The sequence below is a fragment of the Pseudorhodoferax sp. Leaf274 genome (assembly GCF_001422445.1).
In the GTDB taxonomy this organism is placed as follows: Bacteria; Pseudomonadota; Gammaproteobacteria; order Burkholderiales; family Burkholderiaceae_C; genus Pseudorhodoferax.
In genome coordinates, this window is the sequence record NZ_LMNA01000029.1 from 1 (window position 1) to 51,289 (window position 51,289).

76 protein-coding genes and 1 tRNA gene (1 of these 77 cut by a window edge) are annotated in these 51,289 nt (G+C 64.7%); 51 read left to right on the forward strand and 26 right to left on the reverse strand.

Features of this window, described 5'->3' with window-relative positions; translation table 11 throughout:
* Window positions 1-196: 196 nt before the first annotated feature.
* Window positions 197-529, reverse strand: coding sequence for a hypothetical protein (locus tag ASF44_RS32130; RefSeq protein WP_156374686.1), 333 nt, complete (start codon window positions 527-529; stop codon window positions 197-199).
* Between the two features lie 90 nt (window positions 530-619).
* On the opposite strand from ASF44_RS32130, the gene ASF44_RS25360 reads away from it, so the two are divergent.
* Window positions 620-1,216 (forward strand): hypothetical protein, encoded by a 597-nt coding sequence (locus tag ASF44_RS25360; protein ID WP_056902057.1) that lies wholly within the window; start codon window positions 620-622, stop codon window positions 1,214-1,216.
* Window positions 1,217-1,223: 7 nt separating this feature from the next.
* Here ASF44_RS25360 and ASF44_RS25365 read toward each other — a convergent pair whose 3' ends face one another.
* The 16 genes from ASF44_RS25365 to ASF44_RS25435 form a co-directional block, all read right to left on the reverse strand.
* The gene (locus tag ASF44_RS25365; protein ID WP_056902058.1) at window positions 1,224-1,508 is read right to left on the reverse strand and encodes a hypothetical protein; all 285 of its coding nucleotides are present in this window, start codon (window positions 1,506-1,508) and stop codon (window positions 1,224-1,226) included.
* A gap of 183 nt (window positions 1,509-1,691) precedes the next feature.
* On the reverse strand, window positions 1,692-1,874 hold the full coding sequence (locus ASF44_RS25370) for a hypothetical protein (RefSeq protein ID WP_056902059.1): 183 nt from the start codon (window positions 1,872-1,874) through the stop codon (window positions 1,692-1,694).
* A complete protein-coding gene (locus tag ASF44_RS25375) occupies window positions 1,874-2,218 on the reverse strand; it encodes a hypothetical protein (RefSeq protein WP_056902060.1) in 345 nt (114 codons plus the stop codon). The genes ASF44_RS25370 and ASF44_RS25375 overlap by 1 nt, the downstream gene beginning before the upstream one ends.
* The gene (locus ASF44_RS25380) at window positions 2,211-2,441 is read right to left on the reverse strand and encodes a hypothetical protein (RefSeq protein WP_056902061.1); all 231 of its coding nucleotides are present in this window, start codon (window positions 2,439-2,441) and stop codon (window positions 2,211-2,213) included. Before ASF44_RS25380 ends, ASF44_RS25375 begins: the two co-directional genes overlap by 8 nt.
* Window positions 2,441-2,854 carry a hypothetical protein gene (locus ASF44_RS25385; protein ID WP_056902062.1) on the reverse strand — a complete coding sequence of 138 codons (414 nt, stop codon included), beginning with the start codon at window positions 2,852-2,854 and terminating at the stop codon, window positions 2,441-2,443. Before ASF44_RS25385 ends, ASF44_RS25380 begins: the two co-directional genes overlap by 1 nt.
* On the reverse strand, window positions 2,851-3,135 hold the full coding sequence (locus ASF44_RS25390) for a hypothetical protein (protein WP_056902063.1): 285 nt from the start codon (window positions 3,133-3,135) through the stop codon (window positions 2,851-2,853). The genes ASF44_RS25385 and ASF44_RS25390 overlap by 4 nt, the downstream gene beginning before the upstream one ends.
* A gap of 55 nt (window positions 3,136-3,190) precedes the next feature.
* Window positions 3,191-3,511 carry a hypothetical protein gene (locus tag ASF44_RS25395; protein ID WP_156374687.1) on the reverse strand — a complete coding sequence of 107 codons (321 nt, stop codon included), beginning with the start codon at window positions 3,509-3,511 and terminating at the stop codon, window positions 3,191-3,193.
* 56 nt (window positions 3,512-3,567) lie between these two features.
* Complete coding sequence (locus ASF44_RS25400; protein WP_056902065.1) at window positions 3,568-4,065, reverse strand: siphovirus Gp157 family protein; 498 nt, start codon at window positions 4,063-4,065, stop codon at window positions 3,568-3,570.
* Entirely contained in the window at window positions 4,062-4,649 is a 588-nt protein-coding gene (locus ASF44_RS25405; protein WP_056902066.1) for an ERF family protein, read from the reverse strand. The genes ASF44_RS25400 and ASF44_RS25405 overlap by 4 nt, the downstream gene beginning before the upstream one ends.
* 190 nt (window positions 4,650-4,839) lie before the next feature.
* The gene (locus ASF44_RS32135; protein ID WP_156374688.1) at window positions 4,840-5,001 is read right to left on the reverse strand and encodes a hypothetical protein; all 162 of its coding nucleotides are present in this window, start codon (window positions 4,999-5,001) and stop codon (window positions 4,840-4,842) included.
* Window positions 4,998-5,264, reverse strand: a complete 267-nt coding sequence (locus tag ASF44_RS25410) for a hypothetical protein (RefSeq protein ID WP_056902067.1) — start codon at window positions 5,262-5,264, stop codon at window positions 4,998-5,000. Before ASF44_RS25410 ends, ASF44_RS32135 begins: the two co-directional genes overlap by 4 nt.
* Window positions 5,264-5,506: a hypothetical protein gene (locus ASF44_RS25415; protein WP_156374689.1), complete on the reverse strand. Its 243-nt coding sequence runs from the start codon at window positions 5,504-5,506 to the stop codon at window positions 5,264-5,266. Before ASF44_RS25415 ends, ASF44_RS25410 begins: the two co-directional genes overlap by 1 nt.
* Window positions 5,503-5,760: a hypothetical protein gene (locus ASF44_RS25420; RefSeq protein WP_056902069.1), complete on the reverse strand. Its 258-nt coding sequence runs from the start codon at window positions 5,758-5,760 to the stop codon at window positions 5,503-5,505. Before ASF44_RS25420 ends, ASF44_RS25415 begins: the two co-directional genes overlap by 4 nt.
* Before the next feature lie 62 nt (window positions 5,761-5,822).
* Window positions 5,823-6,074, reverse strand: a complete 252-nt coding sequence (locus tag ASF44_RS25425; protein ID WP_056902070.1) for a hypothetical protein — start codon at window positions 6,072-6,074, stop codon at window positions 5,823-5,825.
* Between the two features lie 281 nt (window positions 6,075-6,355).
* Entirely contained in the window at window positions 6,356-6,838 is a 483-nt protein-coding gene (locus tag ASF44_RS25430; protein WP_056902071.1) for a hypothetical protein, read from the reverse strand.
* A 304-nt stretch (window positions 6,839-7,142) separates the two neighbouring features.
* The gene (locus ASF44_RS25435) at window positions 7,143-7,763 is read right to left on the reverse strand and encodes a hypothetical protein (protein ID WP_156374690.1); all 621 of its coding nucleotides are present in this window, start codon (window positions 7,761-7,763) and stop codon (window positions 7,143-7,145) included.
* Between the two features lie 646 nt (window positions 7,764-8,409).
* Between ASF44_RS25435 and ASF44_RS32140 the strand changes: the two genes are divergently transcribed.
* Window positions 8,410-8,811, forward strand: coding sequence for a hypothetical protein (locus tag ASF44_RS32140; protein ID WP_156374691.1), 402 nt, complete (start codon window positions 8,410-8,412; stop codon window positions 8,809-8,811).
* A 256-nt stretch (window positions 8,812-9,067) separates the two neighbouring features.
* Here ASF44_RS32140 and ASF44_RS32145 read toward each other — a convergent pair whose 3' ends face one another.
* Together ASF44_RS32145 and ASF44_RS25450 are read right to left on the reverse strand one after the other, a co-directional pair.
* Entirely contained in the window at window positions 9,068-9,727 is a 660-nt protein-coding gene (locus tag ASF44_RS32145; protein ID WP_156374692.1) for a hypothetical protein, read from the reverse strand.
* Window positions 9,728-9,856: 129 nt separating this feature from the next.
* Window positions 9,857-10,375, reverse strand: coding sequence for a helix-turn-helix domain-containing protein (locus ASF44_RS25450; protein ID WP_156374693.1), 519 nt, complete (start codon window positions 10,373-10,375; stop codon window positions 9,857-9,859).
* On the opposite strand from ASF44_RS25450, the gene ASF44_RS32150 reads away from it, so the two are divergent.
* The 45 genes from ASF44_RS32150 (at window position 10,374) to ASF44_RS25640 (ending at window position 40,428) form a co-directional block, all read left to right on the forward strand.
* Window positions 10,374-10,580, forward strand: coding sequence for a helix-turn-helix transcriptional regulator (locus ASF44_RS32150; RefSeq protein WP_156374694.1), 207 nt, complete (start codon window positions 10,374-10,376; stop codon window positions 10,578-10,580). The genes ASF44_RS25450 and ASF44_RS32150 overlap by 2 nt on opposite strands.
* Before the next feature lie 15 nt (window positions 10,581-10,595).
* Complete coding sequence (locus tag ASF44_RS32155) at window positions 10,596-10,751, forward strand: hypothetical protein (protein ID WP_156374695.1); 156 nt, start codon at window positions 10,596-10,598, stop codon at window positions 10,749-10,751.
* Between the two features lie 72 nt (window positions 10,752-10,823).
* Window positions 10,824-11,075, forward strand: coding sequence for a hypothetical protein (locus ASF44_RS25455; RefSeq protein WP_056902076.1), 252 nt, complete (start codon window positions 10,824-10,826; stop codon window positions 11,073-11,075).
* 19 nt (window positions 11,076-11,094) lie between these two features.
* Window positions 11,095-11,310, forward strand: a complete 216-nt coding sequence (locus tag ASF44_RS25460) for a hypothetical protein (protein ID WP_156374696.1) — start codon at window positions 11,095-11,097, stop codon at window positions 11,308-11,310.
* A 46-nt stretch (window positions 11,311-11,356) separates the two neighbouring features.
* Complete coding sequence (locus ASF44_RS25465) at window positions 11,357-11,545, forward strand: hypothetical protein (protein ID WP_056902078.1); 189 nt, start codon at window positions 11,357-11,359, stop codon at window positions 11,543-11,545.
* Window positions 11,545-11,760, forward strand: a complete 216-nt coding sequence (locus tag ASF44_RS25470) for a helix-turn-helix domain-containing protein (protein WP_056902079.1) — start codon at window positions 11,545-11,547, stop codon at window positions 11,758-11,760. The genes ASF44_RS25465 and ASF44_RS25470 overlap by 1 nt, the downstream gene beginning before the upstream one ends.
* Window positions 11,757-12,659 (forward strand): hypothetical protein, encoded by a 903-nt coding sequence (locus tag ASF44_RS32160; RefSeq protein ID WP_156374697.1) that lies wholly within the window; start codon window positions 11,757-11,759, stop codon window positions 12,657-12,659. The genes ASF44_RS25470 and ASF44_RS32160 overlap by 4 nt, the downstream gene beginning before the upstream one ends.
* Window positions 12,643-13,119: a hypothetical protein gene (locus tag ASF44_RS25475; RefSeq protein WP_056902080.1), complete on the forward strand. Its 477-nt coding sequence runs from the start codon at window positions 12,643-12,645 to the stop codon at window positions 13,117-13,119. Before ASF44_RS32160 ends, ASF44_RS25475 begins: the two co-directional genes overlap by 17 nt.
* Window positions 13,116-13,259 (forward strand): hypothetical protein, encoded by a 144-nt coding sequence (locus tag ASF44_RS32165; protein WP_156374698.1) that lies wholly within the window; start codon window positions 13,116-13,118, stop codon window positions 13,257-13,259. The genes ASF44_RS25475 and ASF44_RS32165 overlap by 4 nt, the downstream gene beginning before the upstream one ends.
* Complete coding sequence (locus ASF44_RS32170; protein WP_156374699.1) at window positions 13,256-13,447, forward strand: hypothetical protein; 192 nt, start codon at window positions 13,256-13,258, stop codon at window positions 13,445-13,447. Before ASF44_RS32165 ends, ASF44_RS32170 begins: the two co-directional genes overlap by 4 nt.
* Complete coding sequence (locus ASF44_RS25480) at window positions 13,444-13,698, forward strand: hypothetical protein (RefSeq protein ID WP_056902081.1); 255 nt, start codon at window positions 13,444-13,446, stop codon at window positions 13,696-13,698. Before ASF44_RS32170 ends, ASF44_RS25480 begins: the two co-directional genes overlap by 4 nt.
* A 26-nt stretch (window positions 13,699-13,724) precedes the next feature.
* Window positions 13,725-13,901 (forward strand): hypothetical protein, encoded by a 177-nt coding sequence (locus ASF44_RS32175; RefSeq protein ID WP_156374700.1) that lies wholly within the window; start codon window positions 13,725-13,727, stop codon window positions 13,899-13,901.
* A 119-nt stretch (window positions 13,902-14,020) separates the two neighbouring features.
* Window positions 14,021-14,212 carry a hypothetical protein gene (locus tag ASF44_RS33000; RefSeq protein ID WP_156374701.1) on the forward strand — a complete coding sequence of 64 codons (192 nt, stop codon included), beginning with the start codon at window positions 14,021-14,023 and terminating at the stop codon, window positions 14,210-14,212.
* Entirely contained in the window at window positions 14,205-14,423 is a 219-nt protein-coding gene (locus ASF44_RS25490) for a hypothetical protein (protein ID WP_056902083.1), read from the forward strand. The genes ASF44_RS33000 and ASF44_RS25490 overlap by 8 nt, the downstream gene beginning before the upstream one ends.
* The gene (locus ASF44_RS32185) at window positions 14,416-14,715 is read left to right on the forward strand and encodes a hypothetical protein (protein WP_056902084.1); all 300 of its coding nucleotides are present in this window, start codon (window positions 14,416-14,418) and stop codon (window positions 14,713-14,715) included. Before ASF44_RS25490 ends, ASF44_RS32185 begins: the two co-directional genes overlap by 8 nt.
* Window positions 14,708-15,115, forward strand: coding sequence for a recombination protein NinB (locus ASF44_RS25500; protein WP_056902085.1), 408 nt, complete (start codon window positions 14,708-14,710; stop codon window positions 15,113-15,115). The genes ASF44_RS32185 and ASF44_RS25500 overlap by 8 nt, the downstream gene beginning before the upstream one ends.
* Window positions 15,112-15,672, forward strand: coding sequence for a recombination protein NinG (locus ASF44_RS25505; protein ID WP_156374702.1), 561 nt, complete (start codon window positions 15,112-15,114; stop codon window positions 15,670-15,672). Before ASF44_RS25500 ends, ASF44_RS25505 begins: the two co-directional genes overlap by 4 nt.
* Window positions 15,673-16,198: 526 nt before the next feature.
* The gene (locus ASF44_RS31320; RefSeq protein ID WP_082525042.1) at window positions 16,199-16,438 is read left to right on the forward strand and encodes an HNH endonuclease; all 240 of its coding nucleotides are present in this window, start codon (window positions 16,199-16,201) and stop codon (window positions 16,436-16,438) included.
* Between the two features lie 172 nt (window positions 16,439-16,610).
* Window positions 16,611-16,892 (forward strand): hypothetical protein, encoded by a 282-nt coding sequence (locus tag ASF44_RS25510; RefSeq protein ID WP_056902086.1) that lies wholly within the window; start codon window positions 16,611-16,613, stop codon window positions 16,890-16,892.
* Window positions 16,893-16,942: 50 nt separating this feature from the next.
* The gene (locus ASF44_RS25515) at window positions 16,943-17,404 is read left to right on the forward strand and encodes a terminase (protein WP_369820963.1); all 462 of its coding nucleotides are present in this window, start codon (window positions 16,943-16,945) and stop codon (window positions 17,402-17,404) included.
* Window positions 17,385-18,857, forward strand: coding sequence for a phage terminase large subunit (terL, locus tag ASF44_RS25520; RefSeq protein WP_082525043.1), 1,473 nt, complete (start codon window positions 17,385-17,387; stop codon window positions 18,855-18,857). Before ASF44_RS25515 ends, terL begins: the two co-directional genes overlap by 20 nt.
* 66 nt (window positions 18,858-18,923) lie before the next feature.
* Window positions 18,924-20,987 (forward strand): portal protein, encoded by a 2,064-nt coding sequence (locus tag ASF44_RS25525; RefSeq protein WP_056902088.1) that lies wholly within the window; start codon window positions 18,924-18,926, stop codon window positions 20,985-20,987.
* Window positions 20,988-21,083: 96 nt separating this feature from the next.
* A complete protein-coding gene (locus ASF44_RS25530) occupies window positions 21,084-21,968 on the forward strand; it encodes a hypothetical protein (protein ID WP_056902089.1) in 885 nt (294 codons plus the stop codon).
* 18 nt (window positions 21,969-21,986) lie between these two features.
* Window positions 21,987-23,255: a P22 phage major capsid protein family protein gene (locus tag ASF44_RS25535; protein ID WP_056902090.1), complete on the forward strand. Its 1,269-nt coding sequence runs from the start codon at window positions 21,987-21,989 to the stop codon at window positions 23,253-23,255.
* A 91-nt stretch (window positions 23,256-23,346) separates the two neighbouring features.
* A complete protein-coding gene (locus ASF44_RS25540; RefSeq protein WP_056902091.1) occupies window positions 23,347-23,772 on the forward strand; it encodes a hypothetical protein in 426 nt (141 codons plus the stop codon).
* A gap of 94 nt (window positions 23,773-23,866) precedes the next feature.
* Window positions 23,867-24,136, forward strand: coding sequence for a hypothetical protein (locus tag ASF44_RS25545; RefSeq protein ID WP_235579355.1), 270 nt, complete (start codon window positions 23,867-23,869; stop codon window positions 24,134-24,136).
* Between the two features lies 1 nt (window position 24,137).
* Entirely contained in the window at window positions 24,138-24,539 is a 402-nt protein-coding gene (locus tag ASF44_RS25550) for a hypothetical protein (RefSeq protein ID WP_056902093.1), read from the forward strand.
* Window positions 24,536-25,018, forward strand: a complete 483-nt coding sequence (locus tag ASF44_RS25555; protein ID WP_056902094.1) for a packaged DNA stabilization gp4 family protein — start codon at window positions 24,536-24,538, stop codon at window positions 25,016-25,018. Before ASF44_RS25550 ends, ASF44_RS25555 begins: the two co-directional genes overlap by 4 nt.
* A gap of 2 nt (window positions 25,019-25,020) precedes the next feature.
* Window positions 25,021-25,926 (forward strand): putative Ig domain-containing protein, encoded by a 906-nt coding sequence (locus ASF44_RS25560; protein ID WP_056902095.1) that lies wholly within the window; start codon window positions 25,021-25,023, stop codon window positions 25,924-25,926.
* Window position 25,927: 1 nt separating this feature from the next.
* Window positions 25,928-27,382, forward strand: coding sequence for a hypothetical protein (locus tag ASF44_RS25565; protein ID WP_056902096.1), 1,455 nt, complete (start codon window positions 25,928-25,930; stop codon window positions 27,380-27,382).
* Window positions 27,379-28,119 carry a hypothetical protein gene (locus tag ASF44_RS25570; RefSeq protein ID WP_056902097.1) on the forward strand — a complete coding sequence of 247 codons (741 nt, stop codon included), beginning with the start codon at window positions 27,379-27,381 and terminating at the stop codon, window positions 28,117-28,119. Before ASF44_RS25565 ends, ASF44_RS25570 begins: the two co-directional genes overlap by 4 nt.
* Window positions 28,120-28,128: 9 nt before the next feature.
* Window positions 28,129-28,434, forward strand: a complete 306-nt coding sequence (locus ASF44_RS25575) for a hypothetical protein (RefSeq protein ID WP_056902098.1) — start codon at window positions 28,129-28,131, stop codon at window positions 28,432-28,434.
* The gene (locus tag ASF44_RS25580) at window positions 28,435-28,911 is read left to right on the forward strand and encodes a hypothetical protein (protein WP_056902099.1); all 477 of its coding nucleotides are present in this window, start codon (window positions 28,435-28,437) and stop codon (window positions 28,909-28,911) included.
* Entirely contained in the window at window positions 28,911-30,308 is a 1,398-nt protein-coding gene (locus tag ASF44_RS25585) for a packaged DNA stabilization protein (RefSeq protein ID WP_056902100.1), read from the forward strand. The genes ASF44_RS25580 and ASF44_RS25585 overlap by 1 nt, the downstream gene beginning before the upstream one ends.
* The gene (locus ASF44_RS25590) at window positions 30,308-31,243 is read left to right on the forward strand and encodes a hypothetical protein (RefSeq protein ID WP_056902101.1); all 936 of its coding nucleotides are present in this window, start codon (window positions 30,308-30,310) and stop codon (window positions 31,241-31,243) included. Before ASF44_RS25585 ends, ASF44_RS25590 begins: the two co-directional genes overlap by 1 nt.
* Window positions 31,244-31,375: 132 nt before the next feature.
* Window positions 31,376-31,975, forward strand: a complete 600-nt coding sequence (locus ASF44_RS25595) for an aspartyl/asparaginyl beta-hydroxylase domain-containing protein (protein ID WP_056902102.1) — start codon at window positions 31,376-31,378, stop codon at window positions 31,973-31,975.
* Complete coding sequence (locus ASF44_RS25600; protein WP_056902103.1) at window positions 31,972-32,448, forward strand: GNAT family N-acetyltransferase; 477 nt, start codon at window positions 31,972-31,974, stop codon at window positions 32,446-32,448. Before ASF44_RS25595 ends, ASF44_RS25600 begins: the two co-directional genes overlap by 4 nt.
* On the forward strand, window positions 32,435-33,364 hold the full coding sequence (locus ASF44_RS25605; RefSeq protein ID WP_156374704.1) for a hypothetical protein: 930 nt from the start codon (window positions 32,435-32,437) through the stop codon (window positions 33,362-33,364). Before ASF44_RS25600 ends, ASF44_RS25605 begins: the two co-directional genes overlap by 14 nt.
* A gap of 1 nt (window position 33,365) precedes the next feature.
* Complete coding sequence (locus ASF44_RS25610) at window positions 33,366-34,646, forward strand: hypothetical protein (protein WP_056902105.1); 1,281 nt, start codon at window positions 33,366-33,368, stop codon at window positions 34,644-34,646.
* A gap of 2 nt (window positions 34,647-34,648) precedes the next feature.
* Entirely contained in the window at window positions 34,649-36,799 is a 2,151-nt protein-coding gene (locus tag ASF44_RS32440) for a hypothetical protein (RefSeq protein ID WP_162243871.1), read from the forward strand.
* 9 nt (window positions 36,800-36,808) lie between these two features.
* Window positions 36,809-38,791 carry a right-handed parallel beta-helix repeat-containing protein gene (locus ASF44_RS25620; protein WP_056902107.1) on the forward strand — a complete coding sequence of 661 codons (1,983 nt, stop codon included), beginning with the start codon at window positions 36,809-36,811 and terminating at the stop codon, window positions 38,789-38,791.
* Window positions 38,788-39,096: a holin gene (locus ASF44_RS25625; protein ID WP_056902108.1), complete on the forward strand. Its 309-nt coding sequence runs from the start codon at window positions 38,788-38,790 to the stop codon at window positions 39,094-39,096. Before ASF44_RS25620 ends, ASF44_RS25625 begins: the two co-directional genes overlap by 4 nt.
* Window positions 39,093-39,572 (forward strand): glycoside hydrolase family protein, encoded by a 480-nt coding sequence (locus ASF44_RS25630; protein ID WP_082525044.1) that lies wholly within the window; start codon window positions 39,093-39,095, stop codon window positions 39,570-39,572. Before ASF44_RS25625 ends, ASF44_RS25630 begins: the two co-directional genes overlap by 4 nt.
* Window positions 39,569-40,084 (forward strand): lysis system i-spanin subunit Rz, encoded by a 516-nt coding sequence (locus ASF44_RS25635; RefSeq protein WP_056902110.1) that lies wholly within the window; start codon window positions 39,569-39,571, stop codon window positions 40,082-40,084. Before ASF44_RS25630 ends, ASF44_RS25635 begins: the two co-directional genes overlap by 4 nt.
* Entirely contained in the window at window positions 40,081-40,428 is a 348-nt protein-coding gene (locus ASF44_RS25640; RefSeq protein ID WP_056902111.1) for a hypothetical protein, read from the forward strand. The genes ASF44_RS25635 and ASF44_RS25640 overlap by 4 nt, the downstream gene beginning before the upstream one ends.
* Before the next feature lie 75 nt (window positions 40,429-40,503).
* Here ASF44_RS25640 and ASF44_RS25645 read toward each other — a convergent pair whose 3' ends face one another.
* Window positions 40,504-41,481 carry a hypothetical protein gene (locus tag ASF44_RS25645; protein ID WP_056902112.1) on the reverse strand — a complete coding sequence of 326 codons (978 nt, stop codon included), beginning with the start codon at window positions 41,479-41,481 and terminating at the stop codon, window positions 40,504-40,506.
* Between the two features lie 124 nt (window positions 41,482-41,605).
* Window positions 41,606-41,690, reverse strand: a tRNA-Leu gene (locus ASF44_RS25650).
* 42 nt (window positions 41,691-41,732) lie between these two features.
* Between ASF44_RS25650 and cysM the strand changes: the two genes are divergently transcribed.
* The 3 genes from cysM (at window position 41,733) to ASF44_RS25665 (ending at window position 43,486) form a co-directional block, all read left to right on the forward strand.
* Window positions 41,733-42,635, forward strand: coding sequence for a cysteine synthase CysM (gene cysM / locus ASF44_RS25655; protein WP_056902113.1), 903 nt, complete (start codon window positions 41,733-41,735; stop codon window positions 42,633-42,635).
* Window positions 42,636-42,704: 69 nt separating this feature from the next.
* A complete protein-coding gene (locus ASF44_RS25660) occupies window positions 42,705-43,217 on the forward strand; it encodes an NUDIX domain-containing protein (protein ID WP_056902114.1) in 513 nt (170 codons plus the stop codon).
* 41 nt (window positions 43,218-43,258) lie between these two features.
* Entirely contained in the window at window positions 43,259-43,486 is a 228-nt protein-coding gene (locus ASF44_RS25665) for a sulfurtransferase TusA family protein (protein WP_056902325.1), read from the forward strand.
* A 36-nt stretch (window positions 43,487-43,522) separates the two neighbouring features.
* Here ASF44_RS25665 and galU read toward each other — a convergent pair whose 3' ends face one another.
* Window positions 43,523-44,425, reverse strand: coding sequence for a UTP--glucose-1-phosphate uridylyltransferase GalU (galU, locus tag ASF44_RS25670; protein ID WP_056902115.1), 903 nt, complete (start codon window positions 44,423-44,425; stop codon window positions 43,523-43,525).
* Between the two features lie 101 nt (window positions 44,426-44,526).
* The gene (locus tag ASF44_RS25675; RefSeq protein WP_056902116.1) at window positions 44,527-47,406 is read right to left on the reverse strand and encodes a valine--tRNA ligase; all 2,880 of its coding nucleotides are present in this window, start codon (window positions 47,404-47,406) and stop codon (window positions 44,527-44,529) included.
* Between the two features lie 237 nt (window positions 47,407-47,643).
* Here ASF44_RS25675 and sodC point away from each other — a divergent pair, with 237 nt between their 5' ends.
* Window positions 47,644-48,165: a superoxide dismutase family protein gene (gene sodC / locus ASF44_RS25680; RefSeq protein ID WP_056902117.1), complete on the forward strand. Its 522-nt coding sequence runs from the start codon at window positions 47,644-47,646 to the stop codon at window positions 48,163-48,165.
* A 25-nt stretch (window positions 48,166-48,190) separates the two neighbouring features.
* Here sodC and ASF44_RS25685 read toward each other — a convergent pair whose 3' ends face one another.
* The 3 genes in view from ASF44_RS25685 to ASF44_RS25695 are tightly spaced (at most 23 nt apart) and all read right to left on the reverse strand, a layout consistent with a single transcriptional unit that may run on beyond the window.
* Window positions 48,191-48,691 (reverse strand): MarR family winged helix-turn-helix transcriptional regulator, encoded by a 501-nt coding sequence (locus ASF44_RS25685; protein ID WP_056902118.1) that lies wholly within the window; start codon window positions 48,689-48,691, stop codon window positions 48,191-48,193.
* 17 nt (window positions 48,692-48,708) lie between these two features.
* Window positions 48,709-50,418, reverse strand: a complete 1,710-nt coding sequence (locus ASF44_RS25690; protein WP_056902119.1) for an acyl-CoA dehydrogenase family protein — start codon at window positions 50,416-50,418, stop codon at window positions 48,709-48,711.
* 23 nt (window positions 50,419-50,441) lie between these two features.
* On the reverse strand, window positions 50,442-51,289 hold the final stretch of the coding sequence (locus ASF44_RS25695; protein WP_056902120.1) for a tannase/feruloyl esterase family alpha/beta hydrolase. 859 nt of this gene lie beyond the right edge of the window; 848 of the gene's 1,707 nt are visible here — the last part of the coding sequence; the start codon falls outside the window, past its right edge; its stop codon occupies window positions 50,442-50,444.

The following is a 51,289-nucleotide window of genomic DNA, read 5'->3' on the forward strand; positions in this document are numbered from 1 at the left end:
CACGGGCCAGTGGCGCTGGCTGCCGATCGGCCTGGCCTGTGGCTATGCCTTCGCCTGGCCACAATCCCGGCCACCAGGTGCACGCCGGATCAGCGTGCAACCTGGGAAGCCCTGGGCGGCGTGGATTGGCTGCGCTCGGTGCTCGACAAGGCGGGCAACAGTAAGTCGTARGGTCATCGTCGGCAGGTGATGGGAATCAGCCGAGCGGCTTGGCCGTGTTGGCCGCTGCGATTCGGACGATGCGCGCGGCGTGCGCTAGGGTGGATCGGTCTCGGATCGACAGCCCATTTGCCTCGCGCGAAATGCGTTCCAGGTCGTCGCACACCTTGGTGCACTCGGCCTGCGMGCGGGCAGATCGAGCGGCCCAGGAGCGCAGCAGCTTGCCGATGGCGGCATTGCAGGTGGCCGCTCTCCGCTCGATGCGTTCCTGGCGAGCCTGGAGSCGGCCGGGCTCGCGCTTCGATGCCAGTCGCTGCCATCGGGCGCGCCACGCATACAGCCTCTCGTATTCAGTTTCAGCGGATTCCATGTGTCAGCGGGGAGGGTGTGGCTTGGAGATGTGAGAGGTCGTGCGCTGCGAGCCGGCGATACTTCCTTGCCGAAACTCAAACTTGCACCGATGGCCTACGAAATCCTGCAAACGTGCTTCCTCGTGCCGAACGTCAGCGTGAGCAACTGCTCTGGCTGGGTGCAGGCGTGGGGCACTCTGGCGGCGCTGATCGCGACCTTTTTTGTGGTCCGGTATCAAGGGCAGCAAGCCCGGATCCAGGCAGACAGTCAGAGGCGCGCGGTCAAGATAGAGAAGTTCATGACAGTCCATGGTGTCCTGATGCACGTTGCTTCTGCGCACACGATCGCTGCAATAACGCTTGCCAGTGCGGATCCGGAGTGGAGCAGTGCTTCCCAAGAGGCTGATGAAGCTCTGTCGGGACTGGCCTCGTTGAGGTCCTCGCCCTTCGAGCTTCCACATTTCGAGCTTGTGTGGAGGCTTGATCTCCTTATCCAAGACATGAGGTCTACGCGTCGGCTGTTGAGCGCCGAGATTGCCGTGGCCAAGGGTGAGGATGACGAGATACTTCCCGAACTGCAGCGCAGGGAAAGCAGGGTTCTGGCCACCGCCGTTTGGTGTACTACGCAGGCTCATGATCTCGCTGATGAGCCGGGCAAAGCGGAGCTCCTCACTGCCATGCGCCGAGCTTCGGAGTCTGCGAGCTGAGAGTTGCTCACGCATTGGGGTGTGCCTCCGCTGGGGGTGTGGCGGATGCTGTGCCTGCGCTGGCCTGGTCGGACTGCGACAGGGCGTGCGCGACGTGACGGGCGTAGGTGGCCACGGCGCGCCAGTAGGCCGCCATCGGGCCCTTGCGCCGGCGCCAGGCCGTCTCGGCCTCGGTGTTCGCCTGGTCACGCAGATCGCGCATCACGGCCTCGATTCGCTCGCGGTCGGGCGCCGGCAGGGCCAGCAGATCGCGGCCCGCGGGCAGGCGCAGCAAAGGGTTGATGTAGCCCATCAGGAGGCCCCTTTCTCTCGTGGCTGGTTCTTGCGGCAACGCCAGCACCTGGCGCAGTAGATAGCGGCGCCGGAGCACCACACCTGGTGGCCGCACTCCAGCTCGACTTTGCGGCGCGCGTAGCCATCGGCAGCCGGGATCACCTCGCCGACGATCTTTCGCAGAGGCGCGGGCGTGCGGTCCTCAGCCATGTGCACCTCCCACACATTGGAAATCTTCGTCGTTCTCGGGCGCGTGGTCCTCAATGTCGAAGACCAGGCCGCAGGCTGCGCAGCGCTCCTCGCTGCTGTCCGGCTTGGTGCAGAAGTCGTCCTCGCCGTCGTCGTACTGGTAGGCCACCTTGCAGCCGCAGGATGGACAGGCCATCAGGCGCCTCCTTGGCTTCTGGCCGCGCGCGCGGCTCGACGCGACTCGGCGACTGCTTCCTGCAGACGCACGCGCTCGGGGTTGTGCGGGTTGCTGCCATGGAGATCCTCGCGCGCGTAGACCTCCACGTAGTGGCCCGTCTCATCGAAGTCCACCGGGACGCCTTGGTCCCAGCGGATTGGGCGCTGGCCAGAGCCGGCAGGCCACATCACTAGGTCGGGGTGATCCCGCTGGAACTTCTCGCAGACCATGTGCAGCAGCCCATCCAGCGCGCGCTCGAAGCCGTCCGGCAGTTCGACGGCGGCGCTGAAATGGATCTCGATGCTTCGCAGCTTGTCAGCCATGTGCACCTCCCGAGGGTGGGACGATCAGGTCCGCATCGATGCGGTTCTGCAGTTCGTTCAGCACGGTCTGGCGCTTCTCGCGCGGCACGAAGAAAAAGGCGTAGCGCATGGCCATCTCGGCGCCGTCTTCTCCGTCCCCGGTCAACTCGATGCTGCCCATCGGCGTGCGCAGCTTGAGCGCCACACGGTGCGCCTTGGCGCGGTGTCCAATCTTTCCGGGCATCACGCACCTCCCTGTGCCTGGGCGGCGCGGGCTGCGTCGATGGCGGCGCGCGGGTCGTGGGAGTACGACCGGCCGATCTCGCGCTCGTGTGGCTTGGCCATGTGGTGCTCGATCACCACCCAGTGCACGTCGCCGTCTCCGGCGCCGGTGGGCACGTCAATGCAGCGCAGATCCAGGCAGTAGTCGCGCAGGCAGTCCAGGCGCTCAGTATCCGGGTGCGCAGCCGCTGCAGCACCAGGGGCGGCGCGCAGCAGTGCCAGGGCCTGGTCGATGGCGTCGCCAATGACCCGCGGGTCCGGCATCTCGTCGCCGGCCAGGTTGCCCCGGCGCCAGGTGTTGTAGCGCTCCAGGGTCGCGATGACAGCCTCGCGGCTCGTCGCGCCCTCTTCCTCAGTACGTAGGGCGCCGCTCATGCTGCCTCCGGGGTCAGCACCCAGCCGCCGTTCGGGTTCGCCTTGGACTGGCGGGTGTAGCTGATGCGGCCGGCCTTGCGCAGATGCTGCAGGCGGCGGTCCACGATGCGCCAGGCTTCGACATGCCGGATCGGAGGCTTGCCGCGGTTTTCTGCCGCCTCGATGGCCTCGGCGTGGCGACGTGCGTAGCGGCTGATGTCCTGAAACTCGCGGTGCCCCGCAACGCAGATCGCGGCGATGATGGCCACGTCGAGCGCGGTGTAGTCGGTCTTCGTCTTCATATTTCGATCCTCAATCGGTGCGGGTGTGCCTTGCTGCGGCAAGGGTGGCGAGGTATCAAGCAGCGCGCTTGAGCTTGGGCGCTGCCTTCGCCAGCAGCCAAACGCGGCCGAAGCCATCGCCGTAGTCGCTCATGGTCTTGATGACGCACTCGATGCCGTTCCTGTCCGCATGGGTGCGCAGGGAGTTCGCCAGCTTTGCCGCCGTGGAGCCAGCCGGGCACTTGATCGCTTGGCCGATCTTCATCTTGGAGAACAGAGGTCCGTACTTGCTGGCGGGCTTGGCGCGCTCTGCAGGCATCTCGTCGTCGCAGATGCTGAGCAGGTTGAGGTCGATGGGCTTGCCGGCCGGGGCCTTGGGCTTGTTGTCTTTCGTCATGGCTTGTCCTGTCCAGGGGTTGCGGTGGTTGGCAAAGGAGGTGTGGGCGGTCTGCATCACCGCACCTCAAGCCGCTTGCCAGCGGTCAGCCGGGCACCAGGCACGTCGTCGCCGGCCTTGAGTGCCGCGCTGATTGCCTTCTTGTCGGGAGCGGGGGGCGGCAACTCCGGCCGCACCATGAACTGCGCGGGCAGCAGTTCCGGCTCGAACACATCAACTGCGCCGGGGTTGTCGCGCACCGAGAGGCGGAAGTGGGGGCATTCGATCTTGGTGACGCCGGCCGCCTGCATCGAATCGAGGACGTAGCGAAGCAGGCCGGCGGATCGGTTCTCCATGGCCTTGCGGCGCTTCGCCATCTCGCCCTCGGCCTTCTTGATGGCCTCGGCCATGGCCTCCAGGTTGCGAGCGAAGAACACCACGTTTTGCGCCTTGACCTGCAGATCGCCGCCCAGGCCCTCCAGCGTGTCGGCGATGGTCTGCTCATCCAAGTCCAGTTCGGCCAGCTTCTCGGCAGCTTCGCGGTACTCGGCGGCGATGTCATACAGGGCGGTCATGCGGGCTCCTTGGGCCATGCGGCCGTCAACTTGTTTTGCGTCTTAGCGTCCAACTGCTGCCAGATCGCATCGCGGTCTGCGTCGTCCAGACTGATGAGGTAGTCGCACACACCAACTGCATCGCCCTTGGCAACGCCGGCCGTCAGGCGCTTGGCAATGGCTGCGGGGCTGCTGTCCTGGGCGGGCGGGGCCGCGTCTTGCTTGCGTTTCGCGGCGGTTGCTTGGTTGCCGTCGTCATCCTCCGGCGCCATGCCGCAGGCCGCCATCAGCGAGTAGCGGCGGGCGTACGTCAACGCCGAGCCGTAGCCTTGCGGGTCTTGCTTGGCAGCAGGGACTGACAGCTTGCCGGCGCTGATCGTCTCGCCGGACTCGTGCACGAAAACCGTCTCGACGGTCACGCCGCGCTCGGACTCGTGGGACGACTGCATCAGGAAGATGCCGTTGGTGTTGAGCGCATCGATCACCGCTTCGATGCAGGCCGACAGATCGGCGTACTTGTTCTTGAAGTGCGGGTTCGTGTGGGTCTTGAGCGCGGGGCCGAACTGCTGCTGGGCCTTGACCATTGCGCTGGCGATGTTCTTCATGGCGTCCTCAGAACGGCAGGCCCTTGAAGGCCATGCCGTAGGCAATGCGCGCGGCGTACCGGCGCGAGTGGTGGGCGGCGTACAGCCGATAGATGGCGATGAAGTGGCGCAGCCTGTTCATGCGAACACCTTCAAAGCAAAGCCGGTCAGGCCGGCCAGATAGGTAAGCCAGAAGAGGGCGGGGGACATGTCAGGGCTCCTTGGCGGCCAGGATTGCTGCCTGCTGTGCGTCGTTGAGAGAGTCGGCAGTTGCCTGGGCGGCGTCCACCTCGTCAAACTCGGGGTCAACTGCTGCAGCACCGATGACGACGCAGACAGCAGCGGCGATGAGCCAGATGCGGATGGTGGTCATGCCGCCTCCTTGATCTGCTCCAGCAGCAGCGCACGGGCCTCGGGCTTCATGCACTGCAGAAGAGTCGCCGCTGCGTCGCGGATTTGCTTCTGGCTCATGTGCAGCTGGATCTGTTGGGCGCCGCTGGAGAAGTCGATCTCCCCGACTCGGCGTGCGACCAGGGGGACAGGCTCTGTTAGGTCGTACATCTCGTGCTCCTTCAATTTGCGCGCCCAGAACCGGTCGCGCTCTTCCTCTTGGAAATTTCGGGGTAAGGGCTGCATCAGTCCATCGCCTGAATGCGGGCCAGCTCTGCGCCTTCGGCTGCATGGGCTTGGATGTCCAGCCAGAAGGCGCGAAGGTCACAGGCGTCGGGGTTGGCCTGGGCCAGCTCCTTACAGAGCCTGTCCAGCTCATCACGGACAGCCTGGGCGAGGCCGTTCTGCGTGGTGGGCTCGTCGTCTGGCTCGCTGGCGAGGTCGTAGAACACCTGCTTCTGAGGTGTCCAGCCTGGGCGGGCGTTCATGGCCGCCTCGCCTTGCGCGCTTTCAGCATTTGGTCGGCCAACTCGTAGGCTTGCTGTGCGACAAGCTCCGTACTTCCCCATCCCCAGGTCGTGTCATGCGCACAAATCCCCTGGAGGGCCAATCCCGCGAAGTGATCGCGCAGGGACATGCCGTCATGCGTGACCGCAGCAGCCTCGTTCGGCGTGCCATCCTCTGCCAAGACCGTTACCTTGGCTTGCGGGAACGCCGGCCCGCCGTCGTCTTGCTTGCTCATCTTCATTGCTCCAAATGAAACAGCCCGCATGGGGCGGGCTGGTGGGGGAGGGGTGGGGATTGCTACGAGTCGTAGCGTGGTGTTGAGATGCGCACGCAGTTCGCGGCGGCCGGTCGAATCTCCAGGGTGGACTCGTAGAGTTCTCCGTCATGCTTCGTCACCTCGACAGCCCGGACATCCAAGCTGCGCCCGTCAGGGCGGATGCTGACCTCGAACATCGTTCGCCCGTTCTCGTCCGCGAACCGAACGAGCTTCCCCTCGATCAACTTGACGTCTTTCGTGACGGGGTGTCCGATCTCAATGTGCAATCCCATTTCTCACTCCTTGTTGAAGACACCCGCCTGCTGCCGATCCAAACGACCAATCCAACCCAAGAGGGCGTGGCATAGCTTGATCGTCGGCAAAGGTCTCGGCTCCTTTTCGCCTGCTCCCCAAGCATCAGCTGATGATGGGATGTTTTGCCCACGGGGACCTAAGGTCGTGGGCTCAGGCGGGCATCAGAACGGAGCCCTGCTACTGGGCCAGTCTGTTCACCGCCGCATGCGCAACGGAACAGGGCTCCGATCTGATGGCCCTCACGGGGAGGGCGGGGGGGTTAGTGGGTGCCGGTGCGCGGGACAAGTCGTGGCATCTGCGCTTGCGGCTTTGGCGGCTCAATTTCTTTCATCATCTTGGCCGCTTGGTCGGCTAGCGCGAGGCCGTAACGACGCATGCCGTCCTGCTTTGCAGTCAGAATCGGATCGTCAGTGCGGACCAGCTGGGCGCGACGGACAGACCGCAGTTGTTTTCGCGTGCCAGACTGGAAGCCATCAACGCTGCGAGATATGCGCTCGTCCGGAGCGAGGCACTTGAAGCCGATGCCAGACACAGCGCCTAGGTCCTGGTTCTCGTCGTTCAGCAGACGTTTGCGCCATGCTGCGACCACTGCGCGGTAGCGGTTGTCTTCTCGCTTGTGGCCAATCACGCGCTCAATGTCCTCGTGCGCGATTTCGTCACCTTCTTGGATGTCAGGGAACGCTGCAAGCAGCTTCTTCACATCGGGTTCTGTCGGCATGCCGCCGAAATAGACTTTGGACATCAGTTCTCCTTTTGGTTTGCGCATTGCGCCCTTGCCGTGCCTGGCCCAGCCCAACCTGGCCCGGGCTCGCCCAGCCCCACCGGTCCCAGCCGCTGCCACGTGACACCGGCAAACAGTTGCCCGTTTGCCGCTATCGAGTAGCCCATGCCGCGCCTAGCCCGGCCCCGCCAAGCCCCGCCGGGGCAGGCATCTGCCGCGTGCGATGCGATTGCATCGAACAAGCCGGCACGCCAGCCTGTTCGCTGCATTGCAGCCCTAGCCCCACCCCGCCCCGCCACGGCACGCGAAGCCCCGCCCTGTCACTTCAGTTGATCTGCTTCACCTTTGCCGAGAACATTCCGAAGGAGCCCGGCGTCTTGCCGCCCGGCCGCCAGTCGCCCAGGCCCTTGTATCGGCCGGCGTAGTGCAGGATGTCGATCAGCACCTTCTCAGTAAGTGCCTCGTCCCACACGGAAAGGGTGCCGCTCGCTGTCCACTGGTCGAACCGTGGGCGCACCCGGATGTGCTTGGAGGTGCCGACCTTGGCGCGCTTCACGAACAGGCTGAAGCCCAGCTGTTCGGCTGTCTTGCGATGCGCCTTGAAGTCGTTTTCCTTGAGCAAAGCGTTCACGCTGCTCATCGGGATCGCGGCGCCAGCAGAGCCCAGCGTCCAGTAGGCTGCATCGACCATCATCCCGGACTGCGTTTGCGACTTGAACGTCTTGCCGCCGCGTCCGCCTGGCACCAGCACCTGGGCGCCGCCTTCCATCATGCAGCGCATGAGGTTGTCGGCCGGGATGGCGACGTGCTGGCCGTCGTGGTACATCGAGCCGATCCAGCGCCATGCAGGTGTCCGGTCGTCGCCGGCCTTGCTGTTCTTCTTGTTCTCGGGATTGTTCTTCCAGTCCTCCATCTCATCCGCCCAGTCGATGTTGTCCCAGTGCATGAGCAGGGGTGTCTCGCCGGTGATGTCGATTTGGTACTTCCGCATTGATTTCTCCTGTTGAATGTTTGCGCTTGTGCGCCCTTGCCACGCCGCGCCTGGCCGAGCAATGCCCAGCCAAGCCAACGCTTGGACATTGATGCGGTTGCATCGGATAGACCAGCACGCCGATCTATCCGCTGCAGTTGCAGCCCTTGCCACGCCTTACCCCGCCAAGCCCAGCCTCGCCTGGCCTCACCAGGTTCGAATTGGTCCGCGTGGGTTTGGGCTTAAAACACCAAAGGTCACACGTCGCGGCCTTTGGTGTTCGCCCTGTCTCCAGGGCTTCGAGATGCGTCCGCCAGAACCCTCCGGCGTACATCCCTGCTGGTCTGTTCCTTTCGGTTCCCAGCGTTCCTTGCAACTTTTCGGCTGTGCCTGCCTCCACCCTCGGCCTCAGAAGGGCGCAGACCTTGGCGGCTGCTCAGCTAGGGGATTCCGTCGCTGCCTTCGTCTCTGGCGTCACCGCTGCTTGTGTGCTGCGGTGAGGAGACTTTAGCAATACTTTGCTAGTCGTGCAAGCAAAACTTTGCTCATTGTGCGAAAATTTCTTCACGCCCTGATCGAGGGCGCGTTAAAAAGCCCGCGTGGTGCGGGCCATGGAGGTGTCATGAAGCGACGTTTATTTCTTGCTGGCGCAGGCCTCGGCCTGGCAGCTCCCGCCGTCGTCACGGCAAGCAACCTGATGAGGCTGGCGCCGCTGCCAGAAACGCTGTGGGGTGACGGCGTTCACGACGACACCGGCGCCCTGCAATCGTTGCTGGACGGACGCCCGGTTTTTTCGCCGAGTGGTGAGGCGCTCCCCAAGTTCCGGCTTGTCGGCGGGACCTACAGAATCTCCGGCCAGATCACCATCAGAAAGCCGGTCTTGGTGACGCACAACGCGTTTCTTAAGACGCGTCGGAGCCCAGACGACTTCGCAGGCTTCTACCTCCAGAAAGGAGCCAGAGGAAGCGTCTTCACCGATAACTGCCTACAAAACCTGGGGCTATGCGCAATGCCGGCTACTTGATTCCCAAGAGCCTCGGGTCAAACGCAGTCTCAGTGCCGCACTGGTCGCATACGGCATAGGCGCCCTTAGACGGCGGATCTTCCAGGCGGACGTTGGCGCCGTAGCTCTGCACCGTATGCGACCCCTCCTTCTTGTTGGCCTTGGTCTGCCTAAAGGCCAGCAGGGGTCGAGTGCATCTGGGGCACGTGATGTTGATGACTTCATCTTTGAGCATTGGCCCTCCTTGCCTTGCGGCACTCCCTCACATCCACCAGCGTCAGCGGCACTGCGTGTTAGTCCAGCCAGCACCCATTGGCATGGTCGTGCAGTTGATAGTTCTCGGCATCGGCGGGACCGGAACGGGCTGGTAGACAACTGGGGGCGGCGAGCTTGCTTGGATCGCACGCATGATGGCCAGTCCTCGCGCGGCCTCCGCGTTCGCCTGCGCGGCCTGCGCCTGCGCAGCGGCCTCATTGGCGCTCGCAAGGCCCATGTCCGTGTCTCGCTCCAATGCGTCGCGCTGGTCCAGGTAGGCGCCCCAGGTGATATCTCCCGCGTAGAGCTTGGCAACAAGGCCGACTGTGCGCGAGTGGTGTGCCTCGATCCATGCCGCCTGCGCGGGAGTCAGGTAGGCGGCCCGGAAACTACGGCCCATGTCCACGCAACTTTGATATGCGACGGTCCAGATGTTCAGGGCTCTCCTCTCTTCCTCAGTTGGCGTGTCCTTGCTTGCGCGCATAGCGAGCGTCGGGCCACCCATGCCTGTGCCGGTCCTCGCACGGAGTGGGGCAAAGCGCGCATCCCCTGCGTTGCCATGGTTGCACGTCCTTGTCGGGTCCTCGGGGCGTGCGGCATTGCCGAAGCCCATTGGGCCACGGCCTGCGCACCCGGCGAGAACGGCGACCACGACCAGTGCAGCGGAAAACTTGAGTCCCATCATTGCCATTCCTCCACCAATTTGTGGACGGCCACTGGGGCCGTCCCTACGCTCGGATCGTGATACGTCGTGTTACAAAATCCACATGCAAGACAGTGGATTGGTGCGGGCGCACCTTCCCCGCTGCAGCTAAGCCGCGAGGCGTCCAAGACGATCTCCCCCCAACGGCGGCGCGGTAGGTTGCGGCCTTTCGTCGTGCGGCCTGGTCGCCTTGTGCACCAGTCTTGCCTGCTCCAGCAGTGTGCCCCGGGCCGAAGCAGGCATTTCCCTGAAGAGGGCCGCCAGTTCCACTGCCTGTTGCTCTACGCCGGCGTCCTGGGCTTCGCTCAAAGGAATCAGCATCTCCCACGGGCTCATGCCCAGGGCGACGGCGATTTTTGCCATCTCGGTCAGTTTGGCCGATGGCTCCTTGCCCGAAGCGCTGGCCGCGCGCCTGTCCGGGTCGAGGTAGTTGCCGATCGATGTTTGTGCCACGCCTGACAACTTGGAAAGCGCCATCTGCGACAGCTTGGCCGCGTCCATGCGGCGGCGCAAGTTCTCTGCGAAGACTGTGTTGATGGACGGCGACGGCACTTCTTGAGTCTGGCCGACGCGGTCAGCAAAGTATTGCTTGCTGACATAGCAAAGTTTTGCTATCGTCGTCCTCATGAAGAAACCTCTTGACGCCGCTGTCCGCGAACAGCTGGAAGCCCAGAAGGGCTCATGGCAGGCAATCGCCGACGACGCGGGCGTCAGCTACTCGTGGATATCGAAGTTCGTGAACAACCGGATTCCGAACCCGGGGTTCAAGACGCTTACCCAGTTGCAGGCGCACCTGTCCAAGCGCCGCCCCACCGCCACAGAGGGGGCCTGAGTCATGACGTACTCCATGGCCCAAATCCTCGGCGCCCTGTGCGCCCTGTGCCTCCTCGGCATGTGGCTCGCCCTCGAATCCGACCGCGGCCCTATGGCCGGCGCTCTGCTCCTCATCGGCAGCTTCTTCGGCATCTGCTCGCTGCTGTGGGGCGCTGGGCCGCTGCTGTAACCACACGGGTAGCGCGTCCAGCACGTGCACCCATCCACCAACCGAACCAAAACAAATCAGGGAGTTTGAACCATGGCGTACCCGACCACTGACCGGCCGAGCAAGTTGCGCAAGCCGATAGCGATGCTCCGCGGCAACGAAGACGAGGAGGCGGAGCTGGACCAGCTGGTCGAGTTGTACGGCGGCGGAGAGCGCGCTGCAGTGCTGCGCGAGGTCCTGCTGTCTGTTGCACGGGAGAAGCGTCATGAGGCGAATTCTTTGTCCCACCGCCGCATGGGATCAAAGCTTGACAAGAGCGCATTCGGACGCCTGCTGGCCGCCTGAGATGGCGAAGGGACCACTGATGAATCGACAGGATCAGAGCCGCGTCATCGCGGAGATCGATCTGCATGGCGCCTCTGAACAAGAGCTGGCCTGCATTGAAGGCGAGGCGCAGAAGCACGGCATTTCGTTTGAAGAGGCGTCGAAGCGCCTTCTGCTGGAGCACTTCCGCGCGTCCAAGCGCAACCCCATTGCAGTAACTGTTGCGCAACTCTTCCGGCGCCAAAGCGTGCACTAAGAGTTACTGAACAGTAACTGTGACGCGATATCCAGACAGGACCAGCATGACCAAGATCGTCGGCAACGCCTTCACCGGCCACATCTTCGACCCACGCCCGTACGTGGCCGACAAGGCCCCGAAGAACCCGCAGCGTGGCAAAGCCATTGACCTGAACCCGCGCCGCAGCGGGATCGTCATCACCCCGCCTGGCTATGCATCGTCCAAGCGGATCTTGCGCAAGGGAGCTGTCTGATGAACTGCCCGACCATGAAGACGCGCCTGCTGGCCCTCCTGCGCCGCGGCTGGGTTACACCGGTTACGGCCCTGAACGGCGCCGGCTGCTTCAGCCTCTCGCAGCGAGTGGGCGAGTTCCGCCGTCGTGATGGGCTGACTGTCCTGGACAAGTGGGTCACGACCCCTGGCGGCTCACGCGTCAAGGCGTATCGGCTGGGGAAGGAGGCACGGTGAAGCGTCCGGCTTTCCAGTTCTATCCGGGCGACTGGCGCAAGGACGTTGAGCTGCGCGCCTGCTCCCTGGCCGCGCGAGGCCTCTGGATCGACCTCATGTGCGTGGCCCACGAGTGCGAGCCATACGGACATCTGGTGCTGAACAACAAGCCCATGACCATGCAGCAGATGGCCGGTCAGATTGGCGTGCCTGGTGTCCAGGTCAAGAAGCTTCTGGAGGAATTGCTGGAGAGTGGTGTTGCCCGCCAAACGCCAGAAGGGGTGATCTACAGCAAGCGCATGGTCGAGGATGAGCGAGTCCGCAATGTACGCGCAGAAGGCGGAAAGGCCGGCGCAGAACATGGTGCGAAGGGCGGTTCTCACGGATCTAAAGGCGGGCGTCCGCCAAAACCGAAGGGGGGTTTTGAAACCCCCCTTCAAGGTGCCGAAGAACCCCCCCCTTCTTCTTCCTCTTCTTCTTCCCCTTCGGGTGATTCAGAAGCTAACGCTTCTGCCGGCAAGCCGGCCCTCGAACCCGCCGAGATCATTTTTGGCTACGGGCTCCCATTGCTGACGAACGCCGGGACTCCGGAGAAGCAGGCCCGGTCTTTCCTCGGCGCGCTGCGCAAGCGTCCTGGAGGCGACGCAGCCGTGGTCAATGCCATCCGCGACTGTTTGCGTGAAAAGCCCCTGCAGCCTTTGGAGTGGCTGGCTGCCGCTCTCCCGCCTGCTGGAAGCGCCAAGGCAAAAGCCGAGCCCATGTCCTACGCAGACCGTGACCGCATCAACGGGCAGTTGCGGTGGGAAGAGATGACGGGCCAGCGTCACCCGGCCCTGGAGAAGCTTCGCGAAGCCGGCGAAGTCATCGACGTACTGCCAACTACCGCCACGCCAAGGATCGAGCATGTCGCTGCCCACTGAAATCATTGATCGACTTTTCCATCGCCTGTCGGGCGCATACATGTCCGCATGGGACCGCGCCATCGGCAACACGCCAATCAACGATGTGAAGTCCGCATGGGCGCACGAGCTTTCCGAGTTTGGCCGCTCGCGCGAGTCCATGACCCGCATTGGCTGGGCGTTGGACAACCTGCCGGACCGACCGCCGAGTGCGCCTGAGTTCAAGCGCTTGTGCCGTCAGGCCCCAATGGTTGAGGAGTTGGCTCTGCCGATGCCGAAGGCTGACCCGAAAAAAGTCTACGCCGAGCTGTCAAAGCTGGCCCCCATCAAGGCGGCTATGTCTGCGGTCACCAGCAGCGGCAACAAGGAGTGGGCGCATCGCATCCTCGCCAGCCACGACCAGGGCGACAAGATCCTGCCGTACACGCTCAAGTGCGCACGCGAGGCTGTCGGCCAGCAGTTCAGCGAGGTTTCAGCATGACCCGCGAACACCTCACCGAGATGGCGCGCGAAGCCATGCATGTGCTGGACATGGTGCGCGCCGGCATGGACGTGCCAGCCAAGCGCATCACCTGGGCGCTGATGGTCACGGGCGATCTGACTCTGGCCGACCTGGCATGACCGAAGCCGAGCGCATCGCTGTGGAGCACATCAAGGCCAACGCCAAGGAATGGCGCTGGACCTCTGCTGACATCCTCGAATGCGCCCGGCACCACGCATCCCTTGACCCACACCAACTCTCCCGCCTGCCCACCCTACTGCAGGAAGAGATAGACAAGCACCGAGCAACCAAGAAGGAGCAAGCATGACATTCGCAAAGATCGTGATCGCCAGTGACGGCGAACAGGTGTTGTTCTTCAAGGAGGAGGGAGACGAAGGCCCGGAGTTGGTCCAGATGACGATGGAACAGGGCGTCACCGCCAGGCTCGCCATGGGCTTTGAGGACGACGAAGAGGGCTCGGCTGACGCGAAGCGTGATGCAGCCTTCGACAAGGCAGGCGCTGACTACGCGGATCAGGTGCGCAAAGCCGTCAAAGGCTTTTTCGACGCACGAGGCTGACCGCACAAGGCAAAGAAGGAAGCAGCATGAGCAAGGCATTGGATGTGGCGCTGGTCGCCTTTCTGGCCATCCTGATCTGGGTACTGCAGGCGGCATGGCTGCTGAGCGTGCATCGGCAAGGCATCGAAGGCGACTGCCGGATGATGGGCCAGTCTCGGTCGAAAGAAACCATCATCGTCTGCAGCATTAAGGAGCCAGCATGACATGCCACTCCTGCGGTGGAGGCTTCGGCGACAGCCACGCCATGTGTGCGAAGTGCGCCGACGCCTACGACCGGCTGACCCAGCGTCGCGTGGATTGGCGGTTCGGTGGCGAATCGCCGATGAGAGACGCCCACCCCGACGACTACCAGCGCCGCTGCATCCGCCTGGACGCAGAGCGCGCCGCCAAGATGGGGGAGACCCCGGACAAGGCCTGCAGCTACTTATCCACCTCCTGGCAGTCCAGGGAGTGGTACGACGCCTACGCATCCGAGAAGCTGCGGGAGAAGGTGGAGGCGAAGCGCAATGGCTAACTACGACACGCAGATCATGGTCTACCTGTCCAAAGTAGGCGGCAGCACGACCGGCACCATCGCCAACTACGTGAGGCCGATGTTCGGCCACAGCGCTAGGACGCACTCCGCTTTCATCCGCACCCGCCTGCTTGCCCTGCAAAAGGAAGGCAAGGTAGCACCGATGGATGAACTGAAGCCGGTGGCTTGGGTGAGGTTGACCGATGGCTGAGACCCTGCACATCTACCCGCAGGAGAGCGAGCACATGGATGCGTTCATCCTGGGATCGCGCTCTGCACTGCTCCAACTTCGCGCCCTGATCGACAAGGCGCTAGAGGGCAAGCCGGAAGACGGCGAGTTCATGCAAAGCGACGGCGAGGGGTATCCGCTGTCGGTACGGTGCGTCGCAGAGGCGTGGGCGGATGCGCTCCCAACCGCTTATGACATGTACCGCGGCAAGGAATGGAGTGACGCAGACAACGCGGCATTCCAAGCAGCCATGGACGGGAGGGCGTATGGCTGACAAGCGCACCTTCAAGCTCGTCCACGGCATGGCCCGCGCCAATGCAGTCTCCGGCGTCCAGCAGGCCCCAGAGGGCTATGTCGTCACGATCCAAGAGCCAACCCGCAGCCTGGACCAGAACGCGGCCATGTGGCCCATCCTCGATGCCTTCGCCCGGCAACTGGAATGGCCCGTCAACGGCGCCATGGTCCGCATGTCCGCCGAGGAGTGGAAGGACGTTCTGTCCGCCGCCTACCGCCGCGAGACAGTGCGTGTCGCCCAAGGCCTGGACGGCGGAATGGTGATGCTCGGCAGCCGCACCAGCAAGTTCAGCGTGCGGGAGATGAGCGGCTTCATCGAGTTTCTGCATGCGACGGCTGCGCTTCGGGGTGTGGTTGTCTACGAGTTGGAGGTCGCGTGATCGACTCCCTCCCATTCGCCCCCAAGCCTAGGCCCTGCAAGGTCTGCGCCAAGGCGTTCGTCCCGCGCACCTCGATGCACTCGGTCTGCTCGCCTCGCTGCATGGCGCGCAAGGTCAAGAAGGATGCCGCCGACGAGCGCGCACTGCTGCGGGTCCGCAAGGAAGCGGCCAAGCCGCGCCAAAAGTGGTTGGACGAGTGCCAAGCCATCGTCAACAAGATCGTGCGCATTCGGGATGCGCATCTGGGCTGCTGCTCCTGCGACCGCGGCCCGAACTGGAGCGGCCAGTGGCACGCCTCGCATCTGCGCTCAGTCGGCGCAGCCTCTGCCGTCCGCTTCCACCTCTGGAACATCCACAAGGGCTGTTCCATCTGCAACAACCACCTGAGCGGGAACCTGGCCGAGTATGGGCCCCGCATCCGCGAGCGCATCGGCAACGCCAAGGTGGATTGGCTCTACACCCAGAACCACCGCGTCACGCACAACGTGGAATACCTCAAGCGCTTCAAGGCCGTGATGGGCAAGAGGCTGCGCAGGATGGAAAGGAGGATGGCATGAAGCCCAGGCTCAGGCGCACTTGGTGCGACGGGTTCTTCTTCTACGTATGGTTCGCTGGTGGCTACGCGTGGCGCTGCGAGGGCGCTGGACTTGTTGCCCATGGCTGGACCCCGGAACTTGCCTACAGGCACTGGGCAGAGGACTACAACCAACCATTGCGCCGCGCACTGCGCTGGCTCAAGGACTTGAGGAAAGGAAATCAGTGATGGCATACGTGTTTGCATCAATCAGTGCCGTGGCGCTAACTATGTGGCTTCAAGCGCCTTGGTACGCCGCAGCGGCTATCGGGCTGTTCTGCGGTGTTTTCTTCGCACGGGCCTTTCGTGATTAGCCCGTGCATGTGGTCGGCACTCGCGACTCTTGCGATGGGTCAGATTCAGGCCCAGATCGCGCAAGAAAGTGTTGAGGCCGAGGTTGTCCGAAGGTCTCACGAGTGGCCAGATGGTGGCGTCGTCATCGACGTTGACGCCAGGATCATTCCCGACGCGCAGCCACAAATCCGGGACTTGAGGAAGGAGAGGGAAGCATGAAGGTCGCAGACAAGGCGAAGGCTCGAAAGGCCGTCTTCAAGCGGGCGAAGGGGAAGTGCGAGTACTGCGGGATGCAGTTGTCGCTCGCAACCATGACCTTGGACCACTACTACCCCAGACACCTCGGCGGCGGCAACAACCGAGCGAATCTGAAATGCGCCTGCACCGACTGCAACAACCGGAAGGGGCCGATGCATCCGTTCCATTGGGAGAAGGCAATGGAGCTAAGAGCATGACCACCGCCTGCACCCTATGCGGCTCCACCAACCACAGCAGATCAGGCTGTCCCATGGGAAGGGCCCTCAACACCATGCGCGTCAACTACCGAGAAGCCGGCAAGCAACGCGAGGCTAAGGCAATACGGCACGCCATCAACATGCTGGCTAAGACTTCGAAGGAGATGAGGGCATGACAGAACGCTATGCACTGTTCGCGGGAGATGAGTTCTACCCAAATGGTGGTTTTGAGGACTTCATCGCATATGGAGGCCTGGACGAATTGAAGGCCATGCTTCCGAGGCTGGCAAAGAAGGATTGGGCGCATATTGCTGATCTGAAGGAAAGGCGTGTTGTCCTTGTCATGGCCATCAACAAATACAACCGTACCGACGCCGACGAGTGGCAGGAGGCGGACGAGTGGAGCCAGCCGTTAGGCCTAGAAGGCGACGGGTTCGCAGCAAAGGGGGAGTGATGGCAACGCAGAAAAAGCCACGAGGCCGGCAGACGACGTACACGCAGGAGATGGCGGATGCGATCTGCTCGAGGCTTCGGACTGGAGAGCCGATGGCGTCGATCTGCAGGGACGAGAGCATGCCTGCAGTGCGAACGGTTGGCGACTGGAAAGACGCGAACCCGGCATTTGCCGCCAGCATCGCACGCGCGCGCGAGGAAGGATTCGATGCGCTGGCCGCCGAATGCCTCGAGATCGCCAACACGCCGCTCGAGGGCATTGAATCGACCACCAAGCCGAACGGTGATGTCGAGGAGAAGCGCGGCGACATGCTCGGCCATCGAAAGCTGCAGATCGAGACGCGCCTGAAGCTGCTGGCCAAGTGGGACCCGAAGCGGTACGGCGACAAGATGCAGATTGCTGGTGACCCTGATGCGCCGCTCGAGACCCGCACGACGCTGAACGTTGCCGGCCTGTCCACCGATGCACTGGCCGAAATCATGGCCGCTCGAGATGCAGCTAAGCCACGATGAACTGCTCGAGGTAGAGCGGGAGCTGTGCAAGCGCTCCCTTGCCCAGTTCGCGCGCCGGGCTTGGCATGTGCTCGAGCCCGCGGCCGAACTCAAATGGGGCTGGGCGCTTGACGCGATTTGCCTGCACCTGGAGGCCGTGACGGATGGGCGTATCACGCGCCTACTGATGAACGTTCCTCCCGGCTCCATGAAGTCGCTGCTGACCGGCGTCATCTGGCCAGCGTGGGAGTGGGGGCCTCGAGGGATGCCCGAGATGCGGTTCGTCGGGACTGCCCACGAAGAGCAGCTGGCGATCCGGGACAGTCGCAAGTGCCGCGACCTGATCAAGTCGGAGTGGTTCCAGGGGCTATGGCCGACTGAACTGATGCGCGACCTGGACGGGAAGAAGGAGTTCGGCAACTCGAAGAAGGGTGTGCGCCAGGCTCGAGCATTCAGCAGCATGACCGGCGTTCGCGGGGATCGCGTCATCTTGGACGACCCGATCAGCGCCGACAACGCCAACTCTGAAGCCGAGCTTGAGGCCGCGCGCATCGCCTTTACGGAAACCCTCCCGACGCGCGTGAACAACGAGAAGAGCGCCATCGTGGTGGTGATGCAGCGCCTGAGCGAGAAGGACACGAGCGGCGTCATCCTGAAGATGGGGTTGCCATACGTGCATCTGTGCATCCCAATGCGCTTCGAGCCGGAGCGGCGCTGCACCACATCCATCGGATGGACGGACCCGCGCACGGAAGAGGGCGAACTGATGTTTCCCGAGCGGTTCGGCGAGCAGCAGGTGACAGAGCTGGAGACCACGCTCGGCAGCTACGGCACGGCTGGCCAGCTACAGCAGCGGCCGGCGCCTCGAGGTGGCGGCATCCTCAAAGAGCAGTGGTACAGGTACTGGACAACGCTGCCGGCGCTTGAGTTTCGGACGATCCACATCGACACGGCACAGAAGACCGGCCAGGAGAACGATTACTCCGTTCTGCAGTGCTGGGGGCGTTCAATCGTGGGCCAGGCCGTCCTCATCGACCAGCTGCGCGGCAAGTGGGAGGCGCCGGAGCTTCTGACCCAAACCCGGGCCTTCTGGTTCAAGCACAGGGAGGCACACAGGTCGCAGCTGCGTGCTCTGATGATCGAGGACAAGGTTTCAGGCACGGGGTTGATTCAGACGCTGCGCCGCGAAAGCCTGCCGGTGATCCCCGTTCAGCGCAACAAGGACAAGATCTCTCGAGCACACGACATCGCGCCATTCGTGGAGGCTGGCAATGTGCTGCTACCGCAGGATGCGCCGTGGCTGTCCGAGTTCCTCGCCGAGTCATCGTCCTTCCCGGGCGGAGCGCACGACGACCAGCTCGATCCGATGTTCGATGCGCTGGTGACGGTGCAAAAAGCGCCGGCAACGCAGCAGGCTTCCGTCTCCGTCATCCCCACCCGCAACCCCATGGCAGGCCGTCCAGGCAGGCGTTGATTGGAGAAATCGCCACGGACTCATAGAATCTATCTATCACGCGCGCGTGCGCGATAGGGATTACATATGAGCCAGCGCCAGACCGCACAACTCCGGCAGATCCACGCAGAGGCGATGCTGGAGTTCGACCAGATCCAGGCTGCGGTGTGGCCGGGGCGCATGGAGGCGCTGGACGACCGGCGTTTCTACTCGATCAGCGGCGCTCAGTGGGAAGGCCAGTGGGGCGAGCAGTTCGAGAACAAGCCTCAGTTGGAGATGAACAAGGTTCACCTGGCCGTCATCCGCATCTTCAACGAGTACCGGGCCAACCGCATCACGGTGGACTTCCTGCCCAAGGACGGCGAGACCGGCGAGGACGTGGCCGAGGTCTGCAATGGGCTGTACCGGGCCGACGAACAGGACAGCACGGCGGATGAAGCCTACGACAACGCCTTCGAGGAATCTGTCGGTGGTGGCATGGGTGCCTGGCGCCTGCGGGCCTGCTACGAGAACGAGGAAGACGAGGAAGACACACGCCAGCGGGTGAAGATCGAGCCGATCTTCGACGCTGACAGCACGGTGTTCTTCGACCTGGATGCGAAGCGCCAGGACAAGGCCGATGCGAAGCGCTGCTACGTGCTCACGTCCATGACGCCAGAGGCCTACAAAGACGAATACGGCGAGCTTGACGCCGACTGGCCCAAGGACATCCAGCGCCCCGAATTCAACTGGTTCAGCGCGGATGTGGTCTACGTCTGCGAGCACTACCGCATTGAGGAAAAGGCCGAGGTCATCAACTTCTTCCGTGGCCTGGTGGACGACGAGCCCGACATGCGCGTCCCGCAGTCCGAGTTGGACGAAGACCCCGAGAAGATGCCAGAGCTGCAGGCCCGCGGCTTCCGCCTGGTGCGGACCAAGCGCATCAAGGTCAAGCGGGTGCACAAGTACATCCTGTCCGGCTCCAAGGTGCTCAGAGACGAGGGGATCATCGCCGGCAAGTGCATCCCGATCATCGTCACATACGGCAAGCGCTGGGTGATCGACAACATCGAACGCTTCATGGGACATGTGCGGCTGGCCAAGGATGCTCAGCGGCTGATCAACATGCAGGTGTCCACGCTGGCCGAGATGGCAGCGCTGTCGCCGCGAGAGAAGCCCATCTTCACGCCCGAGCAGATGAAGGACCACGAAAACCAGTGGGCCGACGATGCCGTTAAGAACTTCCCGTATCTGCTGGTCAACGCCATGCGCGACCAGGACGGCAACCCGATGCCAGCTGCTGCGCTGGGCTACACCAAGCCACCCATGGTCTCGCCAGCTGCTGCCGCGCTGTTCCAGGTGGCAGAGCAGGGCCTAGGCGACCTGCTGGGCAACCAGCAGGCCGGCGAAGAGATCGAGGGCAACCGCTCGGGCAAGGCGGTGGAGCTGATCCAGCAGCGCCTGGACATGCAGGTCTTCATCTACATGAGCAACCTTGCCAAGGCCATGAAGCGGTCGGGTGAAGTCTGGCTGTCCATGCAGAAGGACATCCTGATCGAGGAAAACCGCAAGATGAAGACGCTCGATCCGCAGGGCGGCGTCGGGTCGGTCGTCGTGAACCAGCCCGCCTACGACAAGGAAAAGGCGCTGGAGTACGTCAAGAACGACGTGAGCGATGCCGCACTGGATGTGGCTGTCGATGTTGGCCCATCGTCCACTTCTCGGCGCTCCGCGACGGTCAAGGCCCTGACCGGGATCATGGCCATCACGCAAGACCCCGAGACGCTCGGAGTCCTGAACAGCCTCACCCTCATGAACATCGAAGGCGAAGGGTTGAGTGATGTTCGCGACTGGGCGCGTGGCCGACTCGTCAAGGGTGGCGTCATCAAGCCCACCGAGGAAGAAGCGCAGGAAATGGCGCAAGCCGCCGCAAATGCGCAGCCGGATCCTCAAGCGCAGTACCTGCAAGCTGCTGCAGCGCAGGCCGAAGCGGACGCGGCCAAGAAGCGCGCAGACACCGTGCAATCCATCGCCAGCGCGAACCTCAAGGACGCCCAACGCCAAGAGACCCTGGCCAGCATCGGCATGCAAGAGCAAAACACCCGCATCGCCACCGTGCAGGCTCTGCAATCGGTCATGCAACCGCCCACGCCGGCTAAAAATTCTCAATAGACTATTCAAATCACCGTTGCGTAGTCGATAGAGAATAACTATCATTGGCCCACGGCGCCCACCAGCCGTTCCTTGGTGAGTCCAACAGGGTCGTGAATGTCCAACCAGGCAGAAGAAATCGAGGAAGTCGAGGACCAAGCGGAAGAGCAGGTCGAGGAATCAGAAGTCGAGCAGGAGGAGGTCGAACAGACCGAGACCGAGGAGACGGAAGAGCCCGAAGCCAGCGAGTCCGATGAGGTCGTCGTCTCCATCGGGGATGAGTCGCCGTCATCCGAGGACGAAGAAAGTGCACCGGCTCCCGAGTGGGTGAAGAACCTGCGCAAGGAACGTCGGGAATTGCTCAAGCGCGTGCGCGAGTACGAGGCGAAGGAACAGCAGCAGACCAAGGCGGTGCAAGCCGTGCAGGTCGGCCCGAAACCCACCCTCGAAGGCGCGGATTACGACGCGGAGAAGTTCGAAGCGCAGCTCACTGCATGGCATGACCGCAAGCGTGCGGCTGACGAGCAGGAGCGCAAGCAGCGTGATGCAGCAGAGGCCGATCAAAAGGCCTGGAATGCCAAGTTGGAGAACTACAGCCGGCAGAAGGCCGCGCTCAAGGTCTCCGACTACGAGGACACCGAGGCGCAAGCCCTGGAATTCCTCACTGGCAATCAGCCGCAGATCCTCGTTGCTGGTGCCGACAACGCCGCGAGCCTGATCTACGCGCTCGGCAAGAACCCGGCAATTGCCAAACAACTGTCTTCTATCACTGACCCGGTGAAGTTTGCTTTCGAGGCCGGAAAACTGGAGTCCAAAGTGTCCATTACTACCAAGCCCCGCAAAGCAGCCCCCATGCCGGAATCCAAGGTCAGCGGCTCAGGCCGTCTGCCCTTGTCCGGTGACAAGAAACTGGCCGAGCTGGAAGCCCGGGCCGACAAGACAGGCGACCGCACCGAGCTGGTCAACTACCGTCGTGCCCAAAAGCTGAAACGCGTGGCCTGATCACCAAGGAATCAGGAAATGGCAAACACTTTTTCGCGCGAAGAGCGCGTCATGTTCGATGAAGTGCTGGAGGGCTTCGAAGACGGCCTCGTCATCTCGAAGGCAGCAACCAAGTACGAACCCCTGTCGCCCCTGGAGATGAACCGGGTTGGCGACAAGTTCTGGATCCCCGCTCCTGACATCGCCGTGAGCTACGACGGCTTCGACCAGACCGCCAACTTTGGCGACATGACCGAGATGTCTGTCCCGGTGTCCATCGGCTTCCACAAGTCCACGCCCGTCAAGATGACGGCCAAGGACCTGCGCAGCGCGACGACCCTCAAGCGCAAGGGCGACGCCGCCAAGCAGAAGCTGGCCAGCGACATCAACCTCGCGCTGTTCAACACCGTGGCTCTGCAGGGCTCGCAGGTCATCAAGCGCACCGTCGCCCCCACGGGCTTCGATGACGTGGCCCTCGCCGACGCGCAGCTGACCGAGCAAGGCATCGGCCTGGCCAACCGCGTGATGTTCCTGGCCCCGCGCGTCTACAACTCGATGGCCGGCAACCTGGCCAAGCCGCAGACCTCTGGCCTGCGCGAGACCATGACCGCCTACCAGCGTGCCCGCGTGAGCGACGACATCGCCGGCTTCGAGGTGTTCAAGAACGACCAATCGCTGCGCCTGGCTGCTGCCGGTGGCGGTGCAACCACGGTCAACGGCGCGAACCAGTACTGGGTGCCGAAGTCCACGAGCACGGCCGCTACGGGCGAGACCGAGAACGTGGACAACCGCTACTCGATCCTGAACGTGACCGCCACGACCTACGCCGCGATCAAGGCCGGTGACGCCTTCACGATCCCTGGCGTGAACTCGGTGCACATGATCACCAAGCAGGACACCGGCCAGCTGCAGACATTCCGCGTCATCGGCAAGCCGTCTGCCGGCGCGATCCTGGTCGCCCCAGCGATCATCTCCGGCCAAGGCGGCACCCGCCCCGAGCTGGAATTCAAGAACGTGACGGCCACGCCCGCCAACGGCGCCACGCTGACCTGGCTGAACACCGCCACGGCCGAACTGAACCCCTTCTTCAAGCGGGAAACGCTCCTGCTGCTGCCGGGCTCGTTCCAGGTGGACCCGGAAGACGGCTGGCAGGTCATGCGCGGCACCACGGAGAACGGTCTGAAGATCACCTACACCCGCCAGGGTGAGATCAACGACCTGACCGTCAAGGCTCGTTGGGACATCGACTTCGGCACCTCTCTGCTGAACCCGCAGATGGCCGGCGTCGAGCTGTTCAACCAGACCTAAGCGTCTGGTCCTTCACGCACACGCTTGCGTCCAGCGTGACGCGCCCCGGCATGGTGCTGGGGCGCTTCTCTCAACCTAGCTGGAGTGAACCATGAGCAAGAAGCCCGAAGCCCAAGCCCCCGAACTGTCGGACGCCGAAAAGCGCGAGGCGGAGAAGGAAGGCCTGAAGCAAGCCTACGCCGAAAGCGCAGCTACCAACTTCCGCACACAGTCGGAGACGGTGGGCGAGCCGCAAGCCGACCGCTGGCCCGACCGCCACGAAATCATGCAGTGGAGCCACCTGGTGGACCTCGGCCTGGATGCGTTCAAGGACGCCATCAAGCCCGACGCCGAACCGCTGGTGCCCGAGGGCAAGGTTGCCGGCCTGATGGAGCTGGAGCGCAGCGGCAAGAACCGCACGGAGTACGTCAAGGCACTGTGCGACCGCCTGGGCGTGTCCTCGCCGCTGGAAGTGACCAGCGCAGGGCCCGGCCATACCAACGATGTGACTGCGGTCAACCCGATCAAGCGGGGCTGACCCGAAAAGCAACGAGACGCGGCGGCCCACAAGCCGCCGCTCTCACAAAGGGGGAACGATGGACAACGCAACGATGCTCTACCGGCCTGGCAGCATGGACATGCTGCACGGTTTCATGGTGGACTGGCAGATCGTGGATGGGCACGAGGTGGAAGCCGCGCTGGCTGATGGCTGGTTCCTCACGCCCACCGAGGCGGCCGAGTCGCTGAAGGTCGTTCCTCCTGTGACCGAGGTGCCCGCCGATGACGCGCCCGTCACGCGAGTAGAGCTGGAGACGAAGGCCAAAGAGCTGGGCATGAAGTTCGACGGCCGCACGACCGACAAGAAGCTCGGCGAGCTGATCGCGGCAAAGCTGGCAGGCTGACATGCTCAAGATGCGCGTGTACCCGGAGGCATGGAGGGGCAAGAAACACCTCTATGTCGATGTGCGCGTGTTCCGCGACCGAAAGGCCATGCACCGTGACATCAAGTCCGGCCACTTTGGCCCGGCCAACAACTGCCACGGCCAATGCTCGGGCATTGCTCACTACGACAAGCGCGGCAAGTTGACTGGCAAGTTCGCCATCATGTGGCTGAACGCTGAGGATCTGCGCGCCAAGCCTGCGGAAATCGTCGCGCATGAGTCCATCCATGCAGCCATGCGGCACATGAAGAACAAGAGCGTGGATCTATCCGACATGGCTGGCGAAGAAGCTTTGTGCTACTGCGCCGGCAGCATGACGCAGCAGATCAACGACCGGCTCTATCGGGCGAAGGTGTTCGCATGAGCTGGACCAAGCGCGCGCTCGTCTCCGAGGCTTTCTCAGAGCTTGGGCTTGCGGGCTACGAGTTCGACCTGTCGCCTGAAGAGCAGATCGGCGCACTTCGTCGCTTGGACTCCATGGTCGCGGCATGGGAGGAGGACGGCATTCGCCTGGGCTACCTGCTGCCCACTTCGCCCGAGGACTCCGACCCCGACGACGACAGCGGCATCCCCGACACCGCGGCCGAGACCGTCTACCTGCAGCTTGCGATCCGCATCGGCCCGAGCTTTGGCAAAGCGCTGAACGCGACCACGCGCAAGGTTGCAACGGATGGCTATGCCCGCCTGCTGCGCCGCGCATCCGTCGTCCCGCAAATGTCCCGCCCGCGTGTTCTCGCAGGCGCCGGAAACAGGGGCCGCGCCCATGGCCGCGTCTTCCTGCCACAAGAAATCAAGCGACCGCCTGGCTTTGATCAGGACGGCAACCACAACTTCCCGGAGTGAGCATGGACACGATCTATCGACTCAATCAAGGTGTGCCCAGCGCATCGGCGCAAATCCCGTACTACGACCCGCAGAACGGGCAGGGCAGGCGCGCGCCCATCAGCGCCATTGCCGAGACCGTGGGGCAGATGCTCACGACGCCAGGCGCTGTGCCCGGGGCAAGCCTGGTGATCACGTCCGATGGCCTGCCGGACAACGCAACAGGGGCCGATGGCTGGATGGCGGTGGACCCAATGACGGGTGCCATCTACGCTCGCGCCAACGGCGTCTGGGCACTCAAGTACAGCGGCACCACCTCGCCCCCGCTGGAGGTGTCCGGCACTCCCGTGCTCAACGCCGAGGTGGGCGTCCCGTACCCTGGATTCGTCATCCAGGCCAGCGGCGGCAAGGCTCCGTACACCTACTCTGACCCAGCCGGCTCCCTCCCTGGCGGCCTGACGATCCATCCCACCGTGGGGCTGGTCTACGGCACGCCGACTGTGGGCGGTGAGACGGGCCTGATCGTGCTGATCGCCACGGACGCCACCGGAAAATCCGTGCTGTTCGCCCCCTTCCGCATGGAGATCGAGCCACAGGGCGCGCCTCTGGAAATCTCCGGCACACCCTTGACCAGCGCAACGGTTGGCGTTCCCTACGCCTTCGATGTGACCGTGATCGGCGGCGACCAGCCCTACACGCGCAGCATCACCGGTCAGCCCTCCGGGATGGTCTTCACGGTCTCGGGTGTTTCCTGGCCGAACCCCATCGAAGGCGCGTATTCCGGCATCACGGTGAGCGTCATCGATGCACTGGGCGCAGTCGTGAGCCTGCCCCCCTTCACTCTCACGGTTTCTGCTGCTGCCGGCGTGCTGATGCTCGACGGCGGGACGCTGGAGCTGGACGGTTCCCCCTTGTATCTGGAGGCCTGACATGGCACTGACTCGAAACGGCGTTCCTCTCACCTCGGCCGAGCAGGCCACGCTGCGCGCCGGCATTGGCGGCAGCGTTTCGCAAATCCCCTACAGCACCGTGATTCCCCTGGACGGGGACAAGGTGATGCCACGGCAGACCATCGCCGGGGCGGTATCTCTGACCATTGGGACGCGGATGGCGGGCGGCCGATGCCGCCTGTACTTCCTGAGCAACGGCAGCAACATCCCAAGCATCGCCGGGGCGACCGAGTGGGCCGATTCCTTTGGCTACAACAACGGCGGCTCGAATCTGCTGAACTGCCTGGACGCGTGGTGCGACGACGGCACGAACGTCTACTACGCCTGGAGCGAGCCGCTGGTAAACAACCCAGTCGTGACGCCGGTGGCCCCGTCGTGGAGCAGCGCTCCTGCCGTCACTTCCGCAACGGTTGGGTCGCCGGTTACGTTCACGAGCGGTGCGGTCAGTGGCACGCCGACGCCCACCAAGACGTTCCGCACCACGCTGGACGGATCGCCGATTGGCACCGCTAACACGGCTTACACGCCTGTGTCTGGCGACGTGGGCAAAGCGCTTCGCATCATCGAAACCGCCACCAACACCGCCGGAACGGTAGACAGCTCGCCCAGCTCCCCATTCACGGTCGTGGCATCGGGTGGGCTGCAGGCCCAGACCACGGACTACATGAACCGCGTGGCGGCGAATGGCGGCACGGTGTCCAATGCAGAGCGCGATGCAGTTGACGCGTTCTTCGTGTCGGCCAACGCTGCGGGCTACCTGTCGGCGTGGGCGCCACGGTTGGCTGTGCCTATGGGTGATGCGCTGGCCCGCGTGGTGCCTCTGCTGGTAGGTGGCGGCGCGACGTTGGACATCATCGCTGGCGGCGTGACATATGGCGCTGCAACTGGATGGGTCACGGACGGGACCGGGTACATTCGCACCGGGTACACCCCTTCTGGGCAGACGCCCAGCTTGGGCGCGTACCTGCGCACCGCACAAACCGCAAATACAACGCTGCGCACCATTATTGGATGCCGCAGTTCTGACAACGCTCAGTCGTACCGCATCAACGGGAACCTCGACGCCAGTGGGACGCCAACGGCAGGATCAATCCAGGGTGTGATGGGTGCAGCCGTGAACACGCCTCATGTGTCGGCTACCGGTGGCCTCGTCGCAGGGCTGTGGCATGTCGCGCGCCTGAGTGCGAACTCGCTGGTGCTGGCGAAGAACGGCGTTCAGCTGGCAAACGGCACCACCACGGCCGTCACGGTTGCATCTCCTGCGCAAGAACTCTACGTGCTCGGTGGCAATGCGGCAGGCACCCTAGGCGGGGCGCTGGAGGCTGGATCCTCTGTCGGCGGCTACTTCGCAGGCGCCACTTTGTCCACGGCAACCAGCCTCACCTTCTACAACCATTTCCAAGCGCTCATGACGGCCCTGGGCCGGAACGTATGAGACGCATCGACTATCCACGGGCGCCCGTCACGTCTGCGGCCATGGTCATCCACGGCCATGGCAACAGCATCATGGCCGGCGCCAGCGCGTCCGACACAAGCATGTGGTGGATGGCTCAAATGGCAACGATGGATCCGCTTGCCGGCAAGGGAATCACGATCAATAACCGCGGCGTGGGCGGCCAGTCCATCGCAACCGAGCGGGCTGGCTATGAGGGCCTGATGATGTCGGTGACGGCCCCATCAGCTATTGATGCGAACCTCGTCGCTGGCAAGATCAACGTGCTGATCTGCTCTGAGTTTGTCAACGAGCTTGCAGCCAATGGGTACAACGGAGCGGCGGCCCATGCGAGTTGGAAAACCTACTGCTTAGCTCGCAAGGCCGCAGCGGCGTCTGCAGGGCGTACGTTGCGCATCATCACCTGCACCACGCAGCCTTTCGGCTCGGTCTCGGCGCCGCAGGCCACTGTCGACTCGCGCATGGCGCAATTGATCATCGCCAACAACCTGATGCGCCAAAGCTACCGCGAGTATGCCGATGTGCTTTGTGACATCGCGGCGCATGGCGCATTCGGCGCGATGTACGGCGCCAACGTCTGGACGCAGGCCGCTTTTGTCGCGGCCGGCGTTTACGCTCCTAGCAACGGCTCCAGCATCGACTATCTACACCCTGGCAATTCCGGGCACACGATCATTGCGCGCTGCGCCGCTCGGGCTATCACTCGCGTGCGGCGCTGAGGGAGACAGATGCAGCCCTTCCAACCCCTCTACGGCAGCAACCAGGTGGTGACCTCGGCCGCGGTGTCGGCAGTGGTCGGCATTCCTTCGGGCCGCGGCGCCGACTGCCTGCGTGTCGTCAACACCGGCACTGGCTTGGTCCACGTCCGCACGTTCAGCAGCAAAGACTCTGGCGCGAACGGCGTGGCGTCGGCTGCTGACTTCCCCATCCCTCCAGGCGTGGCAAGCACCATCTACGCCGGCCAGCACGACCGGCTTGCGCACATCTCTGCGGCGGGGACCACGCTGCAGATCATCGCAGGGCAGGGGTTCTAGATGGACATCGGGTTTTTGCCGCCATACACCGGCCCGGTGATCTTGCCCGGGACCTACACGGTTGACACGCTGCCCACCGCGAGCACTGACAACTTGGGCTCATACGCCCGCGTGTCCGACCTGTTTGGCTCGAAAACCGACCTACTGCTGTGCTCGATGGCAGGCGGCTCCTACTTTTGGCAACCCGTGCGCCCATTCTGGCCAGGCTCCATGTCGGCGAACCAGAATGCCACGCTCCTGCCTCTGAAGACGCCAAGCATCATCCGATTGGACAACACGCTGACGGCGAACCGCACGCTGACCCTGAGCCCTGCGCTCGCCTGGCCAGGCTGCCAGTTCGAGATCCAGATGACCGGCACGCTGAATTTGTTCTCGCTCACCATCGCAGGCCTTGCGCTTGGCGCAACTCTGTCCATCTTGCTCGGCGGCACACGCCGGGTGTACTTCGACGGGAGCGCCTACCAGGCGTTTGGCTGATGCAGATCCCGATCATCAACGGCATCTACACCGACGAGTCGCCAGACTTCCGGTCCAGCTACCCGCGCAACATGGTCCCGGTGCCGAAGCCCCAGGGGATCAGTAAGGGTTACCTGCGCCCTGGTGATGGGATCAAGCTGTTCGGAACCGGCCCGGGCCCAACGCGCGGCGTCATGGTCTGGGATGGCGTGCAGTACCGGGTGATGGGCACGAAGCTGTGCCGTGTCGAGCGTGACGGCGCAGTCACGGTGCTGGGTGACGTTGGCGGGACTGGCCCCGTCACGATGGATTATTCCTTCGACGTGCTCGGCATCGCCTCAGACGGTAAGCTGCACTACTGGGACGGTTCGGAACTGACGCGAGTCACGGACCCCGACATCGGGACCGTGAACGATGTGGTCTGGGTCGATGGCTATTGGATGGCGACCGATGGTGTCACGCTGGCGGTCACCGAGTTGAACGACAGGTATGCAGTCAACCCGCTGAAATACGGCAGTTCCGAAGCAGACCCCGACCCGGTGCTGCCGCTGCTCAAGCTGCGCGGTGAGATCTACGCACTCAACCGCTACACCACCGAAGTGTTCAGCAACGTGGGCGGGGACAACTTCCCATTCCAGCGCATCGACGGCGCCCAGGTGCCCCGCGGTGCCATTGGTACGCATGCCGCGTGTCTGTTCGCCGAGACCATCGCGTTCCTGGGTTCTGGGAAGGGTGAGGCTCCTTCCCTTTACCTGATCAACAGCGGTTCGACCGTCCAGATCGCCACCGCCGAGACGGACCGAATCCTGCAGGGCTACACCGAAGAGCAGCTGTCCCAAGTCGTTCTGGAGGCGCGCGTCGATCGGTCGCACAAACTGCTGCTGATCCATCTCCCGGATCAGACGCTGGTCTACGACGCCGCCGCATCCGTGGTGGTCGGCGAGCCGGTCTGGTTCACTCTGACGACAAGTGTGGTTGGCCTTGGCGTCTACCAAGCGCGCGACATCTGCTGGTCCTACGACCAATGGATGGTGGGCGACCCCACAAGCGGACGGATCGGTGTTCTGACGCAAGATGTGTCCACGCACTACGGCGCCGTGATCGGGTGGGAGTTCGGCACGCAGATGCTCTACAACGAGGGGCGCGGCGGGATCATCAACGAATTGGAACTCGTGGTGCTTCCTGGGCGCGTTCCTCTTGGCGCCGATCCGGTCATCTGGACCAGCTATTCCCTTGACGGTCAGACTTGGAGCGAGGAGCGGCCGACTGCTGCAGGAAAGCAGGGCGAGCGGAACAAGCGCATCGCGTGGCGCCGACAGGGCAAGTTCCGCAACTACCGCATGCAGAAGTTCCGCGGCACCAGCGACGCGCACTTGTCCGTTGCTCGGCTTGAGGCGCAAATCGAGGCGCTGGCCTGATGGCAACAATGCGCAGCACGGGGGCAATCCCTGCCGACCTGATCGCCACACTGACGAAGCTGCCCAGGCTTCAGACCCAACTGCGCGACCTGTCGCAGGATGTCGCCATCGGCATCCCCGAGGCGGTCGCTGAAGCGTTGGACAAGGCGACCGACGCGCTGGAGATCGCAGAGGAAACCAAGACCCAACAGTTCCTCCTGTTGAGCGTCACACCCTCGCTGCCGAACGCGCGCGGGCTGACGGTTGGCACTGGGCTGGCAACGACCGATAGCGGGCCAGGCAACGCATTCCAACTGCGGCTGCAGGCCTTCCTGGCGGCTCTGTCTCAACTGACCGGCAATGGCATCGTCGCCAAGACCGCATCAGGCGCCGAGCTGAGGGCCATTCAAGCGGGATCGTCGCGCATCGAGGTCATGTATGGCGACGGTGCGGACGGCAACCCGTCTATCGACATTGACGAGCCAAGCCTTGATCTGGGGAGCATGGGGGGCTTGCTCGGTGTGAGCCAAGGCGGAACCGGTGTCACTGTTCTTTCCGCCTTCAGCGCGCACAACAACGCTGTGCTCCAGACCATTCCTGCCGGCGCGTTCACCAAGGTCAACTTGAGCACCGAGCTGTTCGACCTGAACGGCGACTTCGCGTCTTCCGCCTGGACGCCGCCAGCCGGCCGGCCCGTGCTGATTCAGGGCTCGGTCCTTCTGGCAATGACCGAGGCTGCTCCTGTGGATGTGGCGATCTATAAGAACGGTGTGATCTTCAAGGCAGGTGGCAATGCGGAGCGGGCCTCTGCCAGCAGCGTGCGTGTCGCCGTGAGCTGCATGGATGTCCCGGACGGGGATGATGTCTACGACCTGCGCGTCTATCACGGTGCGTCCGGGGCACAGGGCACTTCGGGTGCGCCGGCAAACACATGGATGTCGGGGTCGATGCTATAGCCCGTGCGTATGGCGTTGCGCCGCTCGATACCTGCGCCATATAATCCGCCCCAGTCGCGCATGCGCGATTAGCTGAGATCTTCAACGAGCCGCCAGCAGCTCACAGAACCCCGACAGGGAGATGTGACTGACATGCGGAACTTCATGCGGATCGCCACAGGTGTCAACGTGACACCGCTCATGCTGGCGATTGCCCGACGCCCCGAGCTTTGGACTGAAGACACGTTCCTGCGGCACTACCCGCAAGGTCCGTTCGGCATGGTTGATTCGATCATGCTCCGCTTCCCCGAGAAGGTCGTGTTCGAGGGTGACGACCAGGCCGAGCAGGAGCGCAAGGTTGCCCTGTACAAGGCCAATCAACTTCCGGGCCACGACCAGCACGAGTCCACCGACTATCCGGCCTACGCGAAGCTTCCCGAGGCCCGCGAAATCGTCATGAACGTGTTTGCCGCGGTGCGCGGTGAGCGCCTGGGCCGCGTGATGATCAACCGTATTGCCCCTGGCGGCGTGATCTATCCGCACGAGGACACGCCTGAGCACTGCCGGTACTACTCGCGTTTTCACGTCGTGCTGCAGAGCGCGCCCGGCGTGAAGTTCCGCAGCGAAAAGGAAGAAGCGTATTGGGAGACCGGCGCCGTCTTCTGGTTCAACAACGCGCTCGAACACGAGATCGTCAACAACTCCGATGTGGACCGCATCCACCTGGTGATGGACGCGAGGTGCAGTCAATGACTGCCGTCTACGCCGTCGAACGCTGGAAGGACATCCGCCCGGAAATGTTGCCGTTGCTGGTGCGGCACTGGCGCGAGATCGCGCTGAACCACGCCGATGTTCCCTTGGACATCGATGAGGCGAAGTACGCCCAACTGGACGATGCCGGCGCGCTGCACATCGTGACCGCGCGCAACGACGGCGCCTTGATTGGCTACCACGTCGCCATCGTCTCCGGCCATCTGCACTACGCATCGACCCTGCACGGCATCACGGACGTTTACTGGATCGCCCCCGAGTACCGGCAAGGCTTCACCGGCATTCGCCTGTTCCAGCGGGTCGAGAAAGAGATGCGCGCGCTCGGCGTGAAGAAGCTGTTCACGGGCACCAAGGTGCATCTGGACATGAGCAAGCTTTTCGAGCGCTTGGGCTACCGCCGTGTGGAGTACCTGTACGCCAAGATCTTGAAGGAGGACGCCCATGCGCAAGAGTGACACTCGGCGATGGTCGGAAGACGGGCTGCAAGCACGAGCCTTGACTGTCGCTGCCGCCGTGGTGGGGGCTGGTGTGATCGGTGGTGTCGCCTCCTCCAGCGCCGCCAGCAAAGCAGCCAAGTCGCAGAACAAGGCGGCCGACGCCAGCATCGCGATGCAGGAGCGGCAGCTTGAGGCGACGCGCGAGCTTCTGTCCCCGTTTGTGCAGGCCGGCGCCGGCACTGCCGCAAGCCCAGGTGGCCAGTTCGACGCGCAGGCATATCTGGCGCAGAACCCCGACGTTGCGGCCGATCCGTACTACAGCCAAAACCCGCAGGAGCACTACAACCGGTTCGGCAAGGCGGAGGGCCGGCAGATGCCGCTGACGGCTGCAACGGCAGGGCAAGGCGGCTCTCTGCAGGCGCAGCAGGATCTGCTTGGACTGAATGGCAATGGCGCGCAGCAGACGTCCATCGACGCGCTGAAGACCTCTCCACTGTTCACGTCCCTCCTGCAGCAAGGCGAGAACAGCATCCTGCAGAACGCATCAGCCACGGGCGGGCTACGCGGCGGGAACACGCAGGCCGCGCTGGCGCAGTTCAGCCCTGCGCTGCTGGCTCAGGTCATCAACGACCAGTATTCCAAGCTGTCGGGCATCACAAGCCTGAGCCAAAACGCGGCGGCAGGGGTGGGGAATGCCAACCTGTCCACGGGCAACAACATCTCCAACTTGCTGGGGCAGATGGGATCGGCGAATGCCGGTGCTGCGCTCGGGCAGGGGGCGGGCATCGCCAATGCTGCGAACTCCGCTGCGGGCGGGTATGCGCTGCAATCTGCTCTGGCGAGGAGTGCAGCCCCTTCTGGCTGGAGCCTGCCGAGCAATCTCTACGGCGGCAGTGGCATCGACTTCTCGGGCACCGGCCTGCCGGCGTTCTGACATGGCTGGCCCCTTCGACTATTCCATCCAGTCCGGCAACCCGTTCCAGGCCGCCCTGCAGGGGTTCCAGATCGGCAACACGATCCAGTCCAACCAACTGGACCAGCAGGCGCAGCAGGTCAAGATCCAGCAGCAGCAGGCGGCATTGCAGGCCCAACAGCAGCAGCAAGCCCGGGTTCAGGCTCTGACGCAGAAGGGCTCGGCGGCTACTGCTGACGACTGGATGGGCGTGCTCCTGGGTGACCCCAAGAACGCCGACAGCATGGCCAAGGTCTGGTCGATGCGCAACGACGAACAGCAGCAGTCGCACGCATCGAACCTCCTGCAGTGGGGCGCCGCAATCAAGAGCGGCCGACCAGATTTGGCGGCCCAGCAGATGAAGGACCGCGCGGACCTCGTGGAGAAGTCTGGAGATGCGCGCGAAGCCCAGGCCTTGCGTGCCAATGCTGCTGCGCTTGAGCAAAACCCCCAGCTTGGCCTTGCCGTCATCCAGGCCCAGCTGTCGGCAAACCCGCGCGGCAAGGATGCTGCCGAGACGCTGGCCAAGTTCGGCAGCGAGCAGCGCTCGGCAGAGTTGCACCCAGCCGCCATGGAGAAGGCGACGGCGGACGCCAAGACCGCCACCACGGGCGCCAAGTTCGCCGAGTCCAAGGCTGTGCTGGACCTGAAGATGGGCGAGGAGCAGATCAAGAAGTGGGCCGCCGACACCGAGATCGCCAAGATGAATTCGCGCATCGCCGCGATGAACGCTGCGACCAGCCGCGCCAACAGCGACATCCAGCGGCAGGAGCTGAGCCTGAAGCTGCAGGACGCCATCAGCAAGCGCGACGACAAGCTGCGCGAGAAGGTCTCCACTGCCGAGGCCGGCGCGACCAACATCGACAACATGCTGAACACGATCCAACGTATTCAGCAGAACCCGCGCTTGAACTCGGTCATCGGCTCCATTGAGGGCCGCCTCCCCGACATGGGCAGCGACCAGAGCGCCGACGCAATCGCCCTGATCGAGACGCTTGGATCGCAGGCTTTTCTCGCTCAGATCCCCAACATCAAGGGCATGGGCGCACTGTCCAACGCCGAGGGCGAAAAGCTTCAGTCTGCGCTGCAGAACCTGTCCCGCAAGCAGTCCGAAACGCAGTTCCGCGCGAACCTCAACGAGGCAAGCCGACTGCTAATGAAGGGCCGCGAGAACATCGCGAAAAGCACAGGCGTTGACATCGGCAAGCCCGACACGCCCGCAGCACCTGGCGCCCGGCCGCCACTGTCCTCTTTCCAGCGCTGAACATGGCATTCGACATCGAAGGCGCGCGCAAGGCTGGGTACACCGATGCGGAAATCGCTTCGCATCTAGCGCAGCGTGACGGCTTCGACCTGTCCGCAGCCAAGAAAGCCGGCTACTCCGATGGCGAGGTCATCTCGCACCTTGCAGGGTCGGCTACTTCGCCGGGTTCGGCAGTAGGCCAGATCCCGACCGCTGGCGCCCCTGTCGCCCCGCCGTCTGATGGCAACTCCCGCCCGGCGCCCGATGTCGGCCTGGTGGATCGCGCCATCGGCACGGGTGAGGCCGCACTGGCCACTGCGACCGGCGCAACCGGTGGTGCCCTGGGCATGATCGGCGGCACGCTCAAGGGGCTGGCAGAGCAGATCCTGTCGGGCAACTTCGGCACCGCCGAGGCCGCAAAGCTGGTGGAGCAGTCGGCACAGTCCGGCGCCCAAGCCCTGACCTACGCGCCTCGCACGCCGTCCGGTCAATCGCAGACCCAAGCTGTTGGCGAGGTGATGCAGAACCTGATCCCGGTTGCGCCCATCTTGCCGGGCGTGGCTCCGGCCGCCGCTGGTGCGCGCAATGCTGCTCCTGCTGGGGTGGTGGCCCGTGCCGGCGCAGAGGGCCTTGGGCGGGCTGTGGCGGGCGAGGCCGGGGCTTCCGCAGTGGCATCGGGCATTGATGCAGGCTCACGCGTGGCCCAGTTGGCGGCCAGCAAAGCGACGACTCTGCCGCGCCGTGCCCTGGAGGCCATCACGCGCGACGATTCCCGGCCCACGCCTGGCACCCGTGGCAGCGTCAACGCCGCAGCAACCGACATGGCCACTCAGCGCCGTGCGACTGCCGAGACGCTGGGCTTCACGGGCGACACCGCCTTGACCCGCGGCCAGGCCACGCGCGACCCGGCGCAACTCAAGTTCGAGCGCGAGACGGCCAAGATGCCCGACGCAGGCAATCTGCTGCGCGAGCGTACGAACGCCCAGAACAACCACATCCTGACCGTCCTGGAGGGGGGCGTCGATGAGACAGGCGCCCAGGCCCCAACCTTGCGCGCGACCGGCATCGCCGTGGATAAGGCCTTGGTCGAGCAGGTGAAACGCGACAAGGCCCAGATGCGCGTGGCCTACAAGAACGCTGAAAAAGCGGGCGAGATGCGCGCCCCGGTGTCGCTGGTGTCAATGGTGGACTATCTGAACGAGGCCGCCCCTGAGGCCGCAACCGCGCCCCTTCTGACGACTGCGCGCAACCTGGCGGTGCGCCTGGGCATTGCTGAGGAGCAGGGCGGCCGGTTGGTCCCGTCTGCCGCCCGGCCTGCTGACTCGCTGATGAACCGTCCTGCTGTGTCTGGCGTCACGCTGAAGTCGGCTGAGACATTCCGCCAGGCCATCAACCGCAACACGGACATGGAGCCGACGAACATCCGGCAGGCCACCATCATCAAGGGCCTAATCGATGAGGCGACCGAGGGAGCTGGCGGCGACCTCTACCGACAAGCTCGTGCTCTGCGGCAACGGTTCGCTCAGAACTACGAGGACCGGGCCTCCATTGCGAAGCTGTTGAACACCAAGAAGGGCATGGCCGACCGCCAAGTGGCTCTGGAGGACGTGTTCAGCCATTCGATCTTGCGCGGCAGCCTCGACGACGTGCGCAACACGCGCCGCGTCCTGCATCGCAGCGGTCCCGAGGGTCAGCAGGCGTGGAAGGAATTGCAGGGCGCAACCGTGCGGCACATCCGCGACGAAGCGACGGGCAACGTGGCCACCGACGCGGCAGGCAATCGCGTCGTGTCACCGGCCAAGCTGGACAAGGCCATCCGCGAGCTGGACGCAGACGGCCGTCTCGATTTCGTGTTCGGCAAGCAAGGCGCCCAGAAGATGCGTGACATCAACGATCTGGCGCAGTACACGCTGACCGTCCCGCCCGAGGCTGGTGTGAACCTGTCGAACACGGCCGCCACGATGTTGTCCGCCTTTGCCGACGCCGGAATGGTGGGCATGAGTGGCCTGCCGGTTCCGGTCGCCTCCATCTCCCGCTTGGCCTTGAACCACATCAAGGACGCCAAGCTGCGCCGCCGCATCTCCGACGCATTGAACGACACGCAGAGCAAGCCGCCCCGCGCGCCTGGCCCTGCTCCGACCGCACCACCCGCACCACAGCCGACCCTCCACTGAGGATTGACCATGCTCGCCATCGAATCTCCCTACCCGCAGTTTTTCGAGCTTGACGGCCGTCCGCTGGATGCTGGCTACGTCTACATCGGGGCGGAGAACCAGAACCCAGAGACGACGCCGATTTCGGTCTATTGGGACTCGGCCCTGACCCAGCCGGCAGCACAGCCACTGCGCACCAAGAACGGCATGTTGGCCCGCAACGGGGCGCCCGCCTTTGTCTACGCGGCCACCAACCATTCCATGATGGTGCGCAACTCCAAAAAGGTGCAGGTGCTTTACGCGAAGTCCTCTCAGGAGTTCAGCGTTGGCAGCCTCATCAACACGTTGCGCTCTGACCTTCTGGGGGTCGGAACGGGCAAGGGCGCGGACATGGTTTCATTCCAGCAGGACGGCTACAACGCGGTCATCCGCACGCTGCTCGCCAAGGCGCGCGAGATCATCAGCGCCGATGACTTCCCAACCTTGCAGGAAGCGGCCAACGCTGCAGCCGGGAAGACCCTGCGCTTGACGCCTGGCAAGACCTACACCGTGGTGGACAGCCTGGCTTTCACCTCGCCGAACACCCATGTCGAGGGTTACGGTGCAACGATCCTGTACCCCAAGCCCAGCGCGAACTACTTCCACTGCATTCGTGCCACAGAGGACGGATTCCAGGCACGCGGCCTTCGGATCGTCATGCAGGGCACCGGCTTGGTCCGGGGCGACTCGGGCTTCGGCATCTGTGTGTTCAACGACACGAAGCACATCAAGGGTGCGGTGATCGAGAACTGCCACGTCAGCGGCATTGCCTCGGCCGGCATGTGGCTGCAGAACGTCAGCGAAGTGATCGTGATGAAGAACACGGTCAAGAACTGCCTTGCGGACGGCATCCACCTGTCGGACGGCGCAAGCCAGATCGTCATCGCCAACAACATCGTTCTGGACAACGCCGACGACAACATCGCACTGGTGAACGATGTTTCGGGCGCTCCGTACCTGACCGGCTTCACGATCACCGGCAACTACATCAACTGCGCCAACGTTGCACACGGTGGTGGTGGGATCGTCCTGATCGGGGCCGTGTCTGGCACGGTATCCGGGAACACGATGGAAGCCACGTACGGGGGCGGCATCCACATGTACCAGTGGTCCGACGATTTCAAGACGGACAAGGTGCTTATCGTCGGGAACAAGTTCACCAACACCGGCCGAGCAACGGGCACCGGCACCGATGCAACGGGTGGTCTTGGGATCCTCTTGCAGCTCACGGCCGGCGTGCACATCGTCGGCAACGACTTCTCGGACATCGGCTACAACGCCGCCGCGCCGAGTAACGGGGCTGTGTGGGTTGCTGACGGCAAGAACGTCAGCATCACCGCAAACAATTTCCAGAACATCGCCTGCGATGCGGTCAATCTGCTGACCAGCGGCCCGATTTCTGGAGGGATGATCCTTACGGTCAACTCCAACGTCTTCGGCTACGTCGGGCGCAATGCTGTGAACCTCGGGCCGGTGGTGGACCTCGCCGCTGCGACGGTCAAGGACAACATCTTCCAATCCACGGCGGGCACGCACGACATCTACCTGGACAAGCCCACGGCGACGATGATCGTGCAGGGCAACAGCTGCAAGAAGCTGGTCTACGTCAACGGCAACAGCACGTCGCTGCTGTCTCGCGTTGAGGTCGAGTCCTTCACCCCGGTCATCGGTTCGGCTGGCGGAGCGATCACATCCTCGAACGCCACCATGGTCTACCAGCGCATGGGCAAGTTGGTCCTGGTGTCGCTGACGGTGGAAATCGTCACCAACGGCACGGGCGCTGGCGTCATCACCGTGTCTCTCCCATTCCCTGTGGTGAGTGGCAGTCTGAGCGGGCGCGAAACCGTCGTGTCCGGCGTGGCGGTCATGGGCCTGATGAACGCCGGGGTTCTGCAACTGCGAAGGTATGACAACGGATACCCAGGGGCCAATGGTGCCGTGCTGGTGCTGTCCGGAATTCTGGTGCTGCCGTGAAGACAGAAGAAGCCGCGCTGACGGTTGCCGGCGTCGCGTCGAAGACGACCTACAGCGGCGCGGGTCTGACCATCTGGGGCGTTCTGTTGACCAACGAGTTCGCCGTCTTGGTCGGCATCTTGGCGGCGGTTGGCGGCTTCCTGGTGAACTGGTACTACAAGCGCCAGGCTGAGAAGAGGGCGGAGCGGGCGGATGCTGCCAAAGAGGCGCGCGACCGGGTGCTGTTTGAGATGCGCCAGGAGTGGCTGCGGAACGGGCGGAACCCACTCACCGACTTCGGCGGCCTCGGGGAGGATGACGATTGACCCCCGCACAACGCACAGCCGCCATCACGGTTCTGGCAGCAGCCATTGCGGTCCCGGCTGAAGGTCTTCGTCAATGGGCCTACCGAGACCCACCCGGCATTCTCACGATCTGCTACGGGCACACCGGGCCAGATGTGACCGCCAAGAGCTATCGGACCATGGACGAGTGCAAGGCGCTGCTGGACCAAGACATGGCCCAGGCCGTGGCCGCGGTCGAGCGCTGCCAACCGGGCCTGCCCGTGCCCATCGCCGCCAGCTTGGCTGATGGGGTCTACAACGGCGGGACCCGTATGGCCTGCGACAGGCCGAACAGCACCCTGGCCCGGCTGTTGGACCAGAAGCGCTACGACGAGGCATGCAGACAGCACCCGCGGTGGAACAAGTCCCGCGTGGCCGGCGTTCTCGTGGAGCTGCCTGGGTTGACCAAGCGAACCAAAGAGCGCGAAGCCCTCTGCCTGACCTGGAGACAGGGGTGATCCCGTACGCGCGCGAGCTTGGAGCTTTAGCGCTGCTGGCAGTGGCCGGCTTCGCAGGCGTGCAGACCATCCGCCTGTCCACCGAGAAAGCGGCGCATTTCCAGACCAAGACCGCTCATGCGGTGCAGCTGCAGCGCCTCGCCGAGCGCGCGAAGGACGTGGCCGATGCCGCCGTCATTGCGCAGCAAGCCCAGTACCGATACGCCGCCGCCATCGATGCCCAACGATCCGAGGAGAAAGACCATGCACTCGCCGACAACGACGCTCGTCGCGCTCGTGACCTTGCTGGCTCTGGTGGGATGCGCATCCCAGCCACCTGCCCGCGACCCGCAGCCGCCCCAAGTCTGCCCAGCGCCACCGCTTCCTCCGGCGTGGATGCTCAAGCCGCCGACATCCCTGCAGCGTTTCGACAGGAGCTTTGGGATCTCCGCGCCGCCCTGATCACTGAGCAGGCTCAGCTTCTAGCCCTGCAAGACTACATGCGGCGACTTGCCGCGGGAGACAAGCCATGAGCCGCGTTCGCATCCAAGAGCTGCCCCTGCTGCCGACCTTCATCATCCGGGCATACCCGGAGGAGGGGTTACCCCTCATGGCCGACTTTCAACTGGTCTGCACTGGCCAGGAGACAGCCCCGGATGAGGTGTGGCTGCATGGGATGTACGGCAGCAGCAACCGGAAAATTTGGCGTGCCCTGGGGTTGGCCCTGATGGATCGCGGCGTTCGCTATATCCGAGCTATGCGCGCGCCTGGCCGGATCCTTCCGCGCGGCCAGTTGATGCCCGATGGTTCGCTGCGGATCGACCTCGACCAACTGATGCAGAAGCCCACGGACACGGGCTTCACGCCGCTCACCTGATCTCGCGGGGTGTCTCCTGATCGGCTCAAACCCGATCTTCACAGGCCCCGGGCGGGAAGGTCCGGGGCCTTTTCTTTAAAGACGGGCAGAGATCTTCTCGGCGGACTCTCGGTAGTACACCCGCCGGAGCAGATCGAGATCGCGGTGTCGGCTGATCCTGGCAAGCGTCAGGATGTCCATCTTGCGGGACATCAGGGTCAGCGCAGTTGCTCGAGAGTCCCGGAATTCGAGGCCCTCGATGAGGGTCTTTTTGCAAAGCTTGCTGAAAAGCGTGCTGGCCTCGTTCGGTTCGACCTTGAGCTTCTTCGGCATCTTCGCGAGCACGCGATGCGCTTGGCGGGTCACAGGGATATCTTCCGGGCGTGGGTTCGTCTTGCTCGGCGGGATGGTGACAACGCGCCTCTTGGCGTCGAAGTTCGCCGGGGCAGCCAGGGCTTCCTGTAAGCGCATGGCCGTGCGCAGCGCTATGTGGAAGGCCTGGGTCACCTCGAGCGTCTTGCCGCCCGTTCGCTTGCCCGCCCTCAGAATGCGAAGGATCAGCAGCCAGGTCCAAACGGCCTGGCGCGGCTCGGCCTCTTTCGGCAAGCGGACGCCTTCAAAGGGGCTGTGCTCAAGCCACTTCCATTCGGACACCGCCAGCCGGAACATGTTGCGGTAGAGGTTCACCTCACGGAGCACGGTGGAGCCGGAGACAGGTTTGCGCACCTTCTCTGGGTCCGGGTCCTCGACGCCGTTTAGCCTCGAGTCCCGCCACTCGCCCATGCGCTCACTGGTGATGTCTGCCAGTTGGATGTCGTCGCCGAAGTAGGCGCGTAGGGCCGCGAACCTGCGGCGCTCCCATTCGACCGCGTTGCGCTTCTCTGCGCTCGCTGTCTCTAGGTACTTTTCGCAGGCTTGGCCAAGAGACCGATCCCGCCGCAAGGACTTCTTGCTTTCCTGCTCGAGCGCCCACGCCTGGGCATCTCGCTTGTACTTGAAAGTCTTCGAGACTCGAGCCCCGTCCTTCTGGACCTGGGCGCGCCAACCATCCCGGAAAGGGCCAATGTACGCCATCGTGTTCGCTCCGCTTGTTCGCTTTTTGTGCGAAGAGTTGTTCGCAGAGCTAACTGGTCTGTTCGCTCCTCTCTAGGGAGGAATGCTAGCCTAGACTGACATAAACCATCTAAAACTAGGTAAGTGGTGCCCGGGGCCGGAATCGAACCGGCACACCTTTCGGTGGGGGATTTTGAGTCCCCTGCGTCTACCAATTTCACCACCCGGGCATAGCCAGCGAAGGCAGCCCGAAATTATGGCACAGTGCGGCCATGCAATACCCGACGATCGAAGACGCCATCGGCCGCACGCCGCTCGTGGCATTGCAGCGCATCGGCGCTGCCGACAACAAGACGCGCGGCAACGTGGTGCTGGGCAAGCTCGAGGGCAACAACCCGGCCGGCTCGGTCAAGGACCGGCCCGCCGTGTCGATGATCCGGCGCGCCGAAGAGCGCGGCGACATCCGGCCGGGCGACACGCTGATCGAGGCCACCTCGGGCAACACCGGCATCGCGCTGGCAATGGCCGCGGCCATCAAGGGCTACCGCATGGTGTTGATCATGCCGGAGGACCTGTCGATCGAACGTGCGCAGACCATGAAGGCCTTCGGTGCCGAACTGCTGCTGACGCCCAAGAGCGGCGGCATGGAGTACGCGCGCGACCTGGCCGAGCAGATGCAGCGCGACGGCAAGGGCCGCGTGCTCGACCAGTTCGCCAACGCCGACAACCCGCGCATCCATTACGAGACCACGGGGCCGGAGTTGTGGGAAGCCACGCAGGGCTGCATCACGCACTTCGTGAGCGCCATGGGTACCACGGGCACCATCACGGGGGTGTCGCGTTTCCTCAAGGAAAAGAACCCGGCGATCCGGATCGTCGGCGCGCAGCCCAGCGAGGGCTCGCGCATCCCCGGCATCCGCAAGTGGCCGCAGGAATACCTGCCCAAGATATTCGACGCTTCGCTGGTCGACGAGACGGTCAACGTGGGCCAGGACGACGCCGAGGAGATGTGCCGGCGCCTGGCGCGCGAAGAGGGCATCTTCGCGGGCATCTCCGCGGCGGGTGCCTGCTGGGTGGCGCAGCAGGTCGCGCAGCGCGAGGAGAACGCGACCATCGTGTTCGTGGTCTGCGACCGCGGCGACCGCTACCTGTCCACCGGCGTCTTCCCGGCCTGACCGCCACCCGGCCGCCCGGAGGCGGTCAGCACCGTCGCGCGAAGCGCAAGGTACCGAAGGATCACCCCCATGCAGTTCAAGTTCTGCCCCGTCTGCGCCACGCCGCTGGAATGGATCACCTCGCTGGAGGACGGCGGCGCCAAGGAGCGCCTGCGCTGCACGTCCTGCGGCTACACGCACTGGAACAACCCGACGCCGGTGCTGGCCGCCATCATCGAGTACGAAGGCAAGGTGCTGCTGGCGCGCAATGCCGCGTGGCCCGGCAAGATGTACGCGCTGATCACGGGCTTCATGGAGGCCGGCGAGTCGCCCGAAGAGGGCATCCGGCGCGAGATCCAGGAGGAAACGGCGCTGGAGGTCAGCGCGCTGGACCTGGTGGGCGTCTACGATTTCCAGCGCATGAACCAGGTCATCATCGCCTACCACGCGCAGGCGCACGGCGAGGTCCGGCTGTCGCCGGAACTCGTGGACTACCGGCTCTATGCGCTGGAAGACGTGAAGTGCTGGCGCGCCGGCACCGGGCAAGCCCTGGCGAAGTGGTTGCTCTCGCGCGGCATCACGCCGCAGTACCTGGAGCGCTGACTAGAATCCGCCGCATTTCGAGGAGCCCCATGGACAACGATCTGAGCATCGACAAGGAAATCGATACCCGCGGCCTGAACTGCCCGCTGCCCATCCTCAAGGCCAAGAAGGCCCTGGGCGACATGGACAGCGGCCAGCTCTTGCGCGTGGTGTCCACCGACCCGGGCTCGATGCGCGACTTCCAGGCGTTCGCCAAGCAGACCGGCAACGAACTGGTGCAGCAGAACACCGCCGGCGCCGAGTTCATCCACGTGCTGCGCCGGCGTTGAGGCGCGGCGCCCGGGCAGGGCACCGGCGCCCGTCCCTCAGATCGCGAGGGTCTTGAGGTATTCGCGGAAGCCCTTGCTGACTTCCGGGTGCTGCAGGGCCAGTTCCACCGTGGCTTCCAGGAAGCCGTGCTTGCTGCCGCAGTCGAAGCGCTTGCCCTCGTATTCGAAGGCATGCACGATTTCGGTGTTCAGCAAGCCGGCGATGCCGTCGGTCAGCTGGATCTCGCCACCGGCGCCGCGCTCCTGGTTGCGGATGTGGCCGAACACGGCCGGCGTCAGGATGTAGCGACCGGCCACGCCCATGCGCGAGGGCGCGGCTTCGGGTGCCGGCTTCTCCACCATGTGGCTCACGCGCGTGAGCCGGCCGCCTTCGATGTTGGTGATCTTCTCGCCAGCCACGATGCCGTAACGGCGCACCTGCTCCAGCGGCACTTCCTGCACGGCCAGCAGCGAGGTGCCCAGGCGGCTGAACGCGTCCGTCATCTGCGCCAGCACCGGCGTGCCGCCCGACGGTCCGATCATCAGGTCGTCGGCCAGCAGCACGCCGAAGGGCTCGTTGCCGACCAGGTGTTCCGCGCACAGCACGGCATGGCCCAGGCCCAGCGAACGCGGCTGGCGCACGAAGGAGCAGTTCATGTCGTCCGGCGCGACCGAGCGCACCAGTGCCAACAGTTCCTTCTTGCCGGCGGTCTCGAGTTCGCTCTCGAGTTCGTAGGCGGTGTCGAAGTGGTCTTCGATGGCACGCTTGTTACGGCCGGTCACGAAGATCATCTGCCGGATGCCGGCCGCATAGGCCTCTTCCACGGCGTACTGGATCAGCGGCTTGTCCACCACCGGCAGCATTTCCTTGGGTTGGGCCTTGGTGGCGGGGAGGAAACGCGTGCCGAGACCGGCAACAGGAAAAACAGCTTTGGTGACGGTCTTCTGGTAGCTGGACATGGTGTTGGAAACTTTCTCTTTCTATGGATTGGGAAGCACAAGGCGCGACAGCGTACCGTTCTGCAAGCAATGCATATGCCATCCAGAACGGTGCACTGGTGTCAGCCCAATCGTACAAGTTGCGCGTGAAGCCTCTGTAACGTGGCCGAGAACTCCGCCACGCGCTTGCGTTCCTGGTCGATCACGGCGGGCGGTGCCTTGGCGACGAAGGCCTCGTTCGACAGCTTGCCGTTGGCCTTGGCGATTTCGCCCTCGATGCGCGCCGCCTCCTTGCCCAGGCGCGCCTTCTCTGCCGCCACGTCGACCTCCACGTACAGCGCCAGCCGGGCCTCGCCCACCACGGCCACGGGCGCGGACTGGGCCGCGGCATGCCAGGCGGCCTCGTCGTCGAACACCTTGACCTCGGCCAGCTTGGACAGCGCCTGCAGCACCGGCGCTGCCGCGCGCATGAATTCGGCATCGCCCACGACGTACAGGGGCAGCTTGGTGGCCGGCGAGACGTTCATCTCGCCGCGCAGGTTGCGGCAGGCATCCACCACCGAGCGCAGCTTGGCCACATGCTGGATGGCAGCCTCGTCGATCTTGGCCGGCTGGGCCTGCGGGTACTTCGCCACGCTGACCGAGGCGCCGGGCAGGCCGGCCACGGGCGCGACCTTCTGCCACAGCTCTTCCGTGATGAACGGAATGATGGGGTGCGCAAGCCGCAGGATCGCCTCCAGCGTGCGGATCAGCGTGCGCCGTGTGGCGCGCTGCTCGGCCTCGCCACCGGTCTGGATCTGCACCTTGGCGATCTCCAGATACCAGTCGCAGAACTGGTTCCAGACGAAGTCATAGAGCGCATTGGCCACGTTGTCCAGCCGGTACTCGGCGAAGCCCTTGGCGATGTCGGCCTCCACCTGCTGCAGCACCGAGCTGATCCAGCGGTCGGCCTGGCTGAAGTGCATGTAGCCGTGGAACGGGCCGCCGGGCTGGCACTGTTCCTTGGTGTGTTCGGCCAGGCCGCAGTCGCGGCCTTCGCAATGCATCAGCACGAAGCGCGTGGCGTTCCAGAGCTTGTTGCAGAAGTTGCGGTAGCCCTCGCAGCGCTTGCTGTCGAAGTTGATGCTGCGGCCCAGCGAGGCCAGCGCCGCGAAGGTGAAGCGCAGTGCGTCCGCGCCGTAGGCCGGGATGCCCTCGGGAAATTCCTTCTCGGTGTTCTTGCGCACCTGGGGCGCTGTCTCGGGCTTGCGCAGGCCGGTGGTGCGCTTGTCCAGCAGCGGGGGCAGCGCGATGCCGTCGATCAGGTCCACCGGGTCGAGCACGTTGCCCTCGGATTTGCTCATCTTCTTGCCCTGCGCGTCGCGCACCAGGCCGTGGATGTAGACGTGCTTGAACGGCACGCGGCCCGTGAAGTGCGTCGTCATCATGATCATCCGGGCGACCCAGAAGAAGATGATGTCGTAGCCCGTCACCAGCACGGTGGAGGGCAGGTAAAGGTTGTAGTCGTCGGTGGGCGCGTCGGTCTGCCCGGGCCAGCCCATGGTGCTGAACGGCACCAGCGCGGACGAATACCAGGTGTCCAGCACGTCCTCGTCGCGGCGCAGCTGCTTGCCGGGCGCTTGCGCCTGGGCCTCGGCCTCGCTGCGCGCCACGATCACGTTGCCGTCCTCGTCGTACCAGGCCGGGATCTGGTGGCCCCACCACAGCTGGCGGCTGATGCACCAGTCCTGGATGTTGCCCATCCACTGGTCGTAGGTGTTGACCCAGTTCTCGGGCACGAAACGCACCTCGCCGCTCTTCACGGCGTCGATGGCCTTCTGCGCGATGCTCTTGCCGGTGGGGTCCTGCTCCGACACCTTGGTCATGGCCACGAACCACTGGTCGGTCAGCATGGGCTCGACCACCTCGCCGGTGCGCGTGCAGACCGGCACCGTGAGCTTGTGCTTCTTGGTCTCGACCAGCGCGCCCAGGGCTTCGAGGTCGGCCACGATGGCCTTGCGCGCCACGAAGCGGTTCAGGCCGCGGTATTTCTCGGGCGCCTCGTCGTTGATGGTGGCCTGCAGCGTGAGCACGCAGATCATCGGCAGCTTGTGGCGCTGGCCCACGGCATAGTCGTTCACGTCGTGCGCGGGCGTCACCTTGACCACGCCGGTGCCGAAGGCCTTGTCGACGTAGTCGTCGGCGATCACCGGGATCTCGCGGCCCACCAGCGGCAGGATGACCGTCTTGCCGATCAGGTGCGTGTAGCGCTCGTCCTCGGGGTGCACCATCACGGCCACGTCGCCCAGCATGGTCTCGGGCCGGGTGGTCGCCACGGTGAGGCTGCCCGAGCCATCGGCCAATGGGTAGGCGATGTGCCACAGCGAGCCATCCTTCTCCTCGCTCTCGACCTCCAGGTCGGACACGGCGGACTGCAGCTTGGGGTCCCAGTTCACGAGGCGCTTGCCGCGGTAGATCAGCCCTTGCTCGTAGAGCTTGACGAAGGTGTCGGTCACCACCTTGGACAGCTTGTCGTCCATGGTGAAGTATTCGCGGCTCCAGTCCACGCTGTCGCCCATGCGGCGCATCTGCGTGGTGATGGTGTTGCCCGACTGCTGCTTCCACTCCCAGACCTTGGCCACGAAGTTCGGGCGGCCCAGGTCGTGGCGGCTGATGTTCTGCTCCTGCAGCTGGCGCTCCACCACGATCTGCGTGGCGATGCCGGCGTGGTCGGTGCCGGGCACCCAGGCCGTGTTGTAGCCCTTCATGCGGTGGTAGCGCGTCAGCGCATCCATGATGGTCTGGTTGAACGCGTGGCCCATGTGCAGCGTGCCCGTCACGTTGGGCGGGGGCAGCTGGATCGCGAAGGAGGGTGCGTCCGCATCCGGCACGCCGGTGCCGCGCACGCCGGCGGCGCCGAGGCCGCGGCGCTCCCATTCGGGGCCCCAATGGGCCTCGATGGCGGCGGGTTCGAAGGACTTGGACAGGTCGGCCAGGCCGGGTTGTGCGGGGGTGTCGCTCATGGGAATCCAGACGGGAGGCGGCGTCCGTGGGGCGCCGCGGGGCAGAACGCGAAGGCCGGGATTTTAGGCCGTGTCGCATCGGCCACCGGCCACCGGCGGGATGCCTGCCGCGGGCCGGCGGCACCCTGCGTATCATGCCGCCAGCCAGGCCGTGCCGCGGGCGCCGTTCCGCATGCCAAGCCCAGGCGTGGCACCCAGCCATCCCATCGTTCGCAGCGTACTTCCCAGGAGTTTTGGATGAAACACACCATGGTTGCAGCCGCCGTGCTGCTGGCCGCATCGTTGGCCTCGGCCGCCGAGATCAGCGTGCCCCTGCAGATCGCCGAGAAGCAGGGCGCCGGCGCCGACGTGGGCACTGTCCGCATCGTCGAGACGCCCTACGGCCTGGCCTTCTACCCCGCGCTCAAGGGCCTGCCGCCCGGCCTGCACGGCTTCCATGTGCACGAGAACCCCTCGTGCGCTCCCAGCGAGAGCGCCGGCAACGTCGTGCCGGCAGGGGGCGCCGGCGGGCACCTGGACCCCGCAGGCACCAAGAAGCATGGCGAACCCTGGGGCGACGGCCACCTGGGCGACCTGCCGCCCTTGTTCGTCGCGGCCGATGGCAGCGCCACCGCGCCGGTGCTGGGCCCGCGGCTCAAGCTGGCGGACGTGCGCCAGCGCGCGCTCATGGTGCATGCGGGCGGCGACAACCACGCCGACCACCCGGCGCCGCTGGGCGGTGGCGGGGCCCGCATCGCCTGCGGCGTGATCGGCGGCTGAAGCGCCGCGGCACGGGCCGCCGGCTTCAGCGGCCCCCGCCCCCGGCGTTGCCGGGCAGGTAGAAGCGCTGCAGCAGGCGCTGCACCGTCACGCGCTCGCGCGCGCTCAGGCGGCCGGCCGCCTCGTTCTCCATCTCCACCACCACCTTCTCGGTTTCCTGCGCCAGCACATGGCCGGCCTGCGTCAGGTGCAGGCCCACCGCGCGGCCGTCGCGCGGGTGCGGGCGGCGCTCGATCAGGCCCCGCCGGTCCAGTGCGGCGATCAGGCTCACGAAGTTGGGCGGCAGGATGTCCAGCGTGGCGCAAAGCTGGCGCGAGGTGGCGCCGGGGTTGTGCGCGAGCAGCGCCAGCACCGAGAAGTCGGCCTGCGTGAGGCCGTAAGGCGCCATGCGCTCGAAGAACATGGCGCCGATGGCGATGGATGCGCGGCGCGCGTTGTAGCCGATCAGGCCTTCGAGCACACTGGTGTCCAGCGGCTCGGCGGTGGAGGGGGCGGGAGGCGTCGAAGTCTTGCGTGCGCGGGCCATGCGGGCGATTGTGGCGCTCAGCCAGCCGCCGCCTGGGCCACGGCCTGCGCCGCCTGCTTGACCATCGTCAGCCGCATGTCGAATTCCGGCAGCACCCAACGGCGCAAGGCCGCGGCGGGCTGCGTCCAGCGCGCGTCGCCCGCCGCGCTGGCCTCGATGCGCGCCCAGGCCCAGGCCAGCAGCGCCAGCGCGGTCACGCGCAGGAAGTCGTCGGCCACCTCGTAGGCCAGGCGCGGTCGGGCCTGGGATGCCATCGCCACGCTGGTGGCCAGGTAGCGCAGCTGGGCCAGGCGGCGCTGGGCGTCCGCATCGGCCTCGCGCGAGGCGTCCAGTTCGTCGCGCAGCTCCAGCAGCATGGCGCTGAAATCGGCGCCCGCATCGGGCAGCACCTTGCGCACGAGCAGGTCGATGGCCTGGATCTCGTTCGTGCCCTCGTAGACCATGGCCACGCGCACGTCGCGCAGGTTCTGCTCGATGCCCCATTCGCGCACGTAGCCGTGGCCGCCGAACACCTGCAGGCAGGCACTCGCGCCGTCGAAGCCCTGTTGCGTGCAGGCGGCCTTGAGCACGGGCGTGACCAGCGCGCACCAGCGCTGGGCGGCGGCGCGGGCCTTGGGGTCTTCGGCGTGGCGGGCCAGGTCCAGCCGCAGGCCCGTGCGGTAGGCCAGCAGGCGCGCGCCGTCGATCCAGGCGCGCTGGGTGTCCAGGATGCGCGCGATGGCGGGGTGCTCGGCAATCGGGCTGGGCTCGGGCCCTGGCGCGCCTGGCGCGCGCATCTGGCGCCGCTCTGCCGCATAGGCATGCGCCTTCTGCCAGGCCGCGTCCAGCATGCCGATGCCCTGCAGCGCCACGTGCAGCCGGGCCGCGTTCATCATCACGAACATGGCGTGGAGGCCGCGGCCGGGTTCGCCGACCAGCCAGCCCTGGGCGTCGTCGAAGCGCATGGCGCAGGTGGGGCTGGCGTGCAGGCCCATCTTCTCCTCGATGCGGTCGCAGAAGGCGGCGTTGCGCGTGCCGCCCTCCAGCAGCTTGGGCACCAGGGCCAGCGACAGGCCCTTGGGGCCGGGCGGTGCGTCCGGCAGCCTGCACAGCACCAGGTGCACGATGTTGTCTGAGAGGTCGTGTTCGCCGCCCGAGATGAAGATCTTGGTGCCGCTGACGCGCAGGCTGCCGTCCGGCTGCGGCACGGCACGCGTGCGCACCAGGCCCAGGTCGCTGCCGGCGTGGGCCTCGGTCAGGCACATGGTGGCCAGCCACTCGCCGGTGGCGATCCTGGCGAGGTAGCGCGCCTTCAATTCCGCGCTGCCGTGGTGCCTGAGGCACTCATAGGCGCCGTGCAGCAGGCCCGGCGCCATCGTGAAGCCCTGGTTGGCGGCCGACAGCCATTCGTAGAGCACGGCCTGCAGCACGGCCGGCAGGCCCTGGCCGCCATCGGCCGTGTCGGCCGACAGGGCTGGCCAGCCGGCCTGCCGGAACGCCTGGTAGGCCGCGCGAAAGCCCGGCGGCGTGGCGACCGCCCCGCCTTCGAAGCGGCAACCGGCCTCGTCGCCACCGCGGTTCAGCGGCGCGATGGCCTCGGCCACGAACTTGCCGGCTTCTTCCAGCACCTGGTCCGCCAGCGCATCGTCGACCTCGGCGAAGGCCGGCAATGCGCGCCACTGGCCGCCCGCGCCCAACACCTGGTGCAGCAGAAAACGGGTGTCGTCGGGGCGGGGGCGGTAGTCCATGGGCGGTTCGGTGTGGAAGGGGCTTACTTGCAGCTGAAGCTGCTGGCGAGTTCGAGGCTGCCGCTGCCGTTGTAGCGGGCCACCTGGGGGTAGGGGCACAGCGGGCGCGAGCGGTCGGCGGCCCAGCCGGCCGGGACGTCTGCGTTCACGCCACCGGCATTGCCGGTGCCGCGCGCGCTGGCGACGATGCGCTCGGGCGCCTGGCCCTTCTCGACCCAGTTCACCAGCGCGTCGAGCATGTCGAACTGGTCGGTGGCAGGGCCGCCGCTGCAGTGGTTCATGCCGGGCACGAGGAACAGGCGGGCGAAGTTGGACGCATCGCCGCCATTGTCCTGGCGCAGCGTCCGGTACCAGTCCACCGTGTCGTCGCTCGAGAAGATCGGGTCGGCCGTGCCGTGGTAGACCATCAGCTTGGCGCCGCGGCCCTTGAGCGCGGGCAGCCTGCCGTAGTCGACCGGCTGCATGAACGACAGCGCGCTCTCGGTATAGGTGGTGTTGGTGGCCTGCACCTTGGCCAGCATGCTGTCCAGGTTGCCCGTGAGTGCGAAGGTGGTGCCGTTGAAGCTGGCCCGGTCCTCTGGCGGAACCTGCCAGACGAAACCCACCGCGCCCGTGTCCAAGCTCAACGAGTTCGTGAACTTCCAGCCGGCCCAGCCCGTGGTCTGCAGGCCGTTGTCGTACGGGAAGCTGGCGTAGATCTTCGTGCCGCTTTCCGTCGTGGCGCCCTTGAACAGGGACGCGATGCGGGTCTTCTGGTCCGCGCTGAGGCAGGTGCCGTCGCGTGCGCCGCTGCAGGTCGGCACGTCGCGGGCCAGGTCGAACGCGCCCTGGCAGGCGGCGGTGTCCTGCACCAGGCCATCGCTGGCGCCAT

Bases quoted from the DNA above. Each gene is read 5' to 3' on its own strand.
- ASF44_RS32185 (WP_056902084.1), top strand. From the start codon at position 14,416: ATGGCTGAGACCCTGCACATCTACCCGCAGGAGAGCGAGCACATGGAT.
- ASF44_RS32140 (WP_156374691.1), top strand. From the start codon at position 8,410: ATGAAGCGACGTTTATTTCTTGCTGGCGCAGGCCTCGGCCTGGCAGCT.
- ASF44_RS25585 (WP_056902100.1), top strand. From the start codon at position 28,911: ATGCAGATCCCGATCATCAACGGCATCTACACCGACGAGTCGCCAGAC.
- ASF44_RS25610 (WP_056902105.1), top strand. From the start codon at position 33,366: ATGGCTGGCCCCTTCGACTATTCCATCCAGTCCGGCAACCCGTTCCAG.
- ASF44_RS25580 (WP_056902099.1), top strand. From the start codon at position 28,435: ATGGACATCGGGTTTTTGCCGCCATACACCGGCCCGGTGATCTTGCCC.
- cysM (WP_056902113.1), top strand. From the start codon at position 41,733: ATGCAATACCCGACGATCGAAGACGCCATCGGCCGCACGCCGCTCGTG.
- ASF44_RS25410 (WP_056902067.1), bottom strand. From the start codon at position 5,264: ATGCAGCCCTTACCCCGAAATTTCCAAGAGGAAGAGCGCGACCGGTTC.
- ASF44_RS25370 (WP_056902059.1), bottom strand. From the start codon at position 1,874: ATGGCCTGTCCATCCTGCGGCTGCAAGGTGGCCTACCAGTACGACGAC.
- ASF44_RS25605 (WP_156374704.1), top strand. From the start codon at position 32,435: ATGCGCAAGAGTGACACTCGGCGATGGTCGGAAGACGGGCTGCAAGCA.
- ASF44_RS25530 (WP_056902089.1), top strand. From the start codon at position 21,084: ATGTCCAACCAGGCAGAAGAAATCGAGGAAGTCGAGGACCAAGCGGAA.
- ASF44_RS25500 (WP_056902085.1), top strand. From the start codon at position 14,708: ATGGCTGACAAGCGCACCTTCAAGCTCGTCCACGGCATGGCCCGCGCC.
- ASF44_RS25420 (WP_056902069.1), bottom strand. From the start codon at position 5,760: ATGAGCAAGCAAGACGACGGCGGGCCGGCGTTCCCGCAAGCCAAGGTA.
- ASF44_RS25375 (WP_056902060.1), bottom strand. From the start codon at position 2,218: ATGGCTGACAAGCTGCGAAGCATCGAGATCCATTTCAGCGCCGCCGTC.
- ASF44_RS25425 (WP_056902070.1), bottom strand. From the start codon at position 6,074: ATGGGATTGCACATTGAGATCGGACACCCCGTCACGAAAGACGTCAAG.
- ASF44_RS25390 (WP_056902063.1), bottom strand. From the start codon at position 3,135: ATGAAGACGAAGACCGACTACACCGCGCTCGACGTGGCCATCATCGCC.
- ASF44_RS25365 (WP_056902058.1), bottom strand. From the start codon at position 1,508: ATGGGCTACATCAACCCTTTGCTGCGCCTGCCCGCGGGCCGCGATCTG.
- ASF44_RS25430 (WP_056902071.1), bottom strand. From the start codon at position 6,838: ATGTCCAAAGTCTATTTCGGCGGCATGCCGACAGAACCCGATGTGAAG.
- ASF44_RS25620 (WP_056902107.1), top strand. From the start codon at position 36,809: ATGCTCGCCATCGAATCTCCCTACCCGCAGTTTTTCGAGCTTGACGGC.
- galU (WP_056902115.1), bottom strand. From the start codon at position 44,425: ATGTCCAGCTACCAGAAGACCGTCACCAAAGCTGTTTTTCCTGTTGCC.
- ASF44_RS25480 (WP_056902081.1), top strand. From the start codon at position 13,444: ATGACATTCGCAAAGATCGTGATCGCCAGTGACGGCGAACAGGTGTTG.
- ASF44_RS32155 (WP_156374695.1), top strand. From the start codon at position 10,596: ATGGCCCAAATCCTCGGCGCCCTGTGCGCCCTGTGCCTCCTCGGCATG.
- ASF44_RS25515 (WP_369820963.1), top strand. From the start codon at position 16,943: ATGGCGGATGCGATCTGCTCGAGGCTTCGGACTGGAGAGCCGATGGCG.
- ASF44_RS25595 (WP_056902102.1), top strand. From the start codon at position 31,376: ATGCGGAACTTCATGCGGATCGCCACAGGTGTCAACGTGACACCGCTC.
- ASF44_RS25395 (WP_156374687.1), bottom strand. From the start codon at position 3,511: ATGACGAAAGACAACAAGCCCAAGGCCCCGGCCGGCAAGCCCATCGAC.
- ASF44_RS25525 (WP_056902088.1), top strand. From the start codon at position 18,924: ATGAGCCAGCGCCAGACCGCACAACTCCGGCAGATCCACGCAGAGGCG.
- ASF44_RS32165 (WP_156374698.1), top strand. From the start codon at position 13,116: ATGACCCGCGAACACCTCACCGAGATGGCGCGCGAAGCCATGCATGTG.
- terL (WP_082525043.1), top strand. From the start codon at position 17,385: ATGCAGCTAAGCCACGATGAACTGCTCGAGGTAGAGCGGGAGCTGTGC.
- ASF44_RS25435 (WP_156374690.1), bottom strand. From the start codon at position 7,763: ATGCACTGGGACAACATCGACTGGGCGGATGAGATGGAGGACTGGAAG.
- ASF44_RS25555 (WP_056902094.1), top strand. From the start codon at position 24,536: ATGAGCTGGACCAAGCGCGCGCTCGTCTCCGAGGCTTTCTCAGAGCTT.
- ASF44_RS25690 (WP_056902119.1), bottom strand. From the start codon at position 50,418: ATGGACTACCGCCCCCGCCCCGACGACACCCGTTTTCTGCTGCACCAG.
- ASF44_RS25570 (WP_056902097.1), top strand. From the start codon at position 27,379: ATGAGACGCATCGACTATCCACGGGCGCCCGTCACGTCTGCGGCCATG.
- ASF44_RS32175 (WP_156374700.1), top strand. From the start codon at position 13,725: ATGAGCAAGGCATTGGATGTGGCGCTGGTCGCCTTTCTGGCCATCCTG.
- ASF44_RS25545 (WP_235579355.1), top strand. From the start codon at position 23,867: ATGGACATGCTGCACGGTTTCATGGTGGACTGGCAGATCGTGGATGGG.
- ASF44_RS25575 (WP_056902098.1), top strand. From the start codon at position 28,129: ATGCAGCCCTTCCAACCCCTCTACGGCAGCAACCAGGTGGTGACCTCG.
- ASF44_RS25540 (WP_056902091.1), top strand. From the start codon at position 23,347: ATGAGCAAGAAGCCCGAAGCCCAAGCCCCCGAACTGTCGGACGCCGAA.
- ASF44_RS25645 (WP_056902112.1), bottom strand. From the start codon at position 41,481: ATGGCGTACATTGGCCCTTTCCGGGATGGTTGGCGCGCCCAGGTCCAG.
- ASF44_RS32440 (WP_162243871.1), top strand. From the start codon at position 34,649: ATGGCATTCGACATCGAAGGCGCGCGCAAGGCTGGGTACACCGATGCG.
- ASF44_RS25600 (WP_056902103.1), top strand. From the start codon at position 31,972: ATGACTGCCGTCTACGCCGTCGAACGCTGGAAGGACATCCGCCCGGAA.
- ASF44_RS25400 (WP_056902065.1), bottom strand. From the start codon at position 4,065: ATGACCGCCCTGTATGACATCGCCGCCGAGTACCGCGAAGCTGCCGAG.
- ASF44_RS32150 (WP_156374694.1), top strand. From the start codon at position 10,374: ATGAAGAAACCTCTTGACGCCGCTGTCCGCGAACAGCTGGAAGCCCAG.
- ASF44_RS32135 (WP_156374688.1), bottom strand. From the start codon at position 5,001: ATGACCACCATCCGCATCTGGCTCATCGCCGCTGCTGTCTGCGTCGTC.
- ASF44_RS25475 (WP_056902080.1), top strand. From the start codon at position 12,643: ATGTCGCTGCCCACTGAAATCATTGATCGACTTTTCCATCGCCTGTCG.
- ASF44_RS25460 (WP_156374696.1), top strand. From the start codon at position 11,095: ATGAATCGACAGGATCAGAGCCGCGTCATCGCGGAGATCGATCTGCAT.
- ASF44_RS31320 (WP_082525042.1), top strand. From the start codon at position 16,199: ATGAAGGTCGCAGACAAGGCGAAGGCTCGAAAGGCCGTCTTCAAGCGG.
- ASF44_RS25660 (WP_056902114.1), top strand. From the start codon at position 42,705: ATGCAGTTCAAGTTCTGCCCCGTCTGCGCCACGCCGCTGGAATGGATC.
- ASF44_RS32170 (WP_156374699.1), top strand. From the start codon at position 13,256: ATGACCGAAGCCGAGCGCATCGCTGTGGAGCACATCAAGGCCAACGCC.
- ASF44_RS25590 (WP_056902101.1), top strand. From the start codon at position 30,308: ATGGCAACAATGCGCAGCACGGGGGCAATCCCTGCCGACCTGATCGCC.
- ASF44_RS25450 (WP_156374693.1), bottom strand. From the start codon at position 10,375: ATGAGGACGACGATAGCAAAACTTTGCTATGTCAGCAAGCAATACTTT.
- ASF44_RS25675 (WP_056902116.1), bottom strand. From the start codon at position 47,406: ATGAGCGACACCCCCGCACAACCCGGCCTGGCCGACCTGTCCAAGTCC.
- ASF44_RS25470 (WP_056902079.1), top strand. From the start codon at position 11,545: ATGAACTGCCCGACCATGAAGACGCGCCTGCTGGCCCTCCTGCGCCGC.
- ASF44_RS25685 (WP_056902118.1), bottom strand. From the start codon at position 48,691: ATGGCCCGCGCACGCAAGACTTCGACGCCTCCCGCCCCCTCCACCGCC.
- ASF44_RS25510 (WP_056902086.1), top strand. From the start codon at position 16,611: ATGACAGAACGCTATGCACTGTTCGCGGGAGATGAGTTCTACCCAAAT.
- ASF44_RS25490 (WP_056902083.1), top strand. From the start codon at position 14,205: ATGGCTAACTACGACACGCAGATCATGGTCTACCTGTCCAAAGTAGGC.
- ASF44_RS25560 (WP_056902095.1), top strand. From the start codon at position 25,021: ATGGACACGATCTATCGACTCAATCAAGGTGTGCCCAGCGCATCGGCG.
- ASF44_RS25380 (WP_056902061.1), bottom strand. From the start codon at position 2,441: ATGCCCGGAAAGATTGGACACCGCGCCAAGGCGCACCGTGTGGCGCTC.
- ASF44_RS25465 (WP_056902078.1), top strand. From the start codon at position 11,357: ATGACCAAGATCGTCGGCAACGCCTTCACCGGCCACATCTTCGACCCA.
- ASF44_RS33000 (WP_156374701.1), top strand. From the start codon at position 14,021: ATGAGAGACGCCCACCCCGACGACTACCAGCGCCGCTGCATCCGCCTG.
- ASF44_RS25415 (WP_156374689.1), bottom strand. From the start codon at position 5,506: ATGAACGCCCGCCCAGGCTGGACACCTCAGAAGCAGGTGTTCTACGAC.
- ASF44_RS25640 (WP_056902111.1), top strand. From the start codon at position 40,081: ATGAGCCGCGTTCGCATCCAAGAGCTGCCCCTGCTGCCGACCTTCATC.
- sodC (WP_056902117.1), top strand. From the start codon at position 47,644: ATGAAACACACCATGGTTGCAGCCGCCGTGCTGCTGGCCGCATCGTTG.
- ASF44_RS25385 (WP_056902062.1), bottom strand. From the start codon at position 2,854: ATGAGCGGCGCCCTACGTACTGAGGAAGAGGGCGCGACGAGCCGCGAG.
- ASF44_RS25455 (WP_056902076.1), top strand. From the start codon at position 10,824: ATGGCGTACCCGACCACTGACCGGCCGAGCAAGTTGCGCAAGCCGATA.
- ASF44_RS25550 (WP_056902093.1), top strand. From the start codon at position 24,138: ATGCTCAAGATGCGCGTGTACCCGGAGGCATGGAGGGGCAAGAAACAC.
- ASF44_RS25360 (WP_056902057.1), top strand. From the start codon at position 620: ATGGCCTACGAAATCCTGCAAACGTGCTTCCTCGTGCCGAACGTCAGC.
- ASF44_RS32145 (WP_156374692.1), bottom strand. From the start codon at position 9,727: ATGGGACTCAAGTTTTCCGCTGCACTGGTCGTGGTCGCCGTTCTCGCC.
- ASF44_RS25535 (WP_056902090.1), top strand. From the start codon at position 21,987: ATGGCAAACACTTTTTCGCGCGAAGAGCGCGTCATGTTCGATGAAGTG.
- ASF44_RS25565 (WP_056902096.1), top strand. From the start codon at position 25,928: ATGGCACTGACTCGAAACGGCGTTCCTCTCACCTCGGCCGAGCAGGCC.
- ASF44_RS25405 (WP_056902066.1), bottom strand. From the start codon at position 4,649: ATGAAGAACATCGCCAGCGCAATGGTCAAGGCCCAGCAGCAGTTCGGC.